Here is a 57,671-nt window from a genome sequence, read left to right on the forward strand (position 1 = left end):
GAACAAGCCACTTTTTATAATCCACGTTTTGAAATCCAAAGTGTTCCCGTCTTTTACTTACCTTACTTAACAGTACCGGTGGGTGATACACGTAAAACCGGTTTCTTGTACCCAACAGTTTCGTATGGTTCAAGCGATGGTTTTGAAGCTGAAATTCCTGTTTATTGGAACTTAGCACCAGACTACGATTTGGAAACTACCTTCAAGTACATGCAAGAGCGTGGCACTCAACTCAACAGTAAATTCAGATATTTAAGCGATTTTGGTTCCGGTAGTATCGAGTCTGAATATTTACCAGACGATCAAAAGTACACTGATCTAGGCGATCGTTGGGGTTTCCAACTAGAACATTCAGGAATATTCCAACAATCTTGGTTATTCGAAATTGATTACTCTAAAGTCAGTGATATTGACTACTTTTCGGACATGAGCTCAAATATCGGTAACCGTGAAGATGGACAACTGCTTCAAGAAGGGCAAGCAACATACCGTTCTCAAAATTGGGATGCGTCTGTACTTGTTCGAGACTTCCAAGTTCTTACCACCAGCAATAACTTGCCTTATCGTCTAATGCCACAACTCGAGTACAATTACTATGCTCCAGAGGTAATGGATTACCTAGATTTTGACTTAATCAGTCATATATCAATGTTCGATACCGACGCATCAGGCAAACCATCAGCCACTCGTGTTCACGTTGAACCTGGTATTACAATCCCAGTAGGTAACACTTGGGGTACTTGGACAACAGAAGCTCGACTACTTGGTACTTACTATCAACAAGACCTTGATGGCGTTGATACCGGCGCAGGCTCTGATTATGAAGGCTTGGAAGAATCAGTAAGTCGAGTTATTCCAGAGTTTAGAAGCCACGCAGGTATCGTTCTTGAACGTGATACAAAAATTGTGGGCAATTACACTCAAACACTCGAACCTCAAGTTCAGTATCTTTACGTACCAGAAGAAGATCAAAGTGACATTGGTCTTTACGATACGACACTACTGCAGACCGATTACTATGGTCTATTTAGAAGCCGTAAATATAGCGGTGTTGATCGTATCGCATCTGCGAATCAAATTAGTTATGGTGCATCATCTCGTTTCTTCGATGATGAGTATAAAGAGCGTTTGAATATTTCTTTTGGTCAGATTTTTTATATCGATAAAGATACAAAACAGACTTTAGACAACGACGACTCTGATAACAAAACTAATTATTCGTCTTGGGCTATAGAAATGGACTTCAACTACGATGATTACCTTTTCTACCATGGCGGTGTGCAATACGACATTGATTCATCTTCGATGCAACTTGCTAACAGTACCATTGAGTACCGTTTTGCCGGCGGCTATATACAAACCAACTACCGCTATGTAACAGAAGAGTACATAAATGAAACTGTAGATTTTGACGTATCATCCATAACTAGAGATGGTATCTCACAAGCAGGCTTACTTGGTGCTTACCAGATTTCGCGGAAGTGGAATGCCAGTGCTCAATATTTCTATGATTTAACCACACAAGAAAATCTAGAATGGTTGGCTAGCTTGAACTATAAATCGGATTGTTGGTATATCGGATTTACGTATAGTAACCAGCTGACAAATAACATTAGTGATCCAAATGTCACGCCTGAATATGAAAATAACTTTGGTGTGAATTTCGGTATTATCGGCTTTGGTACTAACTTAGGCTCTGATTCAGGCGCTGTTGGGGATAGCAGTTCTGATAACTCATTGAGCTACGGTCGCCCATTCTTCTTAAACAACTAATTTTCTTTACTGATAAGAAATCAGTAAATTTAAAGGATTACACATGACATTGTGGAAACGCACATTAATTGCTATTGCAGCGACTTGTACTTTATCAACAAGCTTTGCAGCACCGGTTGAGCTAGACAGCGTAAAAGTTATCGTTAACGAAGGCGTTATCTTACAAAGCGACATCGATGCTTCGATGAAGACACTGCGTGCCAACGCAAAAAAAAGCGGTCAAACACTGCCATCGCAAGATGTGCTCAATGAGCAAGTACTAGAAAAACTGATCATCGATACTATTCAAACTCAAGAAGCAGAACGTATCGGTGTTCGTATTGATGATGCTCGACTTGATCAAGCAATTGAAGGTATCGCTAAAGACAACAACCAAACGGTAGAACAACTTACCGCATCGGTTGCTGAAGAAGGCCTTAGCTACAATGCATTTCGAGAGCAAGTAAGAAAAGAAATTGCGGCAAGTGAGGCTCGCAATGCTCTAGTTCGCCGTCGTATTAACATCCTTCCTGCAGAGGTCGATAACCTAGCGGATATCTTAGCGCAAGAGACTAACGCAACCGTTCAATACAAGATTGGACACATTCAACTTCGCTTCAATGATGACCAAACCAAAGAAGAGTTAGAAGCTCAAGCTACTGAACTGGTTGAAGAACTGAACTCAGGCAAAGATTTCAGCACCATGGCATATACTTACTCTAAGGGTCCTAAAGCGCTGCAAGGTGGTGATTGGGGTTGGATGCGTAAAGAAGAGATGCCAACCATTTTTGCTGACCAGATCAAAATGCAAAATAAAGGCAGCATCATCGGTCCTTTCCGTAGCGGTGTAGGTTTCCACATTCTAAAAATTGAAGATGTGAAAGGCTTAGAAACCGTAGCAGTAACGGAAGTGAATGCTCGTCATATCTTGATTAAGCCAACCGTAATCTTGAGTGACGATGGCGCGAAAGAACAACTTGAAGAGATCACGCGCCGCGTAAACACAGGTGAAGCGAGCTTTGGCGACCTTGCACAGCAATACAGCCAAGATCCAGGTTCTGCAGTACAAGATGGTGAGCTAGGCTACCAAACACCAGATTTGTATGTACCAGAATTCAAACACCAAGTAGAAACGCTACCAGAAGGCAAAATCAGTGCGCCATTCAAAACCGTACACGGTTGGCACATTGTTGAAGTACTAGACCGTCGCGAAGTCGACCGTACCGATTCAGCTTTGAAAAACAAAGCTTACCAAATTCTATTTAACCGTAAATTCAACGAAGAAGCTGGTGCTTGGCTACAAGAAGTAAGAGCAAGTGCCTTTGTTGAGATGGTTGAGGACGACCAAGATGACAACAACTAAACGTATTGTCATAACCGCAGGTGAACCAGCAGGGATAGGCCCAGATTTAACTTTGGCTCTATCTCAAGAAAGTTGGCCTCATCAACTCGTGGTTTGTGCTGATAAAACACTGCTATCCGAGCGAGCTAAAATTCTTGGTATCGAAGTCGATCTTCTGGACTACGATGCAAATGCAGCTAAGCAACCGCAACGCGCTGGCACACTGGTAGTGAAACACGTTCCACTTGCTGAAACGGCAGTTGCAGGTCAACTCAATGAGGCTAATGGTCATTACGTATTAAATACTTTAGAAACCGCAGCAATTGGCTGTATGAATGATGAATTTGATGCTATTGTCACCGGCCCCGTTCACAAGGGTGTAATTAACCGAGCTGGCGTTGCTTTTAGCGGCCATACCGAGTTCTTTGCAGAGAAGTCCAATACACCACTGGTGGTGATGATGTTGGCAACTGAAGGGCTGCGTGTTGCGCTAGTAACAACGCACATCCCACTAGCTTATGTATCTCAAGCTGTGACCGAAGACAGATTAGAGCAAATTATTGCTATTCTAAATAAAGACTTGGTTGAAAAATTTGCTATTGAGAAACCAACTATCTATGTGTGTGGCTTGAATCCACATGCTGGTGAAGATGGTTGTTTAGGGCGTGAAGAGATTGAAACTATCACCCCGACGCTAGAAAAAATTCGCCAAAAAGATGGCATCAATTTAGTTGGCCCATTGCCAGCAGACACCATCTTTAATGAAAAATATTTGCAAGATGCAGATGCTGTTTTAGGTATGTATCACGACCAAGTACTCCCGGTATTGAAATACAAAGGGTTTGGTCGCTCAGTGAACATCACGCTTGGCTTACCGTTTATTCGCACATCAGTCGACCACGGTACCGCCTTAGACTTGGCAGGGAAAGGCCAAGCCGATACAGGGAGCTTTAGAACAGCGCTCACGCACGCCATTGAATTAGTAGAGAAAAAGCAATGAGAAATGATGTCCACTTAGGGCACAAAGCGCGTAAACGTTTTGGTCAAAACTTCCTTAACGATCCATACATTATTGATGGCATCGTATCGAGTATTAACCCACTACCAGGTCAAAACTTGGTAGAGATCGGTCCTGGTCTAGGCGCAATTACTGAGCCTGTGGGTAAGCTTGTCGATAAATTTACTGTTATCGAATTGGATAGAGACCTTGCAGAACGTCTTCGTAACCATCCAGATCTTGCGGACAAGCTAACGATCCGTGAAGGCGATGCGATGAAGTTCGATTTCCAAGAACTGGTTAAGCCAAACAATAAGCTACGCATCTTTGGTAACTTGCCATATAACATCTCTACACCATTGATGTTCCACCTTTTTGAATTCCATAAAGACGTGCAAGACATGCACTTTATGCTTCAAAAAGAAGTGGTTAACCGTCTAGCTGCTGGCCCTGGCAGTAAAGCTTACGGTCGTCTTACTGTAATGGCTCAATACTACTGTAAAGTAACGCCTGTGTTAGAAGTTCCACCAACGGCCTTCGTTCCGCCACCGAAAGTAGACTCAGCAGTCGTGCGCCTACAGCCATACGAAGTGCTGCCTTATCCGGCAAAAGATCTGAAATGGCTAGATCGCGTATGTCGTGAAGGCTTTAACCAACGTCGTAAAACAGTTCGTAACTGCTACAAGAGCTTAATCGATAAGGAAGTGCTTGAAGAGCTAGGTATCAACCCAAGCATGCGTCCTGAGAACTTAACGCTCGAGCAGTTTGTCGACATGGCAAACTGGTTGTACGACAGTCATAACGCTGACAAATAAATAAAAAAGGCTCCTACACTTCGGTTAGGAGCCTTTTTTATGTAATACTTTAATTACATTAAGTATATCAACAACAAAAGGTGCGAATATGGATATATCTACGCCTTGTATCAAATGCCAGGTTCACTCTAAGTACATAGAAGAACAATCTGAGCCAACGAAGAATCGTTATGTCTTCGCCTACATTATTACCATCAAAAATCTAAGTAAAACAACGGTGCAACTTATGTCTCGCCGCTGGTTAATTACCGACTCTAACGGCAAGCAGCTCACCATTGAGGGTGATGGTGTAGTTGGCCAACAACCCGTGATTGAAGCCAACGACGAGTACACCTACACAAGTGGTACGGTCATCGAAACCCCTGTTGGCGTTATGCAAGGTCACTATGTGATGACCGATAACAAGGGCATTGATTTTATTACCGAAGTTGACCCATTCAGACTCGCAATCCCTAATATTCTTAATTAGCCGTACATCCGTATCTACAGGAAATTATTGTGTCGAATTATATTGTCGGAGACATCCAAGGGTGCTTCGACGAACTTCAATTACTGCTTGAAAAAATTAACTTTGATAAACACCAAGATACTTTATGGGTCGCTGGAGACTTAGTTGCTCGAGGCCCTAAATCATTGGAGACGCTACGCTTTATTCGTAGCCTTGGTGACGCAGCTAAGGTTGTATTAGGCAACCACGACTTACATCTTTTGGCGGTGTCCTTAGGGCTATTTCCAGCGAAACCAAAAGATAAGACTCTAGCGATTCTTGATGCTGAAGATCGTGAACTGCTACTCGAATGGTTAAGACAACAGCCTTTGCTGCAGGAACATCCAGAGTTCGTGATGTGCCATGCGGGTATCTCGCCGCAGTGGAACCTAGAAAGAGCACGCATTGAAAATCGAGAGATCGTATCCTTGCTGAAGTCGGACAGATGGCAATGGCTAATCGAAAACATGTACAGCAACACGCCTGATTTATGGCATCAAGATTTACATGATATTGAGCGCTATCGCTATGCGATCAATAGCCTGACAAGAATGCGCTTCTGTTTTGAAGATGGCCGACTCGACATGGCATGTAAGCTACCACCGAATGAAATTACCGATGAACCATTAGTGCCGTGGTTTGACCTTCCTCAACGCATAAAGCTTGATAAAACCGTTGTTTTTGGACACTGGGCTGCGCTTGAAGGCTATAACGGAAAAGACGTAATTGGACTCGATACTGGGTGCGTCTGGGGAGGAGAATTAACGATTCTTCGCTGGGAAGACAAACAGTTTTTCACTCAGAAAGCGCTATAAAAATACGAGATACGAGATACGAGATACGAGATACGAGATACGAGATACGAGAAGCTTGCGCTACTGGTGCAGTAACGCAAGCATTTTTCAGAGACTAGCTATTGATAGCCACAGTTAACGCTCGAGAATCACAAACTCCATGTTGTGTTTGTTTTTCTCGTCAGCTTGATAGCTCTCGTTAAAGCTCTGCTTCCAACCTTCACCCCAGTCAGGAAATTGTGTATCTCCATCGACGGCGAAATCGATGTAAGTCAGATACAACTTGTCCGCTTTAGGTAAGCAGCTCTCATAAATAGAGCCGCCACCAATGATCATCACCTCTTCAACATCACTGAGTAGCTCTAGAGCCTGTTCAATAGAAGTTACCGTCGTTACACCTTCAATCTTTAAACTCTCATCACGGCTGATTACGACATTCAACCGACCCGGCAAAGGGCGTCCAATAGAATCGTAGGTCTTACGTCCCATCACGACTGGTTTACCCATAGTCGAGCGTTTAAACCATGCAAAATCCGCAGGTAAATGCCAAGGCATCTGATTGTCTTTACCAATTATACGGTTGTTTGCCATTGCCGCTATCATGCTGATGATCATAAATCGAAAGTCCTGTCCCTAAAAAGAAAATTAACGCTAAACGATAGGTCTACGGCGATAGAATAACAGCCCTGGCACAGCTAAGCCAACCGCCAACCCTGCGATAATGAACATCGATTTTAAAAAGTTCTCCATCAACATTGCCAACAACTCAGGCGTGTAGCCTGCCCTGTTAATCTCCACCATCGCAATCATCGCCTTGAAGGCGAACACACCTGGCACCATAGGAATTAGAGCTGCAACCGTAAACACCTTCGGATGTGCTAACAGTTTATGTGACCAATGAACCCCTATCATACCAACCACGGTTGCGGCGAAGAACGTCGCCCATTCGATTGGAATACCAAAGTGCATCATCAGATACCGGCTACCATGACCGATAGAACCACCGAGTGCACAATAAATTAAAGCTCGTTGCGGAACGTTAAACACCAATGCAAACCCAACCGCAGGAATAGCGGCGAAAAACATATCGTTGAGCAGACCTAAAAACAGTTCGAAAATACTCATTAGCTTGCCCACCCCCAAACATCTGATAGACTCATCGCCGCGACAATGCCCAAGCTCGTCGCCAGAGTTAATAAGCTGGCCATGGTAAAGCGCGCTAACCCCATATTAATATGGCCTTTAAGCATATCAGCGACGGAGTTAATCAGAGGAAAACCAGGTACTAACATTAATACAGATGAAGCCATCACGATCGTGGGTTGGCCGCCAATATTGTAAAGTACGGCTTGAGCTGAAATGGTCGTGGTAACGAATGCTGTGATAGCAAAGTTTAATAGCGGATTGAAATGGCGGTGCCCAATCTCTTGCCTGACGATCATACCGCAAGCTGAAGCAATAAAAGTCATCATGAAGACTTGCCAGTCTCCGCCCGCAAGGTGGCTAAAAGAGGCGCACGACAACCCTATCATCACAACCACTAACCAACGGTTGTAGCGCTCGGGGCTGATGTTTTGAATCTTTTTATACGCCAAATCATAATCGAGAATTCCCTTCTCCATCATGATGCAAATGCGTTGAATGTCGGTGATAACCTGCATGTTAATGCCACGATCAGCACAACTTCGAGTAGTGGTAATACAGTGATCATCCATTACGGTAGTTACAACAAGCGCATTGGCTGACAGTGCGACTTCAACCTCATTCACCCCACAAGCAATACCGATGCGACGCATGATATCGCCGACCAGTGTGCTCTCTGCCCCGTGCGCCAATAACATTTGTCCTGATTGAGCGACGAGTCTTGAGATCGCTCTTTGCTTTGATGCCATGATTTCCTTCCCATAGGCGTTAATTATCTAAAGATAAATTTTGCATAAAAAACAGTAAGACGTCATGATTTAGATACAAAAAAACCGCAATTTTCATTGCGGTTTAATAAAACTATCAGTGTACTTGTAAGAAGCGACCGATGCGTTATGAGAAACTAAGAGGATTAGTCACGAACATAGATAACATGGCCGTCATCCTCTTCGTCATCCCAATCGTCCCAATCGTCGTCATCTTCAGTAACGACATTCTTACCGCTCATCGCATCTTTATGGTAGTCATCCCACATAAAGTCTACTTTTTCTTCTTCTTCAACTTCTACAACTTCACGAGGTAGGTTTTCCATAAACTCACCTAGTTTGAAGCAAAGATCTTTGGTGCCGATTTTATTCACAGCAGAGATCTTGAAGTACTCGCCTTCCCAGCCCAAAGCATCGATGATTTCTTGAATCTTTTCGTCTGCTTCGTCTTCTGGCATTAGGTCAACTTTATTGAACACTAACCAGCGAGGTTTTTGTGAAACTTTTTCACTGTATTGCTCAAGCTCATCGATGATCGTTAGTGCATTCTGAATAGGATCAGATTGATCGATCGGCATAATGTCGATCATATGCAGAAGAACACGACAACGCTCAAGGTGCTTAAGGAATCGGATACCAAGGCCAGCGCCATCAGCTGCGCCTTCGATTAGTCCTGGGATATCGGCAACAACGAAGCTCTTTTCAGGGACAACACTTACCACACCCAAGCTTGGGATCAAAGTAGTGAACGGGTAATCAGCCACTTTTGGTTTCGCAGCAGATACTGAACGAATAAAAGTAGATTTACCTGCGTTTGGTAGGCCAAGCATACCAACGTCAGCTAATAGAAGAAGCTCTAAACGCAGTTCACGAACTTCGCCTTTAGTACCCATTGTCTTTTGACGAGGAGCGCGGTTAACAGACGATTTAAAACGCGTGTTACCAAGACCGTGCCAACCACCTTTACCAACCATTACTTTCTTGCCGTGTTCAGCAACTTCAGCAACGATTTCGTTGGTGTGGATATCAACTGCACGCGTACCAACTGGTACTTTCAGCGTAATGTCTTTACCACGTTTACCAGTACAGTTACCGCCGCGACCATTCTCGCCACGCTCTGCATTGTAAAAACGTTGGAAACGGTAATCGATCAGTGTGTTTAAGTTCTCATCCGCTTGGATGTAAACATCACCGCCGTCACCACCGTCGCCGCCATCAGGACCACCTTTAGCGACGAATTTTTCGCGCCAAAAGCTAACTGTACCATTACCGCCATCACCGGCTTCTATTTTTACTACCGCTTCATCAACGAATTTCATTTTTTAACTCCGCACTTACGTTGCGTTACCACTCATCAAGGAGTGATATAAATTCTAGCAGATCCGTGTTTAGATCGATCACCTAAGATCTAGGCCGACCTGCAACCAAGGAACAAATAAGGAGAGGTTCTTTGCTTCTTATTTCTTAAAAACAAACGGCTTCTTAAAAACTAATCTGTTTATCAAAAAATAAAACGGCTTCTCAAAACCAAAACAAGAGCGTCTGCTTTTTTATTCTTGCTATAAATAAAAAACCCTGCCGAATCGGCAGGGCTTTTGAATTCAGCTTGAAAGCTAATAAAATAATCTAGTTAAAGATTAAATTACTCAGCTTCGATGCTTACAAACTTACGGTTTTTAGGACCTTTAACAGCAAATTTCACTTTACCTTCAGTAAGAGCGAAAAGAGTGTGGTCTTTACCGATGCCAACGTTTGTGCCAGCGTGGAACTTAGTACCACGTTGACGAACGATGATGTTACCTGCAAGAACAGATTCACCACCAAAACGCTTAACACCAAGACGTTTGCTTTCTGAATCGCGGCCGTTATTAGTAGAACCGCCAGCTTTTTTATGTGCCATTGTTAAACTCTCCTAATACTTAAGCGTTAATGCCAGTGATTTTCACTTCAGTGAACCACTGACGGTGACCAGCTTGCTTACGCGAGTGCTTACGACGACGGAACTTAACGATTTTTACTTTATCGCCACGACCGTGTTGTACTACTTCTGCAGTAACCTTGCCACCTTCAACAAGAGGTGCACCAACAGCGATTTCTTCGCCGTTAGCAACAAGAAGAACTTTATCAAATTCAACAGTTGCACCAGTTTCAACGTCTAATTTCTCTAAACGAAGTGTTTGACCTTCGCTTACTCGGTGTTGTTTGCCACCAGATTGGAAAACAGCGTACATATTTTACTCCGCTTTTTCCGCACAGCCTATGGTTGTTAATTGTACAACTCGGGTGTGCGCTAAACTAATCAATAGGGCGCAGATTCTACGGGAATCATGGCGCTATGACAAGCCATATTTTTAAAAAATTGGCGAAAACCTGTTCGCCAAAGAAAAGTGCGGCAATCATGCCCTTTAGCGATGTATTAATCAACGTTTTTTAGTGTATTATTCAACAATTAAATACAACGTATAAGCCTTACAGGGTCTAACTTCAGCCGGATGAACAATGGATTTTAAAGCTATCCAAACGCTTACTGCCAATGATATGGCAAAAGTGAATGAAACAATTCAAGCCCAACTTAATTCTGACGTAAGTTTAATCAACCAGCTTGGTTTTTATATCGTTAGCGGTGGTGGCAAACGCCTACGCCCTTTGCTTGCTCTTTTATCTGCTCGCGCACTTGGTTATCAAGGTGAAGCTCATATCACCTCTGCAGCCTTTATCGAGTTTATTCACACCGCAACCCTGCTTCACGACGATGTTGTCGATGAATCAGACATGAGACGCGGTAAAGCGACGGCCAATGCCGCTTTTGGTAATGCCGCTAGCGTTTTGGTGGGTGACTTTATCTACACACGCTCATTCCAAATGATGACAACGCTAGGATCTTTAAAGATCCTTGAGCTAATGAGTGAAGCGGTAAACGTGATTGCCGAGGGTGAAGTTCAACAATTAATGAACTGCAATAACCCAGACACCACAGAAGAAAGCTACATGCAGGTGATCTACTCTAAGACTGCTCGTTTGTTCGAAGCTGCGACCCAAATCGGTGCGATTCTTACTGAGTCATCACCAGAGATCGAAACAGCAATGCAGAACTATGGTAAATACCTAGGCACCGCTTTCCAACTGATTGACGATGTGATGGATTACACTGCAGATGGTAAAGAGATGGGTAAAAACGTTGGTGACGATCTAGCCGAAGGCAAACCAACACTGCCTCTACTTTACGCAATGCATAATGGCTCTCCTGAACAAGCAAGCATGATTCGTGAAGCGATTGAGAAAGCGAACGGCATGGAACGTCTTGACGATATTATGGCTGTAATGAAAGAGACAGGCTCTTTAGAGTACACAACAAATAAAGCCTACGAAGAGGCCGATAAAGCCATCGCTGAGCTTTCTGTACTTCCTGACTCAGAATATAAGCAAGCGCTAACCACGCTCGCACACTTAGCTGTTAAACGCAGTAAGTAAGCAGGTTAATAGACAACTCGCTTCTAGCTTCTAGCTTCTATATAAATAACAAAAAGAGCCTCAGGGCTCTTTTTTTTGGTTTTCAACAAATATTTGTAGGTGAGCCAAATTCAATATCGACTGGCTTCTAATGATAACGGCAGTTGTGCTTCAATCTCTTCAAGCTCTTCCATTGGCACCGCGTACTGCTCATGCCCGTTGTAAGTCTCTACTAGCGCGTACTGCTCTTGCTCATCAATTACCAATACTTTTCCTAAGTGCCCCAAATATTCGACATTCATACCCTTCTGAACAGTAGCCATAACATTTACCTTCACATTAATTGTAAAGCTAAATACGAGTAGCTTGAACTTCAGGATCAAAAAAGCCGATCATAATGACCGGCCCTTATTAATTAGCTTAAGTCTGAGTTAAATAGCGTTTCGCTTATTTAGCGAATTCAACACCAATCTCGATGTCACCATTTAGCGTTTCAAGCATGCTATCTAAAGCGTTACGTTCGAAGTCACTTAGCTCACCGTAGCTAAGGATCGCTTCAGCGCCCTCTTTACCTAGTTTAACTGGCTGTGCGAAGAATGGAGCGTGCTCGCCTTCACCTTCAACGTATGCACATTCAATCACGTTTTCTTCACCTTGAAGTGCTTTAACTAGTGCAAGACCGAAACGACAAGCCGCTTGACCCATAGACAGTGTCGCACTGCCGCCGCCAGCTTTAGCTTCTACTACTTCAGTACCTGCATTTTGGATGCGAGTCGTTAGCGCTGCAATTTCTTCATCAGTGAACTCAACGCCTTCAACTTGAGAAAGTAGAGGAAGAATCGTTACGCCTGAGTGACCACCGATAACAGGAACACGGATGTCGCCTGGATCTTTGTCTTTTAGTTCAGCAACGAACGTTTCAGAACGAATCACATCAAGAGTCGTAATACCGAATAGACGACGCTTGTCGTAAACGCCCGCTTTCTTCAGTACTTCAGCCGCGATTGGCACTGTTGTGTTTACTGGGTTAGTAATGATACCAACACAAGCAGTCGGACAAGTAACTGCGATTTTCTCTGCAAGAGACTTAACAATGCCAGCGTTCACATTGAAAAGATCCGCACGATCCATACCAGGCTTACGAGCAACACCCGCTGAAATAAGTACAACATCCGCACCTTCTAGTGCTGGTGTTGGATCTTCACCCGCGTAACCTTTGATCGAAACAGGCGTTGGGATATGGCTAAGATCGGCAGCAACACCCGGTGTTACCGGAGCGATGTCGTAAAGTGCAAGATCTGAACCAGCAGGTAGGCGGTTCTTAAGTAGTAGGGCTAGGGCTTGACCGATGCCACCAGCGGCACCAATAACAGCTACTTTCATTGTTATTCTCCTTGAGAGCTTTCTCTTATAGATTCTTTGTAGGGTAATTCTTGAGCTAAATCTAAGTTAAAAAACTATATTAATCACAAAGTGATTACAATCAATTAACGCTAGCTTTGCGACTTCGCGCAAGTCAATAAAACCGTGCTACACAGCAAGTTCGCATTATGGCGATAATCGACTGAAATAACAAAATAAGTCGTCGCAAATAACACATTATTCTATTAAATATTTACAGTGATATGACTAACAAATTACAGGGATGTTTTGGCTAAAATTGAATATGTATGCGAGAATATGCAAACATCTTTGTTAATGAATAAGAATGACATATGCGCAATACAGAAAAGCAAGACAACTTAGTTCGTGCATTTAAAGCCTTACTAAAAGAAGAACGTTTTGGCTCACAAGGCGAAATTGTTGATGCTCTAAAACACGAAGGTTTTGAAAGCATCAACCAGTCTAAAGTCTCGCGTATGTTAACCAAGTTTGGTGCCGTTCGAACTCGTAACGCAAAAATGGAGATGGTTTACTGTCTTCCTGCTGAGCTAGGTGTTCCGACCGTTTCTAGCTCTCTAAGAGAATTAGTACTAGATATTGACCACAACAATGCATTGGTGGTGATACACACAGGTCCTGGTGCGGCGCAGCTGATTGCTCGTTTATTAGACTCACTAGGTAAGTCGGAAGGTATACTGGGCGTAGTCGCAGGTGATGATACTATCTTCATTACCCCAACGTTATCGGTTACCACTAAGCAACTGTTTGATTCAGTGTGTGAACTGTTTGAATACGCAGGATAATTGATCGCTGTTTCATAACTATCAGCCTTATTAATGGATCACGAGTATCTATTTGCTTCGTGATCCAAATCACATCCTAGAATATCCATACCTCCCTTCCAAAATCACACTAAACCATTGATTTTAAAAAACTCAGTAGCAAATCAAACACGAGATCAAGACATCATTTGTTAGATTTTTTAGCTATATCTTTTAACATTTGAGTAATTTTCTGCCAATTTTTGATATTATTCAGCCACTTTTTCATCACATGGATTGAAAAAGGTGCCGTTTCCAAATAGGAAACTCCTGAAGCAACTACACTTGTTTCAGGGTTAATAATGAATAAAGGAAGGGAAATTCATGGCATTTACCAAACTTATTAAAGTTGGTGCTATTGCAGCTGCTGTAATGGGCGCTGGCGCTGTTAACGCTCAAGAGTTCATCACGATTGGTACTGGTTCAGTTACGGGTGTTTACTACCCAACTGGTGGTGCGATTTGTAAGCTAGTGAACAAGGGCCGCAAAGACCACAACATTCGTTGTTCTGTAGAGTCTACTGGTGGTTCAATCTACAACGTTAACACCATCCGTGCTGGTGAACTAGATTTCGGTGTTGTTCAATCGGACTGGCAATACCACGGCTACAACGGTACAAGTAAGTTCAAAGATCAGGGCGAATACAAGAAACTTCGCGCGATGTTCTCTCTACATACAGAACCGTTCAACATCATCGCTCGTACTGATGCTGGCATCAACAATGTGTCTGACCTAGCAGGTAAGCGTGTAAACATTGGTAACCCAGGTTCTGGTGACCGTGCAACGATGGGTGTTGTAATGGACGCTATGGGCTGGACTAACGACAGCTTCAAGCTTGCTTCTGAACTTAAAGGTTCTGAGCGTTCACAAGCACTTTGTGATAACAAGATTGATGCATTCATCTACATGGTTGGTCACCCGAACGGATCAATCAAAGAAGCAACAACGTCTTGTGATGCAAAACTGGTTTCAGCAACAGGTCCACAGATCGACAAGATCGTAGCTGAAAACCCATACTACGCTTACAGCACAGTTCCTGCTGGTATGTACCGTGGTACTGACGCTGACGTAAACAGCTTCGGTGTTGCAGCTACTATGGTAACAACTTCAGACGTTTCTGAAGAAGTTGCATACAACGTTGCTAAGGCAGTATTTGAAAACTTTGACACTTTCAAACGCCTACACCCAGCATTTGCTAACCTGAAAAAAGAAGACATGGTTAAAGCGGGTATCTCTATCCCTCTTCACCCAGGCGCAGCAAAATACTACAAAGAAGTGGGCCTTCTAAAGTAACTCTACTTTAAGCCTACTACACCAATAAGGAGGCTAGCCCTCCTTATTGGCTTTTCACGTTTTATAAAAATAATTTAAGTGAAAAGAACAGCCCTTTAAGTTTCTCCAATTTGGAGGACTTACCTTCGTATCAAGCCTAAGACAAAGACGAACAAAAAACGCATTTCCCTATCCATTCACTACACTAGATAGGAAATAAATAACGTTTGGTTGTTCGTAAGAAAAGGCAGACCATCAATAATAAGGATAAAGTACATGACGCAGACAACATCACCGTCTCCAGATGTGCAAGAAATGGTGGCACAATCAGATACTGGTGCGCGTAGCCCTCGTGGTATCCAAGGCCGTATTTTATGGTTTGTGCCTCTATGTTGGTCACTGTTCCAACTTTGGTATGCATCTCCGCTGCCGTTCATTTTTAACTTCGCAATTTTAAACGACACTGAAGCTCGAGCAATTCACCTTACGTTTGCTATTTTCCTAGCCTTTACCGCTTATCCAGCCATGAAGAATTCGCCTAGGGATCGCATCCCCGCAGTCGATTGGATATTAGCGCTTGTAGGTAGCTTTTCAGCTTCTTATATCTATATTTTCTATACTGAACTCGCTGAGCGATCGGGCGCACCAACAACATTCGATATTGTTGCGGCTGTATTCGGTATGGTTTTACTGCTTGAAGCAACACGACGCGCTTTGGGTCCACCTCTTATGGTTGTGGCAGCAGTATTCCTACTTTATACCTTTGGCGGCCCTCACATGCCGGACGTTATTGCCCACAAAGGTGCGAGCCTGAACAAGGCAATGTCGCATCTGTGGCTAACAACTGAAGGTGTATTCGGTGTGGCACTTGGCGTATCAACGTCATTCGTATTCTTGTTTGTACTGTTTGGTGCAATGCTAGAACGTGCTGGCGCCGGTGCTTACTTTATTAAAGTTGCATTCTCACTGCTTGGTCACATGAAAGGCGGCCCAGCGAAAGCAGCCGTTGTCGCATCAGGTCTGTCTGGTTTGGTATCAGGTTCATCTATCGCGAACGTGGTAACCACGGGTACCTTTACTATCCCGCTAATGAAGCGTGTTGGTTTCCCGGGCACTAAAGCAGGCGCAGTAGAAGTCGCGGCTTCAACCAATGGTCAATTAACACCACCTATCATGGGTGCAGCAGCCTTCTTGATGGTTGAGTATGTGGGCATTTCGTATGTAGAAGTAATCAAAGCCGCGCTACTGCCCGCTCTGATCTCTTACATCGCTCTGATTTACATTGTTCATCTAGAAGCATGTAAAGCAGGTATGACTGGCCTACCTCGTCGCCACACACCAACTATCGTACAAAGCTTACTGTCTTTCACGGGTACCATTTTAGGTCTGTGTGTTATCAGTGCCGCAGTTTACTACGGTGTCGGTTGGACAAAAGATGTCTTTGGCGATGCTGCAACACCAATCGTAACGGTGGCTCTATTAGTCGCTTATGTCGCTCTGGTTCGTGTATCAGCAAAATACGCATCTGAAGGCGGCATGGAAATCGATGCGGATCTCAAAGAAGTTCCGGATCCAGGTCCAACAATTAAGTCTGGCCTGCACTTCCTATTGCCTATCGTGGTGCTTGTTTGGTGTTTAACAGTTGAACGTTTCTCTCCAGGTCTGTCGGCATTCTGGGCGACCGTGTTCATGATCTTCATTCTGATCACTCAGCGTCCGTTAATGACTCTGATGAACAAATCAGACGATCTTGCAGAGCAAACTAAAGCTGGCTTCGTTGATCTCGCAGAGAGCTTGGTTTCAGGCGCACGTAACATGATTGGTATCGGTGTCGCGACAGCGGCTGCAGGTACGGTTGTAGGCGTGGTGACTCTAACGGGTATCGGTCTAGTAATGACGGACTTCGTTGAGTTTATCTCAGGCGGTAGCATCATTCTTATGTTGCTATTCACTGCAGTAATCAGCTTGATCTTAGGTATGGGCTTGCCAACAACGGCGAACTACATCGTTGTATCAACGCTGATGGCTCCGGTAATCGTGACCCTAGGCGCTGCGCACGGCTTGATCATTCCATTGATTGCGGTTCACTTATTCGTGTTCTACTTCGGTATTCTTGCAGATGACACACCTCCGGTAGGTCTAGCAGCCTTTGCGGCCGCCGCGATTGCGAAATCAGACCCAATTCGTACAGGTATTCAAGGTTTCACCTACGATATCCGGACCGCGATCTTGCCGTTCATGTTCATCTTCAATACCCAACTACTGTTGATGGGCATTGATTCTTGGTGGCACTTAGCACTAACGATTTTCTCTTCTGTTACTGCGGTACTTATCTTTGCAGCAGCAACTCAAGGTTGGTGGTTCACCAAGAACAAGTGGTGGGAAACGGTGCTGCTTATTGCATTAACCTTCACTTTCTTCCGCCCTGGCTTCTGGTGGGACATGATTTATCCAGAGAAAGTTCTTTCACCTGGAGTTGAGATCGCTCAAATCACAGAAAACCTATCTGTGGGACAATCACTTGAATTGAGAGTAGGTGGCGAAAACTTAGAAGGTGACTATTCTGAAAAGACAGTTCGCCTGCCGTTTGAAGATTCTGCGACCTCAAGTGAAGATCGCATTGCCTCTATGGGTCTAATGCTGACTGAATCAGAAGGCAAGATGATTGTTGATATGGTTGAGTTCGGTAGCCCAGCAGAAGCGGCTGGTATTGATTTCGATTGGGAAATCAAATCCGTTATCCAAGATGCAGATCGACCAATGAAAGAGTGGGTATTCTTACCAGCTCTGATCATTTTGATTGGTTTAGCGATGAACCAAAGAAGACGTGCTCGTAAGGATGAGATTAGCGCGTAATGGATAAGGCTGAGTAGTGCTTAGCGCTATTTGGCTTTATTACATGGAAAGGATAATTACAGTGCTAAGTGAAAGCTTAGCGCTGATTAAAAAGAGACGAATACATGTATAAACAAATCCTTGTTCCTGTTGATCTTAATGACAAAGGCTTTTCTGATAAGGCAGTCGAACTGGCGGTATGGCACGCAAAACACAGCAATGCTGAAATCCACATTCTGAACGTACTACCAGGCATTCACATGTCGATGGTGGCGTCTTACTTCCCGAAAGATGCAGCGAACCAAATGAAGCTTGATGTTAAAAATCAGCTGAAAGAGTTTGCTGACAAGCACATTGACGATGAAGTGGTGTATAAAGTTCACGTTGCCGAAGGCAAGACTTACACAACGATTCTAGATTACGCAGAAAAGCTTGGCGCCGACCTTATCGTGATGCCTAGCCATAAGCGTTCAAAAATCGACAAAGTGGTACTTGGCTCGGTTGCAAGCAAAGTAGTACAGAACTCACCAATCAATGTATTGGTGGTTAAACCGCAAGGTTAAGTCATTTAATCGACACACAATCTAAAAAGGTTGGCCTACAGGCCAACCTTTTTTGTTTTAATTCATGCTACATAGCTTTAGAGTCAATTCACTATGTTTTGCGGGCGACCCGCAATAAAGCCTTCAATATTATCGATTAAGATATCAGACAGTTTTTGAATCGAGCTGTCGCTGCCCCACGCCACATGTGGAGTGAGTAATAAGTTCGGTAAGTGGCTATTAGCCAATAGTGGATTTGAGTTGTCGGCTGGCTCTTGTGTAAACACATCCATACCTGCGCCTGCAATCTCATGTTTTTTCAAAGCCTCAACTAGGGCTTGTTCATCTACTAGACCTCCGCGCCCGGCATTAATTAATACCGCGCTCGATTTCATCATTGTGAGCTCTCGCTCTGAAATCAGATTTTGGGTCGCATCAGTCAATGGGCAATGTAGACTGATCGCATCCGCTTGCTTCAATACCGTATCAAAAGGTAGATACCCTTCTCGACAAGACTCTGCTCCTTTTCGCTCGGCAAACATCACCTTCATACCAATCGCTTTGGCTAACATTGCGGTGGCTTGACCTAAGCTGCCACTCCCCATCAACCCCAGTGTGCTGCCAGCCACATCTTGAATCGGATGAGTAAAGAAGCAGAACTGCTTGTCCTTTTGCCACTCGCCCGCCTCAATGTCTTTATGATAACCAACAAGGTTTCGTTTAAGTGCAAACAGCATTGCGATGACATGTTCAGGAACCGATTGAATCGCATAGCCTTGCACGTTTGTCACTGCAATGTTTTTAGATTTGCAGTATTCCACATCGACATTATTAACACCGGTCGCTGAAACCGCGATCAACTTGAGTTTTTTCGCACGAGCGAGATTCGACTCATTGAGCACTACCTTGTTAGTGATCACCACATCAGCTTCTTCAACTCGCTCTGATACTTGCTCAGGAGCTGTGAAATCATACTCTACCCATTCATGCTCAAAGCTCAGAGGCTTTAAATGAATTTGAGATGGGATAGTCGCTCTATCGAGAAACACAACATTCAGCGTTGGCATTCTTCTTCCTTGGTTAGATCTATGAATCAGTCCATTCTAAGCTTTTAGCTTACTGTAGTCTGGAAGCTCAAGCGCAATTTCAAAGTGCTGTTCGATTTGTGGGGATGCTTGAAGATAAAACTCACACGGAACAAAGGCTTTGAATAACTGATCATTGGCCGGGTGATAAAAACTGAGTTCACACGCGTGCAGAGCTAACCTCTCGCTATAGATAAATGCATCTGGCGTTGCATAAAACTCATCACCCACAATAGGATTCCCCACCTCCATGCAGTGCACGCGTAACTGATGGGAACGACCCGTAATAGGAAGTAACTTCAACAGTGTGGTTTGAGGCTCTTGTTGTTCGACGATATAACGAGTCTGAGAGGGTTTTCCATCCTCGAAGCACACTTTTTGTCTCGGTCGATTTGGCCAATCACAAATGAGTGGCAGATCAATCAAACCTTCTGCTTTTTCCAATCGGCCCCATACTCGCGCGTAATAGAGTTTGTGTGTCAGTCGATATTGAAACTGCTTCTTCAAATGACGCTCAGCTTGTTTGTGTTTAGCGAGCAGCATCAAGCCTGATGTCGACATATCCAAGCGATGCACCACCTGAATATCTGAAAAATCCACGACTAGGCGACTCCACATACTGTCGTAATGCTCTGGTAACCTCCCAGGAACTGAAAGTAAGCCAGCAGGTTTATTCACCACAAGAATATCGTCATCTTGATACACAATATCAATCCAGGGGTCACGCGGTGGTGCGTAATGTTCTAACGCCATTCTAGCCTCTAGTTACTGTTAAATAATAATTTATGGTCAAGTTGTTTATTAAAAAATACAATTAAAGTCTTTTTTGTACATAAAAGTTGACGACCTTACAAAACATGGTATTGATAGGGGAACGGAAAATAAGAAGTCAGCATCAAAGGAAAAATGATGGAAAGTACGGTTAAAACTACAACAACAAAAGCACAAACCTCTGCTCCCCTATCAACGTTAATTCGGTCTCTTGGCCCAGGTATTATGATGGCAGCAGCTGCTGTGGGAGGTTCACATTTAGTTGCATCCACTAAAGCTGGTGCGATATATGGCTGGCAACTTGCCGCTCTTATTATCCTCGTGAACCTGTTTAAGTACCCGTTCTTTAAAGCCGGCATCCAATATACATTGGGAACGGGTCAAAGCTTGGTGGAAGGTTACTCTAACTTAGGTCGCCCTTACCTTGTGATCTTTTCTATTTTGAGTGCTATTTCAGCCGTTGTGAATACCGCAGCCTTACTGTTATTCAGTGCAAGCTTACTTAGCTACTTTGTTCCTTTTGATTTGGCCACCAGCACATTGTGTATGATCGTTTTAGCGACATGCTTAATCATTCTATTCGCCGGCCATTATCGCGCTCTCGACACGCTATCTAAATCGATCATGGCGATACTGACCATCACAACCTTAGCTGCAGTCGCCATTGCGATTGGCTCTCCCGTTGAACCTGATGCGGCTTTTGTTCCACCGTCGCCTTGGTCATTGGCTGCTATCGGCTTTATCGTGGTAACCATGGGTTGGATGCCAGCTCCTATCGAGATCTCAAGCATCACTTCTATGTGGCTAAAAAGCCAAAAAGAGAAACAAGAAGTGACCGCTCAATCAGCACTGTTCGATTTCAATGTCGGCTACATTGGTACGGCGCTGCTTGCTTTAGTATTCGTTGCTTTAGGTGCGCTAGTCCTTCACGGTTCAGGTGTTGAACTGTCTCGCTCTGGTGTTGGCTTCACTCATCAATTGGTGGGTATCTACGCTTCGACGATTGGTGAATGGTCTCGTCCATTAATCGCTCTGATCGCATTCTTCTGTATCTTTGGCAGCACCATTACCGTTATCGATGGTTATTCACGCGTGCTTGCTGAATCACAACGTCTATTGCTTAAAAAAGAAAGCAGCCCAAAAATGCTACAGGGTTGGATCGTCATCGTCTCTCTCGCAGCACTCTCCATCGTGATGTTCTTCAGTGCTGCTTTAATGCCTATGCTTGATTTCGCGATGGTACTTGCTTTTGCAACTACGCCATTCTTCGCATTGCTTAACTTCATCTTAGTCAGTAAAACAAAGCTTCCAAAAGCGCTCGCGATTGGCACTAAGCTAAAATGGTTGTCTGTCGCAGGTCTTATTTACCTATTTGGTTTCCTAGCCGTATTTGTTTGGTGGAAATGGTTAATGTAATTTCTTTGCCATTGCACGTTTCAACAATCAAAACACCTTTCAAACGCTAGATAAAAAGAAGGCCTTCATCATGAAGGCCTTCTTTTGTTAAAGCATTTACTAATTCAAAACTAGTTGTGAGAAACCACTATCAAACGTAGTGAATCTAATTGAACCTGAGCTTTGCTGATGTAACCTGTCAGTTCATTGATTTGAGCTTCGATAACCTCTAGCTCTTCATCACGAATATTAGGGTTCACGGCTTTAAGCGCTTGTAGACGCTCTAATTCACCGTTCAGGTTAGTCTGCATATCTCGTTGAGCCTGTTCACGCACTTCTTCCACTTTAGGAAGTACGTGCGTCTCACCCGCTTCAATTAGCTTGTGAATCTCACCTTGTACCGAGTTAACTAGCTTGCTCGCTAGGTGACGGTTTACAGGGCTTAATTGACGGTTAAAGCTGTCGAACTCAACCTGAGCTGATAAGTCATTACCACGGCCATCCATCATCAAACGAATTGGCGTCTTAGGCAAGAACTGGCTGATACCGGTGCGTTTCGGCGCTTGCGCATCCACAAGGTAAACCAGCTCAAGCAGGATAGTACCCACTGGCAGCGCTTTGTTTTTCAGTAGTGATACCGCTGATGCACCAACACCTTCACTCAGTAGCAGATCGATACCGCCCTGAATCATTGGGTGTTCCCAGCTAATGAAGTTCATGTCTTCACGAGAAAGCGCAGTATCACGATCAAACGTGATGGTTGCGCCTTCGTATGGTAAGCCTGGGTAGCTTGGCACCATCATGTGCTCAGACGGCGTTACAACCAGAGCATTCTCACCCTTGTCGTCTTGGTTCAAGCCAATCGTATCGAACAGGCTTAGTGCAAACGTTACTAGGTTAGTGTCGCCGTCAGTCGAGGCAATCTTCTCTGCAATTTCATGCGCTTTGTCGCCGCCGTTTGAGTGCATTTCTAATAGGCGATCACGGCCTTTTTCTAGATCTGATTTCAGGCTTTGATTTAGCTTGGCAGACTCTTCAATCACTTCATCAAGTTGCTCAGTGTTACCAGAAGCCAGCATCTCGATAAGAACATCTGAGTACTTATCGTAAACCGTGCGACCCGTTGGACAAGTTTCCGCAAATGCATTCAGACCTTCATCGAACCAACGCGCAAGGATCGCCTGTGATGTGCCTTTTAGGTAAGGAACATGAATGTCGATATCACGCAGCTGACCGATACGGTCCAAACGGCCAATACGTTGCTCAAGCAAGTCTGGGTTGAATGGAAGATCGAACATCACAAGTTGGTTAGCGAACTGGAAGTTACGACCTTCAGAGCCGATTTCACTACAGATAAGAACCTGAGCGCCGCCCTCTTCTTGAGCAAAGTAAGCCGCAGCTTTATCACGCTCTAGAATCGACATGCCTTCGTGGAATACGGTTGCACGCACACCTTCACGCTCACGCAGTGCTTGCTCTAATTGAAGAGCCGTACTTGCACGAGAGGCGATCACTAGGATTTTCTCGCTGCGCTTGTCTTGGATCTTTTCAATCAACCAGTTAACACGTGAGTCGAACTGCCACCAGCTTGAATCTTCACCTTCAAACTCTTGGAAGATCTCTTCTGGATACAGCATCTTCATTGCACGAGCTTCGGGAGCCATTTTGCCACCGATCATGCCAGATACACGCATTGAGGTTGTGTACTGCGTTGGAATCTCCATCGGCAGTAGGTTTACATTACGCTTAGGGAAGCCTTTGATTGCAGCACGTGTGTTTCTGAAAAGAACACGGCCAGTACCATGGCGATCCATAAGGTTATCAATCAATTCTTGGCGAGCTAACGCTTGCTCTTCTTCGCTGCTATCACCTTCGATAACGCGGAATAGAGGCTCAACATCTTGCTCAGAAAGCAGTTCCGTAATCTGGTTCTTCGCGCTGTTTTCAAGCTTCACTCCAGAGAACAGAGCCGTTACTGCATCAGCAACCGGTGCGTATTGGTCTTCTTCTTCAACGAATGCTTCGTAATCGTAGAAGCGATCAGGATCAAGCAGACGCAGACGTGCAAAGTGGCTCTCACGACCAAGCTGTTCAGGCGTTGCTGTTAGTAGTAGCACACCAGACGTATTTTCCGCTAAGCCTTCAACCACTTGGTATTCACGGCTTGGTTTGTCTTGGCTCCACTCAAGGTGGTGCGCTTCATCGACAACCAACAAGTCCCACTCGCCTTCAAGTGCTTGCTCGTAGCGCTTACGGCTCTTACGTAGGAAGTCCAAAGAACACAGAACGTACTGCTGGGTATCAAACGGGTTGTCTGATTCAGCAAACGCTTCAATACAACGCTCTTCATCGAAGATAGAAAAATGCAGGTTGAAACGGCGCATCATCTCTACTAACCATTGGTGTTGTAGGGTTTCAGGAACCACAATCAGAATGCGTTCAGCACGGCCAGACAGCACCTGTTGGTGGATGATCATGCCCGCTTCGATGGTTTTACCTAGGCCCACTTCATCAGCCAGTAAAACGCGCGGAGCGTGACGACGACCCACTTCATGAGCGATGTATAGCTGATGAGGGATCAAGCCAGCACGCATACCACACAAGCCACGCATCGGGCTCTTGTGTTGTTGGTACTGGTTGCTTAGCGCACGGTAACGCAACACAAAGTTATCCATACGGTCGATTTGACCTGCGTATAGCTTATCTTGTGGCTTGTTAAAGCGGATCTGGTTGCTTAAGAAGATTTCACGCAGAGTGACTTCTGTTTCTTGGGTATCTTCGCGAGTACCTAAGTAAGTCAGCAGACCTTTGTCTTCGATAACTTCCTCGACAGACAGAGACCAACCTTCTTGGCATTCGATGACATCGCCTACATTAAACGTTACTCGGGTTACGGGAGCATCAGTACGTGCATAAACACGGTTTTCTTCTGACGCTGCAAACATTAGTGTCACTGTGCGAGCATCCATTGCTACAACGGTACCTAAACCTAAATCGCTCTCCGTATCGCTTATCCAGCGTTGCCCCAAAGCAAATGTCATGAATCGACTACCTCAATCTTATAGTTGGAATTTGGTCTTCTTAACTGCAGTTTTAAACAAGAACATTATCGCTCCTGAACTAAAAATATAGCCAAAAATGTCTAGTTTGCAGCCACTTTTTAAGTGCGCTCTCAATAATAAATATCTCGAGAAAATGGTGCAGAAAAAGGTCGCTAATCTTACTCGATGCTGTGATTTAGGTCACGCCTAAAGGAGATGATTTCATGCTTTTTTTCTGTTTTCGCCAGTGCAATCAAACTGTCAAAAATTCATGGTTAATCTATAGGTAGCAGATTGCTGCTCTCAAACGAATACACCATATTCACTCGTAACGATATGGTGCTGTTCCTCTAGATGAAGTTTAGGTGAGTAGTTGACTATCACCAGAATCAGATACTAATCTTTATATGAGCTTTATCTACGTTCAATGAATGCAAGGCAAGCCGCACGTCGGCAAGGAGATGCTATGGGCGAGACCAACCGGAAGCTATTTGTTTTAGACACCAATATCCTACTTCACGAACCCTTCGCTATATTTTCTTTCCAAGAGCACGATGTCGTTATCCCCATGACAGTGCTAGAAGAACTCGACAGAATCAAAGACAGTAAAAGAGACGTTGCTCGAGATGCGAGAATTGCGATTCGAACGCTCGAAGACCTGTTCAGGGAAGCCACACCAGACCAAATATCGGAAGGCATCCCTTTTTCTAAAGACATAAATGCATCTGGCAGTATTTCAATACTCGCTGACTACGAACTTCAAGAAAGCATCAAAGCCTTTGCCGATGACAAGGCGGGCGATAACCGAATCCTCAACGCTGTCCTCTATCTTCAAAATAAACGCGCACCACGCGAAGTGGTTCTCATCACCAAAGACATCAATATGCGTTTACGAGCAAAAGGCGCCGGTGTACGTTTTGTTGAAGACTATCAAACTGACCAACTGATTGATGATATCCAATACCTCACCAAAGGCTTCCAACAACTGGAAGGCTCATTTTGGGATGGTATCGATAATGTCGAGAGCAGAAGTTTAGGTGGAAAGACACTGCACACCTTAGCTAGAGCGCCTTTTGAACCAACCTTCCTTAACCAATATGTGATTGATGAAGAGAGTGACTTTGCAGCAAGAGTTGAAGAGATTGATACCGAAACCATCACACTCAGGGACTTAAGCCGTGAACGCTTAATGAACAGAAGAGCATGGGACATCACACCAAAGAACGTCTATCAAGGCATGGCGATTGATGCGCTGCTCGACCCTGATATTGATCTTGTGATTCTCACTGGCGCCGCAGGTAGTGGTAAGACACTGCTTGCTATGGCTGCTGCACTTGAACAAACCATTGAACGTAAGCAATTCGATAAGATCATCGTAACCCGCAACACCCCTGATATTGGTGAATCGATAGGTTTCCTTCCGGGTACAGAGGAAGAGAAAATGTTGCCTTGGTTAGCCGCAGTGACCGATACACTGGAAGCGCTGCACAAGAACGACCACTGCACAGAAGGCTCGATGAAGTACATCTGTGACAAAGCCAATATCCAGTTCAAATCAATCAACTTCATGCGTGGCCGCTCGATTCAAAATGCCTTTGTGCTTTTGGATGAGTGTCAGAACCTCACCGCTTCACAGATAAAAACCATCATCACCCGTTGTGGTGAAGGTACTAAGATCGTCTGCTCAGGTAACTTAGCGCAGATAGATTCTTCTTACCTAACCCCTGTGACTTCAGGCTTAACCTACATGGTTGAGCGTTTTAAAAACTTCGAAGGCAGTGCCAACATCCACCTCAATGGTGTGGTGCGTAGCCGACTAGCTGAGTTTGCGGAAGAGAACATGTAGTGACTCTATACGCTCACTGAATCAGCAATCTAAAAACAAAAAGCGCCTCACATTGGAGGCGCTTTTCAATTTAATATTTTGAAGTAAGTCGGCAGAGGTTAGTCTGAATTACTCAGTACCACCAACGGTTAGCGAGTCTAGTTTCAATGTTGGTTGACCAACACCCACTGGCACACTTTGACCAGCCTTACCACACACACCCACACCACGGTCGATGCTTAGGTCGTTACCCACCATAGACACCTGCTGCATCGCTTCGATACCAGAACCGATTAGCGTCGCGCCTTTCACTGGGTGAGTGATCTTACCGTTTTCAATCATGTACGCTTCAGAAGCCGAGAATACAAACTTACCAGAAGTAATATCAACCTGACCGCCGCCGAAGTTCGGGGCGTAGATACCCTTCTCAACCGTCGCGATGATCTCTTCCGGTGTGTGTTTGCCCGGTAGCATGTATGTATTCGTCATACGTGGCATTGGAAGATGCGCGTATGACTCACGACGACCATTACCTGTCGGTGCTACACCCATTAGACGAGCGTTCAGCTTATCTTGCATGTAACCTTTTAGGATGCCGTTTTCAATTAACGTATTGTACTGACCGTTAACACCTTCATCATCGACGTTCAATGAACCGCGTAGATCCGTTAATGTACCGTCATCGACAATCGTACATAGGCTTGAAGTTACTTGCTCACCAACTTTGCCGGAGAATACTGACGACTCTTTACGGTTGAAGTCGCCTTCTAAACCGTGGCCTACCGCTTCATGCAGCAGAACGCCCGGCCAACCAGAACCAAGAACCACAGGCATGGCACCAGCAGGCGCAGCCACTGCTTCAAGGTTAACTAATGCTTGGCGAATCGCTTCATCCGCAAATTGGTAAGCAACTTGAGTGCCTTTGTCATCACTTAAGAAGAAGTCGTAACCAAAACGGCCACCACCACCAGCGCTACCACGCTCACGACGATCACCCTTCTGTGCAAGTACGCTAATAGACAAGCGAACCAGCGGACGAATATCACCAGCGTAAGTGCCATCAGTCGCGGCAACCAGCATCTGCTCATGCACACCACTTAAACTCACCGATACTTCAGTCACCATCGGCTCTTTAGTGCGAATGTAAGCATCTAATGATTTTAGTAATTCTGTTTTCTGCTGTTTTTCCCAACTCGCAAGCGGGTTAACTGCATCATAGTAAGCTTGATTAGAGTTGCGTTTGAACGCTTGAACCTTGCCGTTTTGACCTTGTTTAGCAATACCACGAGCCGCAATTGCGCTCTGCTTAAGACCATCCAATTGGATTTGGTCAGAGTAAGCAAAACCAGTCTTTTCACCAGATACTGCACGAACGCCAACACCGCAATCGATATTGAAAGAGCCGTCTTTAATAATGCTGTCTTCTAGCACTAAAGATTCGTGCCAGCTTGACTGAAAGTAGATATCAGCATAATCAATTTGGCGGGTAGCAATACTCGCCAATGTATCTGCGATATTTTGCTCCGTAAGCCCTGTCGGGTTCAGTAGCGCTTCTTCAATTTGATTAATGCTCATAGATGGCTCTTGTTTGTAATTAAAATTGATTGGTAAATCGAGAGTGTTGCGCGATGGGCATATTTTGCCTAATGGACTCGCAACTGGATGTGTCTATCTCAACCACCATACTTTTAGGATCTTGGTCTAACTGTGCGACCACTCGTCCCCATGGATCAACCACCATTGAGTGTCCCCATGTTTCTCTTTGGCAAGGGTGTTTTCCGCCTTGACCTACCGCGACAATCCACGACTGTGTTTCAACCGCGCGGCATCTTAATAGTACTTCCCAGTGCGCTTGACCCGTTACCGCTGTAAAAGCCGCAGGCACCACAATGATTTGTGCCCCTTGCTTACGTAACTCTGAATACAAGTGTGGAAAGCGCACATCATAACAAATACTCAAACCTAAGCGACCAAAAGGCGTTTCCGCTGTCACAACTTGGTTGCCCGGAGTGAAAATATCCGACTCTCGATAGCACTTATGGGCGTCAGCGACATCCACATCAAACATGTGTAGCTTGTCGTAATGAGCAACGAGGCAACCAAAATCATCAATCACCAAGGTGGTGGTCGTCACTCCGTTAGTTGTGCTTATCGGCATACTGCCAATGACGATCCAAATTCTGTGAAGCTTTGCTAGCTCAGAGATTTTCTTTTGCAGTGGGCCATCATTAAAAGGCTCAGCACACTGGTGATAGTCGGCTTTACTGCCAAAAACTAACGCGTTTTCAGGGCAAACAACCCACTTAGCCCCCAACTCTTTGCACTTTGCAACTTCTTGAGCAAGGTACTCAAAGTTCAATTCAGGGCTGGGGCCAGATGTCATTTGAATCAACCCAACACAATCCATGTGTATCGCTCCTCCATTCATTATGATTCAGAAATCAGCATTTCACCGTATATTCGCTGACTCGGGCATAAGGTCTTTTCGGCTAATTTAAGGCCTATTCGGCTAATTTTCTCAGCTTCTCTGGCAGCTGAAACTCGCCAGAGCTACGAGAAAGTTCGCTCACCGTTGGTGAATCCAATGGTCCTTTCACCGAATAATTTACTTGGGTAAAGACTTCCACAACTGGCGAGATAACCGTGGTCACCGCCAATACGTACAGCGCCGTTTGAGGGGTTACCGCAAAGGCCGTTAATACGGGAATACCCGAGGTAATATCTGGGGTAAAGTTCACCTCAGCATCAACCTGACGCGTGTTGAGGTTAGCGATACCTTTGATTTTCATCTCACCTGCGACCGCATCCATGTTCAGATCATTGGTCAGGAAGATACCATTTTGAATCTCGCCCGTTCCGGTGATGCTGTTGAAGGCCATACCTTTATCAAACACATCTGAGAAATCGAGCTGCATCTTACGGATGATCGAATCTAGGCTAAACAGGCCAAGTAATCGAGCTGCGCCGCTCACATCCGAGATAATGCCTTTACCAAACTTGGTTTTAACGTTGCCATCAAGGGTATCCATTTTGATTCCCCAAGGCGAACCATCCCAATTTAGTTGACCTTCCAACGCGAATGGCGCTTTTTGAATCCCGGAAGTAATACCAAAGCGCTCCATGAGCTCGCTGTTGTTTTCACCTTCAACATCAACGGTTAACGATGAATGACTCTTGTCACCTTGCAGTTCCCACCAGCCACTCACATCCGCTTTGTTACCGCCGCTTCGCACCTGGATTTTGTTCCACTCGATACGATCTTCGTTCCTCGTCATTTCAACATCGACCTTACCCACCTTGTAGCCTTGCAGCCAAAAGTCGTTCAGCGTCAGGGTCAGGTTTGGCATCGCATCGTGGATCTCTCTATCCAATTTGGATATCAATGGCGCAGCTTGTTCTTTACGTTGCAGCAGTTGCTGATCTTGGTTGTTCTTATCACTCCACTCAGGAACAAACAGATGCAGACGATCCAGTGAAACTGTCAAATCATAAGGAGGCAGGTAGTTAATATCCCCTTCTAGCTCTTGGCTAGACACTTCCATTTGCCACGCCTGTTTGTTCTTACTAGCACTAAAATCGACGTCATTCCAAGAGATACCACCCAAGATCAGCTCTTTACTCTCAAAGGTAATACGGCTTGGCGCAGGTATGGTTGGCGTGTTCATTTGACTAAGTACAGCCGTTGAAGGCTTTACCGGTTCCATTACAACCGATAACCAATCATCGGCATTGAATTTGTCTGTACGAATCAGTGCGTGATGGCCCACCACCGGGCTAATTTTGTAGCCACCGCGACCAAGCACTAAGTTGGTCGCCGTTAACTCAGGCACGTCGCCTGTGATATCAATCTCAGCTTGGTACTTGGTGTTTGGCAATTGCAGGCGCGCGGTAATCGTCTCTTGGTTACCCGATGCCTGTAGCCTTGCAGAGCCACTTTCTAGTGATTTTTTCGCCAATGGATATGGGTAATCACTCGCCAAGTATTTTAGGTCTGACTGTAAGTCTAGTTGGTAGGTAAAGCCGATATCATTCAGCTGGATATCAATCTGGCTTTGCCATTGCGCATGACCTGATAAGCGGCTTAACCATTGCTCACCGATGTAAGGTTCTAGAGGCTTGACGTCCCAATCACCTAACACATCAATATCAACTGCATAGCCAGGACCATCATTAAGGCCCTTAAAATCAAGCGAGATACCTTGGTTAAGCAGATCCGCAGCGAGGCCATTTGCCGTCACTACGTCATTATCAAATTCAATTCGACCCGTGGTGTTCTCGAGCACCATTGGCGGCGCTTCAATCTCAACATGGTTGCCACTTAAGTCGGCGTAACCCCATGCTCTTGCTTCTTTTTCAGAATCAAACGGAATATTCAGCTGGAACTCAGAAGAGACATCACCACTCACTTGAAGTGCGGTTAAGGCTGCGCCTACCGAGCCCACCAGTGGCGAAGACGTCATGTAATCGCGTACTGCGTTGCCAGACGCCGTCGCTTTAGCTTCAATTTCAATATGGCCGCCTTCCCCTAAATAAGGAATGCGTCCTGTGATTCGATCTGCCGTCACATCCATCAGTTGAGCTGAGCGAGAATCCAAATGCATCGCATCATTTTCAAACAACAGATCAAGCTGAAGATCAGTAATCAGTGGCCACGCGGTATCAAAGCTGAATTTCGCATCTTCTAAGCCAACCCAAACCTGGAAAATACCATCGTGGTTAGTGTATGGGTATTGAGACAAATCACCATGCCACAACAGTTTTACGGTATCCGCTTTACCGGCTTGAATCGCAGTTGAAAGGTAGTCTGTTAGATCTTGCCCAAGAGCCAGTGTAGGTAAGTAGCGCCATGTTTCACCGACATTGTAAGCGTCCGCTTCGCCGTAGAAGGATAAAAACGGGCTCGCATCTTTTGGGAAGTCTAAGCGGAATGCGCCTAGTACTTGTAAATCGGGGGTGGCAGCTGTGATTTTGTCTGACCACAGCTTCCAGCCGTTTTCATCTTGCTGCCAAACAATATCAACCTGACCTTGTTTGATATTCAAAGGCGCTTGGAATACGTCACCATAAGGGAACACATCGTCAATAACATGCAGGCTAGCTTTCGCTTCCGAGGCCGAACCAAACACACTACCAGACACTTGGCTAAAGCCTGGGACTAGTTCCCACTGCTCGATAGCAAGATCAGAAAAACTGGCTGAATAACGTAAACTGTCAATTCCCGAACCCATGGAAACACGGATATCAGAAACAGAGCCGCCCGGCGCCAATACGTTAATCATTTTGGTTGATTGTTCAGAGTCAGGCAGCAGCTTAATCAACGGAGTAATAGTCGCAATATCCAGCTCAGAAATGTTGAGTTGCCATGGACCTTGATTCCACTTGAACGCTACGTCGAGTTCCGGCCAAGGTGTGTCATCCGTTCTAAGGTTTAGTGAGTGACCATTTACTTGCCAACCATCATCAGTCGGCGACAACTTAAAGACACCGGACTCAAGCATGAGGTCATGCTCGCCATCTTCGTTCCACGCCAGTTCTGAGGGTAAAACCTCAACATAAGCGCTCACTGGCTTGCTATTTCGCAGCGTAAGCCAACTATTCAAGCTCACAGTACCCGTTTCAATGCCGGATTCCGCCTGCATATAATGCGTAAGCCATGGCTTAACAGAAATGCTGTCGGCACTGACATAAAACTCACCAGTCACATCAGTCAGTGACCCACCATCAATAAAGTTAGCACTCACTGACAGAGAGTTTAGATTGGCATCTTTGATACTCACCACACCTTCAGCAAGGTGATGTTTGTCTGAATTTTGCCATTTTAAGGTTTCTATATCGAGCTGACGTTCTTCACCCGAAACAGAGTGATAAAGAATAGAAGAATCTTTTGCAGTTACATCGACGAGTGTTTTTAGCAGTAAATTATCGAGCTCTTGTATCACTCGCTTGGAAGACTCGGGATCTGTAGGTTCGTCTTTGCCATTTTGTCCGGCAAACAGATCAATTGAGCGGATATCAAGATACATTTGATTCATGACTAGATCGGCCACAACCGGGCGCATCTGCACGAGCGATTGAATCAAGTCAAACTCGACTTCAACACGCTCAACAGAGAAGGTCACATCTTCTGCATTGGGGAGGCTAGCTTTAACGCCTTGCAGAGCAATAGAGGGGTGAGTGTTACGCCAAAAACCGCCCACATCTTGAATCGAAAAATCAAAACCGGAGTGTTGGTTTACCCAAAGCTCAATTTCAGATTGATACTTGTTTAAATTGGGCAAGGCTACACGCAGTGTAGTAACGGCAATGGCTAGCGTTACTAAGAGAGTAACCACTAACCATAAACATGCACGTAGAATCAGAGTAACGCTTGAGCTCACAAAATTTCCATTACATCATAACAACATCAAACTGCTCTTGTATGTACAGAGGCTCAGCCTGGATTTTAACTTGCTTACCAATAAAGACTTCAAGCTCCGCAAGCGCATGAGATTCATCGCCCTCTAACGCCTCAGCTACGGCAGCTGCCGCATAGACCACAAATTTATCGGCGTCGTACGCACGATTCACTCGCGTGATCTCTCGAAGAATTTCATAACAAACGGTTTCAACTGTCTTCACACTGCCGCGGCCTTCACAAGCAGGACAGCTCGAACATAGGATATGCTCAATACTTTCACGAGTACGTTTACGAGTCATCTCAACCAACCCAAGCTGCGTGAAGCCATTAATATTGGTTTTCACACGGTCTTTGTCGAGCGCAGCCTCTAAAGAAGTTAGTACTCGCTTACGATGTTCCTCAGACAACATATCAATAAAGTCGATAATGATGATGCCACCTAAGTTACGTAGACGCAGCTGACGAGCAATCGCTTGAGTCGCTTCTACATTGGTGTTGAAAATCGTCTCTTCTAGATTACGACGACCAACAAACGCGCCAGTGTTGATATCAACCGTGGTCATCGCTTCAGTTTGGTCGATAATCAGATATCCACCAGACTTTAATTCGACTTTACGATCCAATGAACGCTGAATTTCGTTCTCGGTATCGTACATATCAAAGATAGGCTTATCACCTTCATACAGCTCAAGCTTGTCTGTCAGCTCAGGCACGTATTCAGAGGTAAACTCTTTTAGGTTTTCATATTCTAGACGAGAATCGACCTGAATCTTGCTCAGCTCAGTACCGACGAAGTCACGTAAGATACGTTGGCTTAAGCAAAGCTCACCATACAAACGAGTACGCGCCTTGTGCTTACCACGACGCTCTAATACTTTTAGCCATAATCGCTTCAAGAATGCGGCATCTTGTGCCAACTCATTTGAATCTGCACCTTCTGCTGCTGTGCGGATGATGAAGCCACCGTGTTCGTCACAGTAACGAGACACGACTTTTTTAAGACGGTTACGTTCAGACTCGCTGTCGATACGTTGAGATACACCAACATGACTTGCGCCCGGCATAAATACCAGATAACGAGACGGTAGAGTGATATCAGTGGTTAAGCGAGCACCTTTAGTACCAAGAGGGTCTTTGACCACTTGCACCACAATGTCTTGCCCTTGACGGACAAGCTCTGAAATATCACGAACCTGAAATTGTTTCTTTTCGTTTTCAGCGACACATTCAGTGTGTGGGACAATATCAGAGGCGTGTAAAAAAGCTGCTTTCTCAAGGCCTATATCCACAAAAGCCGCCTGCATTCCCGGAAGAACACGGCTTACACGTCCTTTATAGATATTTCCTACGATACCGCGTCGAGCATCTCGTTCGACATGGATCTCTTGAAGAGCCCCCCCTTCAATCATGGCCACACGAGTTTCACTCGGGGTCACGTTCAGCAACAATTCAGCACTCATGGTGCACCTCAGGTTAGTAATTATAAGAATTCTTGCAGTAGCTGGTCCGTTTCAAATAAAGGTAAGCCGACAACGGCGTAATAACTACCTTCGATTCGGGTGACAAAGCGTCCGCCCAAACCTTGGATCCCATAGCTACCGGCTTTATCGCATGGCTCCCCTGTTTGCCAGTATTGTTCTATTTCTTTTTCACTGAGGGGTTTAAACCATACGTCGGTAATAATGATTTCTGTTCTTTGTTTTTCTTCTGAAACCACAGAAACCGCCGTCATCACTTGGTGACGTTCATTCGCTAACTGAGTAAGCATGCGCTTAGAGTCAGCAAAATCGGTGGGTTTCTCAAGCACTTGCCCTTGGCTTACGACGACTGTGTCAGAACCAAGAACGACTATATCAGAGCCATGATCTACAGTATCAGAACTAGGAACGACATGCTGCCTTTCAGAAGGGTTATCTTTCAATAAAGACAACGCAGCTAAAGCTTTATCTAAAGATAGTCGCTTAACATATTCTTCGGCGGTTTCTTGAGCGTGTTTACACTCTTCAACATCGGTTACGAGGACAGAAAACTCATAACCGAGTTGAGATAGCAATTCTTTGCGGCGTGGAGAGCCGGATGCCAAAACTAAATGTTTCTTTTCCATCGTCACGCTACCTCACATGCCAATGGCGACGCACGCGTCTCATTAATAAAAACATCCAAGGCCAAAGTATACAGTTTATCAATGCGCTCCATAACGATAACGGATTGAAAACAACATCTTGGATCAAATATTCACCAAAGAAGATCAACACCTCAAACAAGACCGTTAACGCGGCAATGATCATCGCTTGCTGCCATAACGCCATGTTACGAATGACGAGGAAGTTCATCGCAATAATGTACATCACTATTGCCATCATCATGCCTCGAATACCCAGAGTAGAGCCGATCAAAAGGTCCCACAATAAGCCTAAAATCAAAGCACTACCCACGTTAACACGATGCGGTAGAGCCAAAACCCAGTAACACGTAACCAGCAGTAACCAAGATGGTCTAAATAAATCTAAGCTACCAGGCCAAGGGATCGTCTGCAGAATCAGTGCTATTAAAAATGAGCAGAAAATTACTACCTTGCTTCTCAAAACGCTATTGGCCATCTTCGCCCTCTAACAATGCTTGTTCTATGCTCGATTGATCCGCTTGCATCTGTTTGTTTTCATCAGGCCATACAAGCAGCAGGTATCTGAGCTTATCGAACTCAACCACAGGCTCTGCTTTAATCACAGCGAACTCACGTTTCGGGTCGTAATCAACGGCCGTAACATAGGCGACTGGATAACCTTCTGGATATACCCCACCAAGACCTGATGTCACCAACAGATCTTCTTCTTGTATATCGGTACTGGTTGGAATGTGCTCTAGCTGGATCTCATCAATCATGCCATTGCCCGAAGCAATCACACGGATGTCATTACGAATAACCTGAACAGGAATCGCATTGTTTGCATCAGTGAGTAGTAATACACGACTATTATGAGCAGCAACGAAAGTGACTTGGCCGACAATGCCTTTTTCGTTGATCACCGGCTGACCTTCATACACCCCATCAATCTGACCTTTGTCGATCACGACTTGATGGCGATATGGTGAAGTGTCTACCGCCATAACTTCTGTGACGACTTTCTTCTCATCACGGATAAACGGCGAGCCTAACAGCTTACGAAGGCGCTTGTTTTCTTCTTGATATTGCTCAAGCAGAATCAGCTCGCTCTTCAGACGCAAGACTTCTCGTTTAATATTATGGTTAGATTCAATTAACCCTTTGCGAGTGCTAAAACGGTCGTAAACACCATCGAACATAGTGCGAGGCAAGTTGGCTGCATATTGAATAGGCGCAACCATGCTGTTTAATAGATAGCGAACATTTGAGAAAGCATCTAAACGACTATCAGCCAGCATAAGGCTGGCTGATAAAATTACAGCAAAAAACAGGCGCAATTGTAGAGAGGGACCTCTACCAAAAATTGGCTTCATTCTATATTTGGTCCTAGAGCTACATTTGATCCTATAGACAAGGTCCTAGGCTCTTTACATAAAACTAGATAAGAAAAGAGCCTAACACTAGATATTATTCTTCGCTGAACAGATCGCCGCCGTGCATGTCGATCATCTCTAGAGCTTTACCGCCACCTAGAGCAACACACGTTAATGGCTCTTCTGCAACAACAACAGGGATACCTGTTTCTTCTGTTAACAGGCGATCAAGGTCTTTAAGCAGTGCACCACCACCTGTTAGTACCATACCGTTTTCTGAGATATCAGAAGCCAGCTCTGGTGGACACTGTTCAAGTGCAACCATCACTGCAGATACGATGCCAGATAGAGGTTCTTGAAGTGCTTCAAGGATTTCGTTTGAGTTTAGGCTAAAGCTACGAGGCACACCTTCAGCAAGGTTACGACCGCGAACTTCGATCTCATTGACTTCATCGCCAGGGTAAGCTGAACCGATTTCGTGTTTGATCTTCTCTGCTGTCGCTTCACCGATCAAGCTGCCGTAGTTACGACGAACGTAGTTGATGATCGCTTCATCAAAACGGTCACCACCAATGCGAACAGAAGACGAGTAAACCACACCGTTCAGTGAGATAACCGCAACTTCAGTAGTACCACCACCGATATCAACAACCATTGAACCTGTTGGCTCAGAGACACGTAGGCCAGCACCAATCGCAGCAGCCATAGGCTCATCGATTAGGTAAACCTCACGAGCACCAGCACCTAACGCTGATTCACGGATAGCACGACGCTCAACCTGTGTTGAACCACAAGGTACACAAACCAAAACACGAGGACTTGGTTTAAGCACACTGTTGTCATGCACTTGTTTGATGAAGTGCTGAAGCATTTTTTCCGTTACGTAAAAGTCGGCAATTACACCGTCTTTCATTGGACGGATCGCTGAGATGTTACCAGGCGTACGACCAAGCATTTGCTTAGCAGCGTGGCCAACAGCAGCGACACTCTTTGCAGAACCCGCACGATCTTGGCGAATAGCTACAACTGAAGGCTCATCAAGAACAATGCCTTGGCCTTTTACATAAATAAGGGTATTGGCTGTACCTAAATCAATCGATAGGTCGTTTGAAAACATGCCACGAAGTTTTTTAAACATATTCTTCGCTCATCCTGCAAGAATTAGAAGACAAAAATTGCACTAAATGTACCAATGCCTTGCTGTTACGGCAAGGCATTGAAGTACAAACATGGACTGAAACCCGCAATTTCTTACAGATTCCTAACTTAAGGGGCAAAAATTATATTATTACTGACCTGTTAAGCCACTTTCACCTCGGTAGATCACACGATCGTTACCACGGTAGATACCAAATGTGACGACGGTGGATGGATCTTCATCACCCAGTTGGCGCCAGTTGTAACGTAGCCATGGTTGATCTTGATCACTGCCACTACATGAGATGTTATTTCCGCCATCGCTATCAGGCTCAGAGTCATCCATTCTTAACCACAAACGAACTTGCTCACGTGGCGCGTCTGTTCCTGCTGGCGTATTTTGATTTGCTGTGACCTCTTCTTCTCCATCATCCACATTTCCACTACCGTTAAGTGAAACTAAAGTGGTTGCCGCCCCTTCACTGTGCCAAATAACTTGTTTACAAGTATTAGCCCCATTGAAGGTACTGCGGTCATCATCCTCGTTAACAATAAACTCGCTGCCATCCCAGAACTCAGCGCGCAATGGAATAGTTAGAGTAGTATCAGAATTGCCACCAATATCATCTAGCACCATTCGACCATAACGAGCTGGAGGCTGGACCGGAAACTCGACAGAATCAGTCAAAATATCAGAGTCAGTAAATGAAACAGGATCAACTCCTGCAACAGTCAAGCCAAAGTGGGTAATAGTGGAGTTAGCATCTGAAGTATTAAACGGTGCATCTCTGCGGCTAACGTCATCCAAATCCGTAACTCGCTGAAGAACAGCGGCACTATCGTTCAACAACCAATGCTTACGATCAGTAGACCAAGTGCCTGCCTCAGTATCCAGCAAGAACCCATTATCGACAGCTGTATCATCCAGAATACCAAAACTGGCTTGTAGGCTCGGGGCAAAGAATTGATAGTTGTTAAGCGCGTTACCAACACTGCTTTCACCTGATGCCATTGGGTATACCTGATGAACGGTTGAGTCATAAGGTTGACTTAGGTACGCAATATTATTTTGATTTGTAACATTCCATTCAGGGTTCTCTTGCAGGAAGTACTTCGGATAGAAGCGGCCAATTGATTTACTTCCAGAAAATCCACCAAGAATCTTGCCGTAAAAGCTGCTCGAATCTTCAGTCACTTCAAAATTTATACTACCAACTTCTGAATACTTTAAACTTTTGAATTTATAACCATTATCATTAGGACTAATATCGGAACTAGACTGAGTCAATTGGCTGCCAGGCTCTAAGCTACCAAGCACTGCACCATTATTGCTAGGTGTATCCAGAGTATGAGTTGCAACGACAGCACCAGAGGACAGCAAATAGTTTTGTGTTACTAAGCTATTGTTACACGAAGGGTTAGCGTTACTCGAGAATCTAATTGGTTTAGCAAACACGTCAAACTCTTCCCCCGCTGCAACAAACGCATTCCCACCACTGCTGTTACCATCAGAATTGCTGCCCGTACAAATAGCAAATTGCCAAGGGCGAGAGTTAACCAAGAAGCTACCTGAAAGTTTATCAGTACCACTCTCAGGACAACCCGAGATCTCACTACAGTCAAAGCTGTTGTCGGTCAACGTTACTTTGAATTGACCTGATTCTTGAATCGAAAGTGTATCGGTTGTTTCACCGTTATCACTCACCTCAAAATCAGGCGTATAATCTAATAAGGTTATCGCACTATTTCCGTTCGCAGGTTGAACGATACCTAAACTAACTTTAGGGGTGCCTACATAATCTTGTGATAAAGAAGAATCTTGCGAATTACAAGAGGATACCTTTGCCGTCACGAGGTAATCATCCCCAGCCACAACAAACTGTTCATCAACATCGAACTTATAAGGTACAAAGTTAATTTTTGATGCAGCCGTTTCTAAATCACCATTCCAAGTACCACTGGCATCATAACTCTCTAACTTAGATGAAGATAAGTACAAAGTTTTTTGCCCATTAACAAAGTGACTTTGGTAATCCCCCGAAGATGTAGAGCAACTGTTTCCATTCTCATCTTCACACCACTTCCCAGTAGAATTTGGTGAATGTGATGCAGTGAAGTTATCTTGAACGGTGCTAATCACGTTGCCATCATCATCTACGACTTTAAACTCAACCTCAGCGACCTCACAAGTTAGAACATGAGAATATTTTGGGGTAACGACAAGAGAACCAGTTGGAAGTGGAGGAAGTGGACAGCTATAGTCAGGTTTATTAATAACTAAACCACTCTGCGAAACAACGCTCGCAGCAGTAACTGCGCCTTCCACTGTAAGTAAGTTTGGCAGGTTAAGTGTTTTCGCTAAAATAAAGCCTCTAAAGTTTCCTTTCAACTGTACAGTTGCATCTGGAGCATAAATGATTGGGTATGCGTTCTCATTAACAATATCGACGCTATTATTAAATTTAAAGCTTGTAACTACATTTATTTTAGAGCTATTTTCAAATATAAAATCACTTCGGCTTGTATCCGAAGCCAAAAAGTTATTAAAAGTTACTGATGATTGTTCAGGGATAATTAATACTAAACCACTACCATTTGATATTTCGAAATCATCAATATATAAACCATCTTTAAGGTGTACCCTTATTTCTGGATACTCATTGCCTAAATCATTTATATATAGTCGTTTCAAGTCTTCATTGATATACACATTAGCATTAGCTCCTGCTAACTCAAATGAACACAAGTTTGACGCATCACATCTAGACTTGATGTTTTTATCAATAGCTAGGCTCTCTGTTACAGAACGACTCGGAACATTAGGCAACAAACTATGGTCAATCTTTCGTCGGTTTAGTTGACCATCCTCATTCCCTACAGCACAACCTAAATCATCTCCACAGACATCATGGTTGTACATTTGATTTGTACCTCCCTCTAAATCAAATCCGACTAAAAGCAAACTCTCGGGATCAGGATTAGATGGACTCCAAGATCGATCATTGTCAATTGAAAAAGCATCAAGATAATCGGGAGACCAGCCATTGAAAGTTGTGCCCCACCCATTATTAATAATCAATGAACTCTCAACCCCAGTCCAACTTTGGATAGGCTCAGGAAACAAGTTACATACGTTAACCGGAATCTCGACCTCGGGAATTTCAAATGCGAAATAGCCTACTGATTCATAAGCTCCATGTTTACGAGTACTAAGAGAAGTAGCATCTTCATCAAATGCGAATGTAAATTGCGACTCTCCTCCACTCACATACTGCTTACAATAACGTAGCCAACCACCATCACCACCATTTCGGGTTTGCTTATTAGCAATAACACCAAACTTATTAAAGTTTTGATGTAGTGATATTTCGTTATTCAGACATGACCAGCCTATAGATTTACCTGGCTCTATTTCAGTTTTTTGGTTGTAGGTATCAGGCGCTTGGAAAAACTCTATTTTTGATGTTTTAGACTCATCTTGCCCTGAAAAAGTAGGGACAGCTAAATAAGCGATTTGCTTAGCTGAAGAAGTTGGCCCTTGTCGACCACGCTCTAGAGCAAGCTTAAATTTTTGGTTAGTTAAACCAGAGATAGCTGTTGTGGCCCAATCTCGGTCCTTGCCCTGAACTTGAGCCATGATCACGGGGTTTGTAATATCACCTCCCTGATATGAGACCGTTTCCCAATCAGAACTGCCACAGGCATTGCCTTTACATTGAGCCTTAGAAGTTATGATGTTTCCAGCTTCACCATAAACCTTGGAACCATTATGATCGTAAAATGTTAACCTTCCGGGATCGGTAACAAAATAATAAATAGGTGACATTCGATCGGTTGAACTATAACTCTCAGCCGATTCACTTTCTATTGTTGCGCCTTTCTTTGAGTCCCAAATAGTTGCAACACTAGCCTTTGTTGGCACACTATTCACGATATCATCAGGATCGATAGTCGACATTAAGAATACAATTGGATTGTCATATTGCTTCTGGAACAACAAGTTACAACCATAAGTACAATCCATACCTTCAATAGAACCAAACTCATATTGAACATCCTCCAAATCAGGGACTGGTTCTTTTTCTCCATCGGCACACTCAACTACAACGGTATCACCTGACACTTCTAAAGTACCATTACCACCGTTTATCACAATTGAAGTAGTCTGTTTCTGTTCATATCCAGAGCCTGTATCAAGCTTGTAAATGAGACTGCCGTTTTTACCATTATTAGAAGTCGGTCTATAAATTAGGAGAACTCTTTCTCCTGGATTCACGTTCTGATCGGTTATCTTAGCGTTACTACCACTAACGCTGGACCACAATTTAACTACAGAGTTATTTGACGTAAAAGTGATCGTGACAGGAGTTGGGTTTGGAATAGTAAAAGCAACAGAAAAGCCATCTTGTCTTTTTAGATCATTACATTGTTCAGGAGAAAATTCGTCAGCTATCGAAACGAAAGATGTCCCACATAAAACAATCATGACTGCAGTGAGCTTCAAAAAGTTCGCGTAACAACGAGGAAGATTTTTAATGGCTCTAAAAAGACCAACCCATAATTTCATACTCACTCCCTCACCCAAACTTCTTGAATACGCTGTACTTGGTTGATACCTGAGCCACAAATGGCTGTTGATTCAATCTTAAAAAAACCAACATCATCTAAAATTCCGATCGGAGTACAAGTTAACTCTTCAACTGTACAGATAGTCGACATCCCACTGCTCACTTGATTTGAATTTAAGTTACCACACGCTGCACTAACACTTGTTGAAACCGCGGGAGATACAGTCAAAGGGTACACTTGAGTAAGTGCCCACTCATTCGCAGAGTGTGCTAGCAACCAAGCCTGTGTCCCAAGTTGCTTACGGGTCAATGTATCGTGATTTGACCATTGGACTTGCACTAGAGAAGTCGCGAGGAAGCCCATCACCACGATAACAAATACCGCGACGACCAAAACACTCCCTTGTTGAGATGATTTACTATGGCGCATTGAGTACCTGCACATCTTGTTGATAAACACTGATTTCGTTGTTTTGCTCAAGCACAAGTTCGATATGAATCACACCACCGCGCTGTAAGCTTGGCTCTTCGTAACGGAAGTTACTTTTTGTATAGTTAACGCTATCTGTGACCCTTACGCCATTACGCTCAATGACACCTTGTCCTTCGATAGTATTGTTCACTATACAGAAGCTGACATGATTGTTTTTTTCATAAATATAGTGTCGTTTTGCAATAGACTCACTCACAAGACTCAAAGCTGTAACACTGAAAGAGTTGGTATTCTGAACTGCACCCGAGACGTCAATTCGTTTATTGGACTCCACTGCCAAATCATTAAAACTACTTGGATTTATAATAAGATAATCTCCTACAGAGAGACTTGGGGCATCTTGACCAACAATGAAGTCCAATTGATTGCCTGGTTCATCGAAGTGATAAAAACCGGAATATTTGATCGAATAGAATGAAAGACACTTTCTATCAAAAGCAAGTGTAGGTAAAAAAGTCTGAACTTCAGTGAAGCTATTGGGAACTGCGTGGCTTATCTCTCGCGACATTTTCTCAACAACAAACTGCCCTTTTACTTGCACCTTTTGTCTATCGATAGTGTCGACATAACCTTTCATGCCATATTCAACAAAGCCTGCAATCGCTAGGCCAATGACGGCAACCACAACAATGGTTACGATCATTTCTATCAAAGTAAAACCACGTTGTTTCATTAGTAGTTCCCCTTGTAAGCAACCAAGCTATAACGGTTGTTACCACCAAATATCTGTAACTCAACTCGCTTCATCGTTCCAATTACATTGTCGTTAAGCCCGTCCATGTCTTCGTCATAAAACACCAAGACCTCAACACGGAAATTGGCATAACTGTCTTCGATATTTTCATCTAGGATATTAGCGAGTGGGTACTTCGTTGATGAGACACACGCTGACTCCGTAGTGTCAGTGTACCAACAACCAATATAGTCATCGACATCATTGAAAGCTGCGGGCGTTGCCTCTGCCCCATCCACTCCCAGTTCATTAGGAGCAGAACAAGCCGTCGCATCTGCGTCCCCACAGCGCACCAAACCACCATCAAAATCACTATGTTCATCAAAACCACGTGCCAATATTTGATTCATCAAACTCTGGCCTAGCGCCACGGAACGGTTTTGATATTGTGGGTCTGCTGAACTTGCCACTTGTGGTGCTAAAAAACTACTAATCGTCACCATCGCAATACCCAGTACGATAATCACAACAATACTTTCAATCAGAGTAAAACCACGTGAGCGAATCATAGACACGCCCCTTCACTCACATAACCTTGAGAATTGATACACACACTGGCTTGGTTTTGCGCTGAGGTAATCAAGATGCTCACACCACTACTGGCGGTATCAAGCGGGTTACCGAGAAGATCAAACGTAATTTGTGACACTGAAGGTGTAGTACTAAACGAGACTTGATCAGCTACAACTAAATCGCTCCGAGAGTTAGGGTCACTAGCACTGCAACCTCTTGAACTACCAATACAACTAGCATTGATAGTTATGCGGCTGCGCAGACAAAGTTTTTGAAGATCAAGGTTACTCGTATCGTTACAGTAATTGTATAAGTTGGGGATATTGGTTTGAATGCGATTCACTTGAACCTGACGAATCACCGAGATAATTTGCTCTTGCGCAGTAAAAGTGGAATAGCTAGAGGTACCAACGAAGCGACTCGCGGCAAACGTTGAAATAATACCGAGGATAATGATAACGATGATCAGCTCTACCAGAGTAAAGCCGTTGGATTTGGGGCTGTTATCCATAATGAGCCTCTAACTGCCAAGCGAATACTAATTATACAAGATAACGAATGTAGTGATCTTATGTATATGAATAGTTTTGATATTTATTAGCTTTAGATAGAAAAAAGGCCAGCAGGAGCTGGCCTAAAACAATGAATACTAATTAGTCACACGCAGTATTTGGTTCGTTATCTTCACCAGGAACCACAATAGCAGCTGTAGCAGGAGCATCGGCAGCCGTAGCTTCTGAGTATCTTACACAGCTTCCCGTGAAATTTTGAATACCATATACCAACGTAGCATCAGTACCTACAGTACCTGTAGAGCTTAATTCTACAAACTCACCAGATTGATCAATCGTAGATCCAATACCAGCCGAAGTTGCAATAGGGTAACCGAAAGAATGAGCAATATCATCGATAGTCGTATCTGCTGCACTTGCCGCAACATATTGCTGAGCTTCAATACCTTCAATTGCAGCCTTACCATAAGAAATTCCCATTGCACCAGAAATCGCACCACGTAAGCCTTGTAGTGTCGAGTTTTTCGCATCATCTTGCAGGTTTAGGAAGCGTGGTGCCGCAGTTACAGCAAGAATACCTAGAATAACAATTACAACCACTAGTTCGATTAGGGTGAAACCGCCTTGTCTTTTCATAGTTTAGCTCTCTCTATGTTTAATTTTACGCAGACTTACTGCAAAGTTACGGTCACACGACCAGTTTTAATTTCGTAAACAAATTCATGTTCTGTACTACCTTCTAATTGAACGTAAGTACAGGTTGCATCACCTGAATTCGCTTGCGCTGAATATTTGTAATTTGAGTCATTAGCGACATCTGAAACCGCACCTACTTTAGGTGGATTTTGCAGCAAGTTTTCCATCAACTCAGAACATGTTTCATCTGAAATATCTTGTGGAGCAGTGCTCGAATTATTGTTCAGAGTCCACGGATAGCCATCACGAAAGTCGGTCTCGACGTTGTTACTGTTTTTTGATCTTGTTAACCAAAAATCAACACCATCATAGTTTACAGTATTGTATGTTTCAACACCTATCTTCTCTGACGGCCTTGCTTCCGCTTCCCATTGTGCTCTTGCTGACAAAACAGCCGTTGCAAAGCCACCAGCGACACCTTCAATACTGGATTTCTTGGCTTCATCCGTCACATCAAGAAAACGAGGCAACGCAGCGACCGCCAATAAACCAACAACTACGATCACTATCACTAATTCGACAAGGGAGAAACCCTTTTGATTCTTAAGCATTTTCTACCTACTCATCTAATTATTAACGCGCATTATACATTCGCGCACGTATAAAACCATACTAAAACTGTCAATATTTTCACAAAGCCAAAATATTGGCTTTTACACTAAACCTTTCTCTTTCAAGCAATATATCTACCTGATATTTATCAGCATAATGATAACTACAGTGAAAGTGTCTGTTGTCACTTTTATCTTCAACTCTTGGAGAGCTTAGCCCTAAAATGCTCCCTTGAGGATATAATTGATCCAGCCAATAATTACAGTCTCGCTCCGTACCTTGGATAGGCATTACCCACCCAGTTCTGCTGTAGATCTTTGGGGGTTCCGAGCCTTCTTCTTGCCCAGCACCCGATAACAAATACTGCTGTTTGAACAAATTGGCTTGCTCTAAAATCCGCTTGCTCGCGACGATAAATGCCGTGTTAGTCGCTTCTTCTTCTACCGTTTTGAATGCCGAAAGCACACCGACAATAAGAAAAAGAATAACCACTGTCCAAATAACAAAACGTGAGCGTTGTAGGTTATTTAGCATTCACTAGCCTTTGATCGCATCCAACATTCCCCACATCGGCAAGAAGATACCTAGCGCCAAAATCAGCACCATGCCTGCAACGATGGTTAACAAAATGGGTTCAATTCTGGCGGTTAAGGTTTTCAGATCGTAATCGACTTCGCGGTCATAAAAATCAGCCACTTCAAGTAATAGCTCATCAATACGACCCGTCTCTTCACCGACGGAGATCATTTGTATCACGAGCGGTGTGAAAATTTCGCTGTTAATCGCGGTCGACGAAACCGTACTACCGGCTTCAATGGCCGATTTCATGGCTTGAACTCGCAACTCTAGAAAACGGTTATCTAAAGCTTCCGCCGAAAGCGCTAGCGACTGGTTCAGTGGAACACCCGCTTTAAGCATCAAAGCAAAAGTACGCGAGAAGCGTGACAACAGTGCTCGATTCACTACCCCGCCAATGACCGGCATTTTTAAGCGTAATCGATCCCACTTTTCCAAGCCTTTGTCTGTCTTCACCCAAGCTTTAAAAGCGAAGATAAGACCAAAGATCACTCCAAGCATTAAGCCCCAGTAATTCACAAAGAACTCAGACATACCAATCAAGATACGAGTAGGCAGCGGCAAGTCGACACCAAAGCGCGCAAACATGCTTGAGAACTGTGGAATAACCTTGATGTTAAGAATGAACATTGCAATCAAGATAAAACTGATCACGAATGTTGGGTAACGCATCGCAGTCTTAATTCGTTTGCGAGTCTCAACTTCTTGTTCGTAATATCCAGCTAATTGCAGTAAAGCCTGATCTAGACGGCCTGTGTTTTCACCAACGCCAATCATCGAGACAAACAACGGACTGAATACCTTTGGGTGCATCTGCATTGACGCCGCTAAGCCGCGACCATTAGTTAGCTCAGCAACCACCTCTTCCAAGGCGGCTTTCAGCTGCTTATTTTCGCAGTTTTGAGTGAGGCCTTTCATCGATCTTAATAGTGGTACACCCGCTTTGGTTAGGCTGTATAACTGTCGACAAAACAGAACCAACACCTCTAACGGTACACTCGGAAAGAACAGACTCGATACATCCATATCTAAGACTGAACCACCACTTTTGCCCAGTTTGATAGAGGTTGGAATGATCCCTTTACTCATCAAGCTTTCAGCAGCAAGATCTTCGTTATTCGCGTCTAATTGCCCACTTACTTGACTACCATCAGAGCTGCGACCTACATAACGATACGTTGGCATATCATTCTACCCCTACAGATAAATTGGGTCAGTGGCACCGGACGCATCACCTTCGCCAAGATGCATTATCTCATCAAGACTCACGACACCTTGCAGAGCCAATTCCATCGCAGAAGCCAATAACGGTTTATAGTTTTCAGACTGTCTCGCCTTTTGAGCAAAACCTACCGCATCATTAGCTCTCAGTGCATCCATCATGTTTTGCTCTAGCTCCAACATTTCAAATACACCAATTCGCCCGCGGTAACCGGTTAAGTTACAGTTCTGGCAACCACGGCCTTTCATAAACGGCACACCTACTTGGTTAGGGAAACGGACGCTCAGCCATTGCTTGCGAGGTTCATCTAACTCATCTTCAACCTTACAATCTGTACACACTTTACGAACTAATCGCTGTGCGACTACTGCTCGAACAGCGCTCGCGACCAAGTAACCCGGAGCACCCATATCCATCATACGCAACGCGCTGTCTACCGCATCATTGGTATGTAACGTACTTAATACTAAGTGGCCGGTCAGTGCAGCTCTCAAGCCTATCTCAACGGTTTCGTGGTCACGCATCTCACCGATAAGAATAATATCGGGATCCTGACGTAGAAAGGTTCTCAAGATAGTAGAGAAATCGAGATTGATCTTAGGGTTTACCTGAACTTGATTCACACGAGGTAGGCGGTATTCCACCGGGTCTTCCGCAGTAATGATCTTTTTACCCGGTTCGTTTAACTCACTTAACGCGCCGTATAAGGTTGTTGTTTTACCTGAGCCGGTTGGGCCTGTAACCAAAATCATGCCATGTGGACGGCGCAATTGTTGACGCAGACGAACCAACAGATCACTCGGTATGCCCGACTCTTCTAGTTTACGTAGGCCTGCTGACTGGTTAAGAAGACGCATAACCACTGATTCACCGTGCTGTACTGGCATGGTCGACATACGAATATCAACCGACTGACCTTTAGCTCGGATATTAAAGCGACCATCTTGAGGAAGACGTTTCTCTGAGATATCGAGGTTTGCCATCAGCTTCAAGCGCAGTACAAGTGCAGAAGCGATATTCACTTCATTCAGCAATGTTTCATGCAGTACGCCATCAATACGCTGACGAAGACGCAATACGTTTGAATCTGGCTCGATATGAATATCCGAAGCGCCAACCTGAATAGCATCTTCAAATAGTGAGTTGATCAGCTTAACGACGGTAACTTCATCACTGTCTTCTTCAGCGATATCGAAATCAAAAGCATCATTAACTTGGTGTTCAGCGTGAAGTTGCTCAGCAAACGAGGCAATCTCTTTGGTTCTTCGATAATAGCGATCGAAGCCATCAACCAATTGCCTTTCTTGAGCAACAACGAATTCAAGCGCGTAATCGCCGAGCTGACCAAGTAAAGACTCTTGGGCAAACAGATCCGCAGGGTCACTCATTGCAACACGCAAAGTGTCACCTTGGCGTCCAATAACCAATGCACGAAGGCGACGAGCATGTACTTCGGGTAAAAGCTGTACTGCTTCAACATCGACAACGGCTCGGCTTAAATCAATAAGAGGAATCGCTAACTGCTGCGACAAAAAGCTCAGCATTTGCTGTTCTGACAAGAAGCCAAGCTCAATTAGCGCATCACCCAGCTTACGCCCAGTACTTTTCTGAGCGGCCAGTGCTTGTTCAACTTGAGCCTCAGTGATAATGCCTTCTTCGACAAGCAAATCACCAAGTCTTTTTCTTAATCTAATTTGCATCGCCGCTCTCCTCTAAAGCATTGAGTATTTTTAACCGGTCACGCACAAAGCTTTGTGATTGAGATGAGATACCGACTCTAGTCAACGCACCTTGATATGATTGTTTTGCTGCAGCGAAGTCTAACTGGCGTTCTTGCTGAATCGCTAAGCCCAACCACCAGCGAGCGTTATCTGAATCGACTTCAACCAACTTTTGATAACTCTCGAGTGCGATTTCTTCTTGCTGTGATTTTTGGCTCAACGCCGCACGCATTGCTAGATACTCTTGAGTTGGATGCGGAGGCATGTGTACTAAAGGGCTCAGCGCCGCTTCTGATTGATTCGCTTTAACCAGCAGTTTAGATAACCCTAATCGCAATTTTTCACTGTTGATGTTGAGCTTAATTCCAGACTGATAAAGCTCATAGGCTTTGCGAGTATCGCCTTTACCAAAATAGAGAATCGCAAGTTTCTGACGGACATCTTCATTTCGTGGCGTGTAGCGTAGAGCTTCAGTGTAGCCCTTCAACGCACCAGTAAGATCGTTCGCATCAAGCGCTTTCTGAGCTCGACCTTGTGCATTCACAGATAGCTGTTCCGGAGTTAACTCAACCTGTTCGATCAACATTCCGCTATTTTCTGAATCACCAGAGGCTACAGGCTCATTAGAGATAGACGCAGGATCTTTTTTGGCCACACTAGCAACGTAAACTGGTTGGGGGATGTCAGTCCTAATCGTTTTAGGCGTGCTTAGAGGTTTAGCCGGTGTTTGTTGTTTTGTCGCTTTTGGGGCAGACATAACAACTGATTCGGAAACACTAGGCTTAGATTGAGCGCTTTTTGCCATCGCAGTGTTTTCTGTTGAAAGGATCGCAGAGTCTAGTGTCACCAATTTCTTAGTTGGCGATGAGATAGGTTGAGCGGCTTCCTGGATGCCATTTGAATCATCAACGACAGAGACTTGAACCTGTAAATCTCGAGTTGAGATTGACTGCTCAACAATAGACTGATCAATCACAGGGCCTTGCGATATCGCCCAACCGCCCATCGCTAAGCTCAACGTAAAACCTGCAACAACCCAAACTAGGGGGGAACGCGTTTTTACTTTAGGTACGACTGCCGCTTCAATCGAAGTCGCTGACTTTTTCTTTGCCAATTCAGACAAGGCGTTGTTAATGACGCTCATAATTAATTCCAACCCCACAGTATTGGCGTTTTAAATTTAGGCTTACACACATCGTACGTTTCATGCATAGCTGAAAAAAGATGTTGGTTGTCGATACTTTTCTTATCTTCACTGAACGAAAGCAATAGAGCCTTATGGCAAAGTTGGTTTATCAATCTAGGGATACCTAACGACGAACGACAGATCGCCTTTTTTTGATTCAAGCTGAATAACTCAGGACTGCCACCAGATTTAGCGATTCGATTATCAATATAAGCCACCGTTTCATCGAGATTCAGCGGTCTCAGTGTCGAACTAAATGTGATTCTTTGGCGAAACTGCCTTAGGTGATAAGCCTCTAATCGAGCATCCAATTCTGGCTGACCTAATAGAACAATCTGCAGCAGTTTTTTATCTTCCGTTTCAAGGTTACCAAACAACCTTAATGTTTCGAGCGCTTCATCCGATAGAGCCTGAGCTTCATCAAGAATAGCCACCACTCTTAAACCAGAATTGTGCAATTCAATGAGCTTATGCTGAATGTTATCAACCAAGGTTGCTTCATTATCGACAGCTAAACCAAGCTCTGTTGCAACCGCCTGGCGCAAGTCTGCCCCTGATAACACAGGGTTTGGTAAGTAGATCAGAGCTGTACAGTCATGTAGGTGATTGACCAACATCCGGCAAACCATGGTTTTTCCAGTGCCTACCTCTCCGGTCACCTTAATCACGCCCTCGCCCATTTCCAACGCCGAGATTACCGTCTGAATCGCTTCGAAATGAGGCGCTAAACCATAGAAGAAATCGGTATTCGGCGTTAAGGTAAATGGCAGTTGTTCAAAACCAAAGTGAGCTTGATACATACGACGACCTAGCTTAGTGAGACACTGCCACTCTATATTGAGAAAGTAAGCAATTACTCTTCATCAGGGAACCACTGCTGAAGAAGATCACGTGAACGCTCCAACTCATTTTGCCAAGTATTCACACCCACGATCGTTGGCTTAAGCAAGATCACGAGTTCAGTTTTTTGCGTTAACTGATTGGTGTTACGGAACAAATGACCTAAGGCTGGAATATCACCGAGGAATGGAACTTTAGAGGTCACATCACTGGTGTTGGATTTCATCAAACCACCAATAACAACCACATCGCCATCTCGAGCTCGAATCACTGAGTCAGACTCACGAATAGAGCTTTTCGCCAAAGGAAGTTGCACCAAGCCCGTAGTGGAACCTAGGTTGAGCTCTTTCACTTCTTCCTCTACTTCAATAACAGCTGGGTGAACATGTAAGAACACACTGCCTTTATCGTCTATCTGAGGGGTCACATCTAAAGAGATACCAGAGAAGAACGGAGTTAATTCAACCTCAGGTGCGACATTCGCGTCATCACCACTACCAACCGAACTTGATAAATCTGTTACGTAGTATTCGTCGGTACCCACTTTAATAACCGCTTTCTGGTTATTTGCCGCCGTGACTCGCGGGCTCGATAGAACATTAAGGTCACCTTGAGTGTCCATAAAGCTCAAAACTGCTTCAAAGCTGCCATCTGAAATCGTTACGTTAGTTTGTCCGCCTAACAAAGAGCTGATTGCATCTAACGGCGGTAAAGTACTTGCCGGACGATCAATTACAACGCCACCGCTGCCAATCGACTTAGACAAATTCGACCAGCTAATTCCTTGTTGGTAACCATCACTCAAGGTTACTTCCATGATTTTGGCTTCTAGGATAACTTGACGCTGCAGGCGTTTTTGAGAAATACCTAAGAACTCTCGAACCTCACGAATTTCGTCAGGGTAAGCACGCACTGTAATCACACTCGCTTGCGGGGTCACGACAACGCTTTGCCCATCGCCCGAGCCAATTAAGTGAGCAACCGCCGCTTCAAGCTGTGGCCAAAAATCACTTTCAGAGGTCGTTTCAATCTCTGTACCACCATTCGATGTCGAGTTTGATGAATTAGAAGAGTTAGATGAATTTGACGAGTTTGAGTTCGAGTTTGAAGAGCTCGATGAATTCGAATCTGAGTTAGAGATCGTGCCGGTGGTGATCGTCGTTAGTGAGCGACCAGAACGCTTAACTTGTAAGTAATCGACAGGGATCGTTACGGTGCGAAGACCGGCAGGATAAACTTGAATCACTTTGCCACGCTTTTCAATATCGTAGCCATACATATCTTGAGCAACAGCCAGTACCTCATCTAACGTCACGTCCGTTAGATTAAGCGTAAGGTTTCCAGACACACTTGGGTGAATAGCCGCACTATATTCCGTACCTTTCACTAAGCTGGCAAAAAAAGTTCTCGCTTCAACGCCTTTTGCCTGAATACGAAAACGCTTAACCGTTTCCATCCCCGGAGACATCGAGTCAGAATTAAGCTGAGGCATAAGGTCATCTTGAACCGACGAAGGCAGCTCATGAAGCGCTCTGCTATTCGCTTCATTAATCGATTCGTTTAAAGACTCTTTAATCTCAACAGGATCTCTATGCCCCATCGAACAGCCGACTAAAGATGACACTAGGATTGCTACTACAAGTTTACGCATGTCTTCACTCTAACCTTAATTATTCTTAACATCTAAAGAGAACATCTCTAATTTCCACTGCTTAGAGCTTCTCTGCAGAGTGACGTATTCTGGATCTATGTTCTTAACTCGGTACCCTCTGATCGTTTCCCCTTGTCCGAGAATCTGACCATTCATAATCGCATAGCAAGGCGTATCTCCCTTACACACGATGCTTTCTAAAGAAGGCAAGCGATAACGAGTTGGTGCTTTCTTAGCAGGCGCCGTTTTCTGTTGAGGTGAAAGCCAGCCTAATGGCGCCGTGGGATCTTGCTCAGCCCACACAAAAGAGCTACTAAATAGCAAGGACAACAAAAGAGTTCTAACCACCGATAAACTCCTGTCTAGTACCTAATGTGTAAACCTCGAACACCAGTCGAGCTTTAGGATATTCTTCTACTGAGTATTCAAATGTGCGCCAGTAGTAACTCACAGGTAGAGACTCAAGTGCTTGAAGGTAAGCTGAGATATCAAAGTAACTGCCGGTTAGCTCCATTCTTACAGGGTGAAGAAAGTAGCCTGAATATTCGCTGGTCTCTTTATTGTTCGAAATCGCTTCTGGTTTTAATGACTCTAGCGATTCAAGCTTTAGTCCATTACCGGCGTTAAGAACGCTCTCCAGTAACTGCGACATTTGAGAAGGTGTGATTAATCCATCAACAATCTGAGAAAGCTGAAGAGAGAGATCTTGGCTCTCCACCAGCAGCTTTTTGTACTCTCGATTAATTTCTTTGTCTGGGTCTTTGTTTAACTGAGCTTGCAGAACAAGTAACTCACCTTGCTGCCTTTGATTCGATTGAGTCAGGCTGCTCGCCTTGGCATTTTTAGCTTGTAGATCGAGATACGCAGGCTCAACCAATAAGGTGAACAACAACATCGATAGGCCAACAAAACCACACACAAAAAGTAGCCATTTTTCTCTTTGACTTAATGCAAGAAACTTATCGCTCAGCTGGTTCCACTGCTGCATTATTTACTCTCCCGACGAGTACTTAGCTCAAACGTCACCACATCCTGATCATTACGGCCAATTTTTAGTTTTTCAAAAGTGCGTCCGACTAAATTAAGCTCACTTTTAAACTGACCAATCCAGTTCGGAACGACATTTGCGTTACGAGCCAAGCCACTAAGATCTAAAGTATCGTGGGTCATGTAGATGTGCGAAAGAGAAATGTCATTTCGGCCTAATTTAGCTAAGGAATTCATGACGCCAGAATACCCGACTTGTTGGGATTCGTCGTATTGTCCAACAGCCTTCAAAGCCTCTTTTTTAGCCTCAGTCTCACGTTTGAGACGCGCAACCGCCGCGACTTTCTCTGGAGACGGTTTATGCTGAGTTAACTTACTATTCAATTGGTTAACTTGCTTGTTAAGTTGATTCGAGTCTTGTTGCAGGGCTGTTAGCTCTTTATCTAGATTAGAAACTTGATACTGCATTGCGAAGTAACCACCAAGCATCAAAACACAAACTACTCCCCAGCTCGCAACAACATTGGTCAGCGTAAAATATTCTTTTTTAGGCTTAAGGTGTTCAGGGTAAAGATTGACCTTAAACGTCTCTTTTTCAGCTGCAAGTTTAAGCAACAAACTCTCTGAATTATCACGCTCACCTTCAACCAACAGTGAAACTGTCGAGCTCAATGTACTGTTTAAGGCACTTTGTAACTCTGCTTCATCTTCTTCGTCACAACAGATTTTAAGCTGGTGAAGCTGGGTGCCTTTAATTTGAGAAGAAAGGTAATCAATCGAGCGTTGAAGCTCTAAAGCGAGGCCATCTAACTGCAGAGCACTTGACGCAACACCCGTTAAAGGTGGCACAACACTGCGGATAGTTCTTTGAAAACAAACGGTATTTTCGACAAACGCACCCAATTTAAAGTGTGAATTGACGCTACGTTGTAAAAGAATGAAATTAGACAGTTCGCCTGCACTGTAACCCCAGATTTCATCTTCAGGAGCAACACCTATTAATTCAACCTGAGCCGAATTAGTGATATTCAAAAGCTTGTCCAACAGCTTTTTAGGCAGGACATATACTTGCAGCTTGTTCGACGTTGGTAACGCGACCGCACTCGCAGTAATTTCCGTGACTCTTTCTGAAACAAGATCTTTGAGTAAAAAAGGCAGTGCTACCGACCATTCACTCTCTGGAATGTCCGGTTTATCAATTTGGTAGGTTTGGTAGTAGTTAGCACAGACAATCAGTTGGACGCTATTACTGGTAAACGCCTCACTGCTAAGCGATTTTTTTAGCGCACTCTCCCAGTCCCCATTAACCACTGGAATGCTGGCTACTTGAGGATCTTGTTCTGTCGATGAAATATAAATGGCGTCATTGCCCAGCAAGACAACTTGCGAGCTACCTTTATTATTCGTTGGCTTTATTTTGTCTAAAATCGCTTTAAAATTCATTCTTAACTACTACTCTTACGCCATCGATTTCTTCGTCCAACTTTGACAACAGATTCCGCTTTCGCGGCCTTTTCTGCTTGATTAGGCAAAGGGATAATTTGTTGTTCTTCGTCGAAATATCTCCCTTGATAGCCGTTAATGCCTAACTCTATCAAGGTATTCTTTTCTTGTTTTGTCTCGACTCCAACGGCAATAACTTGAGTTGGAGAATCACCACACGCCCCAATTAAGCTGCGAACAAACAGTTGGTTCTCATGCCTTTGGTCGATTTTCTTTATTAGGCTTCGATGAAGCTTAATATAATTAACCTTCAAATCCTTTATATAGTGAGTGCTAACAATGGTTCGCCCAGCTTGGCCAACCACAACTTTACACCCTAAACCTCGCAACATCTTTGCCACCGGTCTCATATAATCAAGATGAGCAATCAAGTGCCCTTCTGGAAACTCAAACGCAAGCTGAGAGCGGTGTTGAGCAGAGAGCTGTAACAACTCACTCCTAAACCACTTAAAGTGCTGTTTATTAGCAAACGGGGTAACATTCAGATTCACTGAATAGTTGATAGGTTGAGTTGATTCTTTCAACGATTTCAACACAACCTTTAGAACCGATTGGTCCATTTGAGCTTGATAACCCACTTGCTCTACCGCAGGCATAAATCGAGACGATTTCAATAAACCTTTGTCAGGATCCTGAATTCTAGTAAATATTTCTCTATGCAATTCATTAACTTGACCAGATTCTGGCATAAGATAACACCGCTGAGCAAAGATTACTAAATTTTCAGGAAGCAGCGCTTTATCAAGTAATGTTCTCCAACGAACACTGCCTCTATCAAGCTCATTCTTATTCTCTTTCGGGTAACGGCTCCAGTTATTAATACGCTCTAACTGAGCACTCTTTAGTGCCGTTTCCGTTTCATCCATGATCTGGCTATGACGCTCACCTTCGGTATACATGGTCACACCAATATGACACCAGTTATCCGACTCTAAAGGCTCTGGCGGAGTTAGCTTATCTAACTGCCTTAAACACTGAGCAGCCAAGGTCGCAATATCTTTTGCGCCCTGATGAGGGATAAATACAGCAAAGTCCGCTTCGTAATAGCGAGAAAAAATGACATCGGGATAGCGTTGAACGATATTCGACAGTACTTCACCGACTTCAATAATAAAGCCGTCTGTGGTTTGCTTATCGTTAGCATCACTAACTTGCTCCCATTCGTCGATACGTATCAGTAACACACCGCCTCGAGCACCACTTTCATGCAGTGCCGATTCCAGCTTATTATCGAATAAAACTCGGTTTGCCGTTCCCGTGAGTTTATCTAGGAAAGTATGGGTACGAATAAAGGTATCAAAGCGACTTCGTTCTTGACGAGCATCTTGTAGCTCTTCAATCAATACATCTAAGGCTTCGCTTGCGGTATAAGGCCACTCTCGCTCATCTCCCTTTGCATGAGCTTCAACCTGACCGGCCAAGATCATTCTTCCTCGCTCTTCCAAGATTTCAGAACCCATGAGTTGTTCTTTCAACCAACGAACACCGCGAGCAAGACAGAACAGAACCAATGCGACAGCCAAAGTAATTGACCACATCGCTTCCATTGAGTAGTTGTAGCCAATATAAGGAGGAAGTGCTTTAAATTCGATTCGGTAGCCTTCATTACGCTCTAAAATGAAGCTTTTCTCATAAAGACGATTGGGATCAATTTGTGGGGAGGTATCTTTGAAACGATAAACGATGCCGGTCTTGTTCGAGAGTTTCATCTCAACAATATTGCTCGCCTGCAACATCTTAGGCATCCAACGCTGCATTGAATACGCGGCGTCAGGGTCTTCCATCTCTTTATCTACAACGTCGACAATGCCAACCAAATAATGGTCTAAATATTCCTGTCCAATACGCTTAAAGGAAAGTGTGCCACCAATAAAAAGAATGAACATCGCGCTGATCACTATCACGGTGACAAATGCGACCAATCGAGTGCTCAATTTTAGTGTCGGGGTATATCTCATGAATAACGAAATCCTTTTCAACTCACATTATACCGTATTGCTACTTATACTATAAATTGACGTTGTAAATAAAGCGTTAAGAATTGTAGGTAACAAAAAGCCGCGATGAACGCGGCTTTTTCCAATTTAATACTGTCTTTATAATATATTAAAAACAGGGATCAAAATGGGATGTCATCATCAAAATCCATTGGCGGCTCATTATATTGAGGTTGAGCCTGCTGAGGAGCTTGTTGAGGTGCTTTTGGCTGCTGTTGAGCGGGAGCACTGTATTGTTGTTGCTGTGGCTGCTGTGGCTGACCCCAACCACCTTGCTGTTGGTTGTTACCCATGCCACCTTGAGCAGGAGCACCACCTTGAGCACGGCCGCCAAGCATTTGCATTACACCATTGAAGCCTTGAACAACCACTTCAGTTGTGTAGCGATCTTGA

At 44.3% G+C, this 57,671-nt stretch carries 50 protein-coding genes (2 of these 50 running past the window's edge); 13 read left to right on the forward strand and 37 right to left on the reverse strand.

The window, feature by feature from the left end; translation table 11 throughout:
- From lptD to AB4249_RS04635, 6 genes are all read left to right on the forward strand, one after another.
- On the forward strand, positions 1-1,773 hold the 3' portion of the coding sequence (lptD, locus tag AB4249_RS04610) for an LPS assembly protein LptD (RefSeq protein ID WP_372102391.1). It extends 561 nt beyond the left edge of the window; 1,773 of the gene's 2,334 nt are visible here — the last part of the coding sequence; the start codon falls outside the window, past its left edge; it ends in the stop codon at positions 1,771-1,773.
- Positions 1,774-1,816: 43 nt separating this feature from the next.
- Positions 1,817-3,115 carry a peptidylprolyl isomerase SurA gene (gene surA / locus AB4249_RS04615; RefSeq protein ID WP_065584690.1) on the forward strand — a complete coding sequence of 433 codons (1,299 nt, stop codon included), beginning with the start codon at positions 1,817-1,819 and terminating at the stop codon, positions 3,113-3,115.
- On the forward strand, positions 3,102-4,094 hold the full coding sequence (gene pdxA / locus AB4249_RS04620) for a 4-hydroxythreonine-4-phosphate dehydrogenase PdxA (protein WP_017062941.1): 993 nt from the start codon (positions 3,102-3,104) through the stop codon (positions 4,092-4,094). The genes surA and pdxA overlap by 14 nt, the downstream gene beginning before the upstream one ends.
- The gene (gene rsmA, locus AB4249_RS04625) at positions 4,091-4,906 is read left to right on the forward strand and encodes a 16S rRNA (adenine(1518)-N(6)/adenine(1519)-N(6))-dimethyltransferase RsmA (protein WP_017062942.1); all 816 of its coding nucleotides are present in this window, start codon (positions 4,091-4,093) and stop codon (positions 4,904-4,906) included. Before pdxA ends, rsmA begins: the two co-directional genes overlap by 4 nt.
- 88 nt (positions 4,907-4,994) lie before the next feature.
- Positions 4,995-5,375: a Co2+/Mg2+ efflux protein ApaG gene (apaG, locus tag AB4249_RS04630; protein ID WP_004735899.1), complete on the forward strand. Its 381-nt coding sequence runs from the start codon at positions 4,995-4,997 to the stop codon at positions 5,373-5,375.
- Positions 5,376-5,404: 29 nt separating this feature from the next.
- Positions 5,405-6,208: a symmetrical bis(5'-nucleosyl)-tetraphosphatase gene (locus tag AB4249_RS04635; protein WP_371724391.1), complete on the forward strand. Its 804-nt coding sequence runs from the start codon at positions 5,405-5,407 to the stop codon at positions 6,206-6,208.
- A gap of 114 nt (positions 6,209-6,322) precedes the next feature.
- On the opposite strand, the gene folA is transcribed toward AB4249_RS04635, so the two are convergent.
- From folA to rplU, 6 genes are all read right to left on the reverse strand, one after another.
- On the reverse strand, positions 6,323-6,802 hold the full coding sequence (gene folA / locus AB4249_RS04640) for a type 3 dihydrofolate reductase (protein WP_017062944.1): 480 nt from the start codon (positions 6,800-6,802) through the stop codon (positions 6,323-6,325).
- 36 nt (positions 6,803-6,838) lie between these two features.
- Positions 6,839-7,312, reverse strand: a complete 474-nt coding sequence (locus AB4249_RS04645; RefSeq protein WP_017062945.1) for a threonine/serine exporter family protein — start codon at positions 7,310-7,312, stop codon at positions 6,839-6,841.
- Positions 7,312-8,079 (reverse strand): threonine/serine exporter ThrE family protein, encoded by a 768-nt coding sequence (locus AB4249_RS04650; protein ID WP_017061378.1) that lies wholly within the window; start codon positions 8,077-8,079, stop codon positions 7,312-7,314. The genes AB4249_RS04645 and AB4249_RS04650 overlap by 1 nt, the downstream gene beginning before the upstream one ends.
- 164 nt (positions 8,080-8,243) lie before the next feature.
- Complete coding sequence (gene cgtA, locus AB4249_RS04655) at positions 8,244-9,416, reverse strand: Obg family GTPase CgtA (RefSeq protein ID WP_017061377.1); 1,173 nt, start codon at positions 9,414-9,416, stop codon at positions 8,244-8,246.
- Positions 9,417-9,739: 323 nt separating this feature from the next.
- The gene (rpmA, locus tag AB4249_RS04660) at positions 9,740-9,997 is read right to left on the reverse strand and encodes a 50S ribosomal protein L27 (RefSeq protein ID WP_004735905.1); all 258 of its coding nucleotides are present in this window, start codon (positions 9,995-9,997) and stop codon (positions 9,740-9,742) included.
- Between the two features lie 19 nt (positions 9,998-10,016).
- Positions 10,017-10,328, reverse strand: a complete 312-nt coding sequence (gene rplU, locus AB4249_RS04665) for a 50S ribosomal protein L21 (protein WP_004740823.1) — start codon at positions 10,326-10,328, stop codon at positions 10,017-10,019.
- A gap of 268 nt (positions 10,329-10,596) precedes the next feature.
- Between rplU and ispB the strand changes: the two genes are divergently transcribed.
- Positions 10,597-11,568: an octaprenyl diphosphate synthase gene (ispB, locus tag AB4249_RS04670; protein WP_017061376.1), complete on the forward strand. Its 972-nt coding sequence runs from the start codon at positions 10,597-10,599 to the stop codon at positions 11,566-11,568.
- 110 nt (positions 11,569-11,678) lie between these two features.
- Here the strand turns inward: ispB and AB4249_RS04675 are convergent, their stop codons facing one another.
- A complete protein-coding gene (locus AB4249_RS04675; RefSeq protein WP_017061375.1) occupies positions 11,679-11,870 on the reverse strand; it encodes a hypothetical protein in 192 nt (63 codons plus the stop codon).
- A 124-nt stretch (positions 11,871-11,994) separates the two neighbouring features.
- Positions 11,995-12,930, reverse strand: coding sequence for a malate dehydrogenase (gene mdh / locus AB4249_RS04680; RefSeq protein ID WP_009847834.1), 936 nt, complete (start codon positions 12,928-12,930; stop codon positions 11,995-11,997).
- A 332-nt stretch (positions 12,931-13,262) separates the two neighbouring features.
- Between mdh and argR the strand changes: the two genes are divergently transcribed.
- The 4 genes from argR to AB4249_RS04700 all read left to right on the forward strand — a co-directional run bounded on the left by argR (position 13,263) and on the right by AB4249_RS04700 (position 18,421).
- Positions 13,263-13,733 carry a transcriptional regulator ArgR gene (gene argR, locus AB4249_RS04685; protein ID WP_004740827.1) on the forward strand — a complete coding sequence of 157 codons (471 nt, stop codon included), beginning with the start codon at positions 13,263-13,265 and terminating at the stop codon, positions 13,731-13,733.
- Between the two features lie 342 nt (positions 13,734-14,075).
- Positions 14,076-15,044, forward strand: a complete 969-nt coding sequence (locus AB4249_RS04690) for a TAXI family TRAP transporter solute-binding subunit (protein ID WP_017061374.1) — start codon at positions 14,076-14,078, stop codon at positions 15,042-15,044.
- Between the two features lie 255 nt (positions 15,045-15,299).
- Positions 15,300-17,879 carry a TRAP transporter permease gene (locus AB4249_RS04695; protein ID WP_372102393.1) on the forward strand — a complete coding sequence of 860 codons (2,580 nt, stop codon included), beginning with the start codon at positions 15,300-15,302 and terminating at the stop codon, positions 17,877-17,879.
- Positions 17,880-17,983: 104 nt separating this feature from the next.
- Positions 17,984-18,421: a universal stress protein gene (locus tag AB4249_RS04700; protein WP_017061372.1), complete on the forward strand. Its 438-nt coding sequence runs from the start codon at positions 17,984-17,986 to the stop codon at positions 18,419-18,421.
- Between the two features lie 83 nt (positions 18,422-18,504).
- Here the strand turns inward: AB4249_RS04700 and AB4249_RS04705 are convergent, their stop codons facing one another.
- A complete protein-coding gene (locus AB4249_RS04705) occupies positions 18,505-19,467 on the reverse strand; it encodes a D-2-hydroxyacid dehydrogenase (protein ID WP_372102395.1) in 963 nt (320 codons plus the stop codon).
- Between the two features lie 36 nt (positions 19,468-19,503).
- On the reverse strand, positions 19,504-20,238 hold the full coding sequence (locus AB4249_RS04710; protein WP_372102397.1) for a pseudouridine synthase: 735 nt from the start codon (positions 20,236-20,238) through the stop codon (positions 19,504-19,506).
- 156 nt (positions 20,239-20,394) lie between these two features.
- On the opposite strand from AB4249_RS04710, the gene AB4249_RS04715 reads away from it, so the two are divergent.
- The gene (locus AB4249_RS04715) at positions 20,395-21,672 is read left to right on the forward strand and encodes an NRAMP family divalent metal transporter (RefSeq protein WP_010434396.1); all 1,278 of its coding nucleotides are present in this window, start codon (positions 20,395-20,397) and stop codon (positions 21,670-21,672) included.
- Positions 21,673-21,782: 110 nt separating this feature from the next.
- Here AB4249_RS04715 and rapA read toward each other — a convergent pair whose 3' ends face one another.
- The gene (gene rapA, locus AB4249_RS04720; protein WP_372102399.1) at positions 21,783-24,692 is read right to left on the reverse strand and encodes an RNA polymerase-associated protein RapA; all 2,910 of its coding nucleotides are present in this window, start codon (positions 24,690-24,692) and stop codon (positions 21,783-21,785) included.
- Positions 24,693-25,158: 466 nt separating this feature from the next.
- On the opposite strand from rapA, the gene AB4249_RS04725 reads away from it, so the two are divergent.
- A complete protein-coding gene (locus AB4249_RS04725) occupies positions 25,159-26,538 on the forward strand; it encodes a PhoH family protein (RefSeq protein WP_017061367.1) in 1,380 nt (459 codons plus the stop codon).
- Between the two features lie 108 nt (positions 26,539-26,646).
- On the opposite strand, the gene tldD is transcribed toward AB4249_RS04725, so the two are convergent.
- The 26 genes from tldD to AB4249_RS04855 all read right to left on the reverse strand — a co-directional run.
- The gene (gene tldD / locus AB4249_RS04730) at positions 26,647-28,092 is read right to left on the reverse strand and encodes a metalloprotease TldD (protein ID WP_372102400.1); all 1,446 of its coding nucleotides are present in this window, start codon (positions 28,090-28,092) and stop codon (positions 26,647-26,649) included.
- A gap of 19 nt (positions 28,093-28,111) precedes the next feature.
- Positions 28,112-28,924, reverse strand: a complete 813-nt coding sequence (locus tag AB4249_RS04735) for a carbon-nitrogen hydrolase family protein (RefSeq protein WP_017061365.1) — start codon at positions 28,922-28,924, stop codon at positions 28,112-28,114.
- 94 nt (positions 28,925-29,018) lie between these two features.
- Positions 29,019-32,894 carry a YhdP family protein gene (locus AB4249_RS04740; protein ID WP_017061364.1) on the reverse strand — a complete coding sequence of 1,292 codons (3,876 nt, stop codon included), beginning with the start codon at positions 32,892-32,894 and terminating at the stop codon, positions 29,019-29,021.
- 10 nt (positions 32,895-32,904) lie between these two features.
- Entirely contained in the window at positions 32,905-34,374 is a 1,470-nt protein-coding gene (gene rng, locus AB4249_RS04745; RefSeq protein ID WP_017061363.1) for a ribonuclease G, read from the reverse strand.
- A gap of 20 nt (positions 34,375-34,394) precedes the next feature.
- Positions 34,395-35,018 (reverse strand): nucleoside triphosphate pyrophosphatase, encoded by a 624-nt coding sequence (locus AB4249_RS04750; protein WP_017066953.1) that lies wholly within the window; start codon positions 35,016-35,018, stop codon positions 34,395-34,397.
- A gap of 7 nt (positions 35,019-35,025) precedes the next feature.
- On the reverse strand, positions 35,026-35,514 hold the full coding sequence (mreD, locus tag AB4249_RS04755) for a rod shape-determining protein MreD (protein WP_017061361.1): 489 nt from the start codon (positions 35,512-35,514) through the stop codon (positions 35,026-35,028).
- Positions 35,504-36,391 carry a rod shape-determining protein MreC gene (gene mreC / locus AB4249_RS04760; RefSeq protein ID WP_004735927.1) on the reverse strand — a complete coding sequence of 296 codons (888 nt, stop codon included), beginning with the start codon at positions 36,389-36,391 and terminating at the stop codon, positions 35,504-35,506. Before mreC ends, mreD begins: the two co-directional genes overlap by 11 nt.
- Positions 36,392-36,485: 94 nt before the next feature.
- A complete protein-coding gene (locus tag AB4249_RS04765; protein ID WP_017068734.1) occupies positions 36,486-37,529 on the reverse strand; it encodes a rod shape-determining protein in 1,044 nt (347 codons plus the stop codon).
- 150 nt (positions 37,530-37,679) lie between these two features.
- Entirely contained in the window at positions 37,680-42,095 is a 4,416-nt protein-coding gene (locus AB4249_RS04770; protein WP_372102403.1) for a DUF6701 domain-containing protein, read from the reverse strand.
- Between the two features lie 2 nt (positions 42,096-42,097).
- Complete coding sequence (locus AB4249_RS04775) at positions 42,098-42,526, reverse strand: MSHA biogenesis protein MshP (protein WP_372102343.1); 429 nt, start codon at positions 42,524-42,526, stop codon at positions 42,098-42,100.
- Entirely contained in the window at positions 42,516-43,262 is a 747-nt protein-coding gene (locus tag AB4249_RS04780) for a prepilin-type N-terminal cleavage/methylation domain-containing protein (protein WP_102398236.1), read from the reverse strand. The genes AB4249_RS04775 and AB4249_RS04780 overlap by 11 nt, the downstream gene beginning before the upstream one ends.
- Positions 43,262-43,831 carry a prepilin-type N-terminal cleavage/methylation domain-containing protein gene (locus AB4249_RS04785; RefSeq protein WP_372102405.1) on the reverse strand — a complete coding sequence of 190 codons (570 nt, stop codon included), beginning with the start codon at positions 43,829-43,831 and terminating at the stop codon, positions 43,262-43,264. The genes AB4249_RS04780 and AB4249_RS04785 overlap by 1 nt, the downstream gene beginning before the upstream one ends.
- Positions 43,828-44,346 (reverse strand): prepilin-type N-terminal cleavage/methylation domain-containing protein, encoded by a 519-nt coding sequence (locus tag AB4249_RS04790; protein WP_372102407.1) that lies wholly within the window; start codon positions 44,344-44,346, stop codon positions 43,828-43,830. Before AB4249_RS04790 ends, AB4249_RS04785 begins: the two co-directional genes overlap by 4 nt.
- A 142-nt stretch (positions 44,347-44,488) precedes the next feature.
- Positions 44,489-44,983 (reverse strand): type II secretion system protein, encoded by a 495-nt coding sequence (locus AB4249_RS04795; protein ID WP_372102409.1) that lies wholly within the window; start codon positions 44,981-44,983, stop codon positions 44,489-44,491.
- 35 nt (positions 44,984-45,018) lie between these two features.
- Positions 45,019-45,594: a prepilin-type N-terminal cleavage/methylation domain-containing protein gene (locus tag AB4249_RS04800; RefSeq protein ID WP_048618134.1), complete on the reverse strand. Its 576-nt coding sequence runs from the start codon at positions 45,592-45,594 to the stop codon at positions 45,019-45,021.
- A gap of 79 nt (positions 45,595-45,673) precedes the next feature.
- Positions 45,674-46,129: an MSHA biogenesis protein MshF gene (locus AB4249_RS04805; protein ID WP_136982203.1), complete on the reverse strand. Its 456-nt coding sequence runs from the start codon at positions 46,127-46,129 to the stop codon at positions 45,674-45,676.
- Positions 46,130-46,132: 3 nt separating this feature from the next.
- Positions 46,133-47,356, reverse strand: a complete 1,224-nt coding sequence (locus AB4249_RS04810) for a type II secretion system F family protein (protein ID WP_017061351.1) — start codon at positions 47,354-47,356, stop codon at positions 46,133-46,135.
- Between the two features lie 12 nt (positions 47,357-47,368).
- Positions 47,369-49,093 carry a GspE/PulE family protein gene (locus AB4249_RS04815; protein WP_017061350.1) on the reverse strand — a complete coding sequence of 575 codons (1,725 nt, stop codon included), beginning with the start codon at positions 49,091-49,093 and terminating at the stop codon, positions 47,369-47,371.
- Complete coding sequence (locus AB4249_RS04820) at positions 49,083-50,258, reverse strand: tetratricopeptide repeat protein (RefSeq protein ID WP_372102411.1); 1,176 nt, start codon at positions 50,256-50,258, stop codon at positions 49,083-49,085. Before AB4249_RS04820 ends, AB4249_RS04815 begins: the two co-directional genes overlap by 11 nt.
- A 2-nt stretch (positions 50,259-50,260) precedes the next feature.
- Complete coding sequence (locus AB4249_RS04825) at positions 50,261-51,100, reverse strand: ExeA family protein (protein ID WP_017061348.1); 840 nt, start codon at positions 51,098-51,100, stop codon at positions 50,261-50,263.
- A gap of 53 nt (positions 51,101-51,153) precedes the next feature.
- Positions 51,154-52,791, reverse strand: a complete 1,638-nt coding sequence (gene mshL / locus AB4249_RS04830) for a pilus (MSHA type) biogenesis protein MshL (RefSeq protein WP_372102413.1) — start codon at positions 52,789-52,791, stop codon at positions 51,154-51,156.
- Between the two features lie 15 nt (positions 52,792-52,806).
- Positions 52,807-53,139, reverse strand: coding sequence for a hypothetical protein (locus tag AB4249_RS04835; protein WP_017061346.1), 333 nt, complete (start codon positions 53,137-53,139; stop codon positions 52,807-52,809).
- On the reverse strand, positions 53,132-53,779 hold the full coding sequence (gene pilO / locus AB4249_RS04840; protein ID WP_017061345.1) for a type 4a pilus biogenesis protein PilO: 648 nt from the start codon (positions 53,777-53,779) through the stop codon (positions 53,132-53,134). The genes AB4249_RS04835 and pilO overlap by 8 nt, the downstream gene beginning before the upstream one ends.
- Entirely contained in the window at positions 53,779-55,221 is a 1,443-nt protein-coding gene (locus tag AB4249_RS04845) for an MSHA biogenesis protein MshI (protein WP_017065934.1), read from the reverse strand. Before AB4249_RS04845 ends, pilO begins: the two co-directional genes overlap by 1 nt.
- A 2-nt stretch (positions 55,222-55,223) precedes the next feature.
- Positions 55,224-57,239, reverse strand: a complete 2,016-nt coding sequence (gene csrD / locus AB4249_RS04850) for an RNase E specificity factor CsrD (protein ID WP_017062969.1) — start codon at positions 57,237-57,239, stop codon at positions 55,224-55,226.
- Between the two features lie 161 nt (positions 57,240-57,400).
- Positions 57,401-57,671 carry the end of a single-stranded DNA-binding protein gene (locus tag AB4249_RS04855; protein WP_017062970.1) on the reverse strand. Its footprint extends 281 nt past the window's final position, so only the last 271 of its 552 coding nucleotides appear in the window; its start codon lies off the right edge, out of view; it ends in the stop codon at positions 57,401-57,403.

The organism is Vibrio sp. 10N.261.55.F4 (assembly GCF_041470465.1).
Lineage (GTDB): Bacteria > Pseudomonadota > Gammaproteobacteria > Enterobacterales > Vibrionaceae > Vibrio > Vibrio crassostreae_C.

What these genes read in the sequence shown, in the direction of transcription:
- AB4249_RS04765 (WP_017068734.1), bottom strand. Translation starts at nt 37,529, where the DNA reads ATGTTTAAAAAACTTCGTGGCATGTTTTCAAACGACCTATCGATTGAT.
- pdxA (WP_017062941.1), top strand. Translation starts at nt 3,102, where the DNA reads ATGACAACAACTAAACGTATTGTCATAACCGCAGGTGAACCAGCAGGG.
- AB4249_RS04675 (WP_017061375.1), bottom strand. Translation starts at nt 11,870, where the DNA reads ATGGCTACTGTTCAGAAGGGTATGAATGTCGAATATTTGGGGCACTTA.
- rplU (WP_004740823.1), bottom strand. Translation starts at nt 10,328, where the DNA reads ATGTACGCTGTTTTCCAATCTGGTGGCAAACAACACCGAGTAAGCGAA.
- folA (WP_017062944.1), bottom strand. Translation starts at nt 6,802, where the DNA reads ATGATCATCAGCATGATAGCGGCAATGGCAAACAACCGTATAATTGGT.
- AB4249_RS04715 (WP_010434396.1), top strand. Translation starts at nt 20,395, where the DNA reads ATGGAAAGTACGGTTAAAACTACAACAACAAAAGCACAAACCTCTGCT.
- AB4249_RS04650 (WP_017061378.1), bottom strand. Translation starts at nt 8,079, where the DNA reads ATGGCATCAAAGCAAAGAGCGATCTCAAGACTCGTCGCTCAATCAGGA.
- rapA (WP_372102399.1), bottom strand. Translation starts at nt 24,692, where the DNA reads ATGACATTTGCTTTGGGGCAACGCTGGATAAGCGATACGGAGAGCGAT.
- AB4249_RS04785 (WP_372102405.1), bottom strand. Translation starts at nt 43,831, where the DNA reads ATGATTCGCTCACGTGGTTTTACTCTGATTGAAAGTATTGTTGTGATT.
- AB4249_RS04810 (WP_017061351.1), bottom strand. Translation starts at nt 47,356, where the DNA reads ATGCCAACGTATCGTTATGTAGGTCGCAGCTCTGATGGTAGTCAAGTA.
- AB4249_RS04795 (WP_372102409.1), bottom strand. Translation starts at nt 44,983, where the DNA reads ATGAAAAGACAAGGCGGTTTCACCCTAATCGAACTAGTGGTTGTAATT.
- AB4249_RS04770 (WP_372102403.1), bottom strand. Translation starts at nt 42,095, where the DNA reads ATGAAATTATGGGTTGGTCTTTTTAGAGCCATTAAAAATCTTCCTCGT.
- AB4249_RS04845 (WP_017065934.1), bottom strand. Translation starts at nt 55,221, where the DNA reads ATGAATTTTAAAGCGATTTTAGACAAAATAAAGCCAACGAATAATAAA.
- cgtA (WP_017061377.1), bottom strand. Translation starts at nt 9,416, where the DNA reads ATGAAATTCGTTGATGAAGCGGTAGTAAAAATAGAAGCCGGTGATGGC.
- AB4249_RS04735 (WP_017061365.1), bottom strand. Translation starts at nt 28,924, where the DNA reads ATGGATTGTGTTGGGTTGATTCAAATGACATCTGGCCCCAGCCCTGAA.
- AB4249_RS04645 (WP_017062945.1), bottom strand. Translation starts at nt 7,312, where the DNA reads ATGAGTATTTTCGAACTGTTTTTAGGTCTGCTCAACGATATGTTTTTC.
- AB4249_RS04805 (WP_136982203.1), bottom strand. Translation starts at nt 46,129, where the DNA reads ATGCTAAATAACCTACAACGCTCACGTTTTGTTATTTGGACAGTGGTT.
- surA (WP_065584690.1), top strand. Translation starts at nt 1,817, where the DNA reads ATGACATTGTGGAAACGCACATTAATTGCTATTGCAGCGACTTGTACT.
- AB4249_RS04780 (WP_102398236.1), bottom strand. Translation starts at nt 43,262, where the DNA reads ATGAAACAACGTGGTTTTACTTTGATAGAAATGATCGTAACCATTGTT.
- AB4249_RS04750 (WP_017066953.1), bottom strand. Translation starts at nt 35,018, where the DNA reads ATGGAAAAGAAACATTTAGTTTTGGCATCCGGCTCTCCACGCCGCAAA.
- apaG (WP_004735899.1), top strand. Translation starts at nt 4,995, where the DNA reads ATGGATATATCTACGCCTTGTATCAAATGCCAGGTTCACTCTAAGTAC.
- argR (WP_004740827.1), top strand. Translation starts at nt 13,263, where the DNA reads ATGCGCAATACAGAAAAGCAAGACAACTTAGTTCGTGCATTTAAAGCC.
- AB4249_RS04820 (WP_372102411.1), bottom strand. Translation starts at nt 50,258, where the DNA reads ATGAGCGTCATTAACAACGCCTTGTCTGAATTGGCAAAGAAAAAGTCA.
- mreC (WP_004735927.1), bottom strand. Translation starts at nt 36,391, where the DNA reads ATGAAGCCAATTTTTGGTAGAGGTCCCTCTCTACAATTGCGCCTGTTT.
- mdh (WP_009847834.1), bottom strand. Translation starts at nt 12,930, where the DNA reads ATGAAAGTAGCTGTTATTGGTGCCGCTGGTGGCATCGGTCAAGCCCTA.
- AB4249_RS04800 (WP_048618134.1), bottom strand. Translation starts at nt 45,594, where the DNA reads ATGCTTAAGAATCAAAAGGGTTTCTCCCTTGTCGAATTAGTGATAGTG.
- AB4249_RS04815 (WP_017061350.1), bottom strand. Translation starts at nt 49,093, where the DNA reads ATGCAAATTAGATTAAGAAAAAGACTTGGTGATTTGCTTGTCGAAGAA.
- AB4249_RS04700 (WP_017061372.1), top strand. Translation starts at nt 17,984, where the DNA reads ATGTATAAACAAATCCTTGTTCCTGTTGATCTTAATGACAAAGGCTTT.
- csrD (WP_017062969.1), bottom strand. Translation starts at nt 57,239, where the DNA reads ATGAGATATACCCCGACACTAAAATTGAGCACTCGATTGGTCGCATTT.
- mreD (WP_017061361.1), bottom strand. Translation starts at nt 35,514, where the DNA reads ATGGCCAATAGCGTTTTGAGAAGCAAGGTAGTAATTTTCTGCTCATTT.
- rng (WP_017061363.1), bottom strand. Translation starts at nt 34,374, where the DNA reads ATGAGTGCTGAATTGTTGCTGAACGTGACCCCGAGTGAAACTCGTGTG.
- AB4249_RS04775 (WP_372102343.1), bottom strand. Translation starts at nt 42,526, where the DNA reads ATGCGCCATAGTAAATCATCTCAACAAGGGAGTGTTTTGGTCGTCGCG.
- rsmA (WP_017062942.1), top strand. Translation starts at nt 4,091, where the DNA reads ATGAGAAATGATGTCCACTTAGGGCACAAAGCGCGTAAACGTTTTGGT.
- AB4249_RS04825 (WP_017061348.1), bottom strand. Translation starts at nt 51,100, where the DNA reads ATGTATCAAGCTCACTTTGGTTTTGAACAACTGCCATTTACCTTAACG.
- AB4249_RS04705 (WP_372102395.1), bottom strand. Translation starts at nt 19,467, where the DNA reads ATGCCAACGCTGAATGTTGTGTTTCTCGATAGAGCGACTATCCCATCT.
- rpmA (WP_004735905.1), bottom strand. Translation starts at nt 9,997, where the DNA reads ATGGCACATAAAAAAGCTGGCGGTTCTACTAATAACGGCCGCGATTCA.
- tldD (WP_372102400.1), bottom strand. Translation starts at nt 28,092, where the DNA reads ATGAGCATTAATCAAATTGAAGAAGCGCTACTGAACCCGACAGGGCTT.
- AB4249_RS04710 (WP_372102397.1), bottom strand. Translation starts at nt 20,238, where the DNA reads ATGGCGTTAGAACATTACGCACCACCGCGTGACCCCTGGATTGATATT.
- AB4249_RS04690 (WP_017061374.1), top strand. Translation starts at nt 14,076, where the DNA reads ATGGCATTTACCAAACTTATTAAAGTTGGTGCTATTGCAGCTGCTGTA.
- AB4249_RS04790 (WP_372102407.1), bottom strand. Translation starts at nt 44,346, where the DNA reads ATGGATAACAGCCCCAAATCCAACGGCTTTACTCTGGTAGAGCTGATC.
- AB4249_RS04725 (WP_017061367.1), top strand. Translation starts at nt 25,159, where the DNA reads ATGGGCGAGACCAACCGGAAGCTATTTGTTTTAGACACCAATATCCTA.
- ispB (WP_017061376.1), top strand. Translation starts at nt 10,597, where the DNA reads ATGGATTTTAAAGCTATCCAAACGCTTACTGCCAATGATATGGCAAAA.
- AB4249_RS04695 (WP_372102393.1), top strand. Translation starts at nt 15,300, where the DNA reads ATGACGCAGACAACATCACCGTCTCCAGATGTGCAAGAAATGGTGGCA.
- pilO (WP_017061345.1), bottom strand. Translation starts at nt 53,779, where the DNA reads ATGCAGCAGTGGAACCAGCTGAGCGATAAGTTTCTTGCATTAAGTCAA.
- mshL (WP_372102413.1), bottom strand. Translation starts at nt 52,791, where the DNA reads ATGCGTAAACTTGTAGTAGCAATCCTAGTGTCATCTTTAGTCGGCTGT.